Genomic DNA, 57671 nt, shown 5'->3' on the forward strand with positions numbered 1-57671 from the left:
TTGGTTTTAGGAGTTTTAAGCGTTTTAGAGCAAAGATATTATTGACACATAAGTATAAAAAAATGGGTGTTCATATTGGATAAGGGTGAAGTAAAATTGACTCCACCCCAACATTTGACGTTGAACCATAAATCTCTTGTTGTGCGTTATAATGAACGGTGAGTTGTAACTTTTAATGAGGTGATCATGTGCTGTTCAAAAAGAGAACTAGAAATATCATCCTTATTAGTTTTTTCTTCTTTATGCTTATATTTATATCTACCGCTTTGTATTACTTTACAGCTTTAACCAATACGATATCGGAAATGCACCAGCCAATCGAAAGAAGTATTACTAGTAAAAATCAAAAGCCTATAGTACTAGAGGAAAAAGAACCTATTTCTATACTATTAATTGGGGTAGATCAGAGAAAAGGTGATAAGGGTAGGTCTGATACACTCATACTTTTAACTGTTAATCCAAAAGAGAGCTCTGTAAAAATGGTCAGTATTCCACGAGATACTAGAACTGAAATAGTAGGAGGAGGTCTAGATGACAAGATAAACCACGCCTACGCTTTTGGAGGAACAAAAATGACTGTTGATACAGTTGAACATTTTTTTAGTGTTCCAATAGACTATTATGTTTTAGTAAATATGGAGGCATTTCAAGGAATCGTTGATGATTTAGGTGGGATTACAATAAATAACCCATTAGATTTTAACGAGGCTGGTCATCATTTTAGAAAAGGTGAAATTACTTTGACTGGATATGAAACGATGCTGTATGTTCGAATGAGAAAACAAGATCCATATGGTGACTTTGGGAGACAGCAAAGGCAGCGGGAAGTGATAAGAGGTATCCTTAATAAAGGAGCAAGTTTGGAGTCTTTATCAAAGATTAAGGCTATTCTTGATACGTTAGAAGAAAATGTTAAAACAGACATATCTTTTGGGGAGATGATAGATATCCACGAACATTATAAACAAACTATTAATGACATTGAAACTCTTGAGCTTTCTGGTCAAGGGAAAATTTTAGATGGAGTTTATTATTTATTTGTTGAAGAAGAAGTAAAATTAAAAGTACAAGAAACTTTACTTAAACATCTAGAGTTATAAAGCGCTTTCTTATGTGTTAGATTATCTTACATGTTTTTCGTGTTTCTTCTATATTATATGTTAGAAGAATTTTGTGACTAAAATGCATTAATGAATATTACTTATGATCACTCACCAAAGTCTCGGTGAGTTTTTTTATTTTATCCAGATGGTCAAGTAACAGAATATCAATTTTAGAAAAATTTTTTTGAGTATTGAATTGTGAATACACCAACAATGTAAGCGTATACAAAAAGTTTGATTAATCTAAATAGTCAAATAATTAACAAAAAGGGTGTTGACTAAGGAAAAAAATGAGAGTAAGATAGTCCTCAAATAAAAAAAATAATTGAAAATTTGAAAAATAAGAGACACTCAAAACAACCATAGTTATCAGGGAGTTTTAAAATTTTTTAACTTTAAATTTCAGTCGTTTAAAGCGTTTTGACATTAATGTAAAGAGGTGGGTTTTGTGCCTGAGCAGTGGATCTTTTTAAATGATGAATATGTCTCAAAGGAAAACGCAAAAATTTCTGTTTATGACCATGGTTTTTTATATGGAGATGGGATTTTTGAAGGAATTAGAGTGTATAGTGGCAATATTTTTAGAATGGAAGAACATATGGACCGACTATATCGTTCTGCCAAATCAATTATGTTAAATATGCCTTATTCCCGAGAGGAATTTAACAACATTATCGTTAAAACGGTAGAAAAAAACGAAATTGAGGATGCATATATAAGAGTAGTCGTATCAAGAGGTGTTGGTGACCTCGGGTTAGATCCATATAAATGCCCTAAGGCAAATGTAGTGGTCATTGTTGAACCTTTAGCGATTTTTCCAAAGAAATTATATGAAACTGGGTTAGAAATTGTGACTGTTGCAACGAGAAGGAATCGTCCCGATGTACTTAGTCCAAAAGTGAAATCATTAAATTACTTAAATAATGTTCTTGTAAGAATTGAAGCTCATCTAGCCAATGTTAGCGAGGCTTTAATGCTTAATGATCAAGGTTATGTAGCAGAGGGATCTGCTGATAACGTATTTATCATTCGAGATAATGTTTTCTATACACCTCCTGGATATGTCGGGGCGTTAGAGGGCATCACGAGAAATGCAGTTATCGAGATTGCAAAAGATCTTGGATACGAAGTAAAAGAAGAGCCGTTTACAAGACACGATGTTTATGTAGCTGATGAAGTGTTCTTAACGGGAACAGCAGCAGAGGTCATTGCGGTTGTGAAAGTTGATGGAAGAACGATTGGCGATGGTGTCCCAGGAATTCATACTAAGAAACTATTAGAGAAGTTTAGAGAAAGAGTTGTTTCAGAAGGAGTTAAAGTCTTTACAAAAAAAGCTGCAGAAAATGTTAGCTGATAAATTAGGTCTTCGAATCCGAAAGAAAGCTAAATATAGTAAAGCGAAGAAGAGGATAAGTAGTTTTATGGAATGTGTTCTCAGAGAGCCGGGGTTGCTGTGAGCCGGTGTTCACTACATAAAATGAACTCACCTCAGAGCGCTGTCTTGAAATACTCTAGAGTAGAGACAGTCGAGTGAGTTACCACTCGTTATCAAAACGATCAGACTATTGATCATAAGTGCACGCTAGACAAAGCGTGAAATTAGGGTGGTACCGTGGAACAGGTTTTTCAAGCCTTTTCATCCCTTTAGCCTAGGTGTAGTGGGCGTATAGGAATGAGAGGGCTTTTTATATTGCTTTAATTTTGTGATAAAAGAGGAGGTCAACAAATGTTGCAGGAAGCTGCCTTTACAAAAATAAAGGCTGAAAACAAACCGATGAGCGGTGCAGAACTGATGTTAGAGGCGTTAACAAAGGAAAACGTTGAAGTGATATTTGGCTATCCAGGGGGGGCAGTTCTCCCGATTTATGACAAATTGTATAGTTCAAAAATTCTACATGTCCTACCTCGTCATGAACAAGGTGGAATCCATGCTGCAGAGGGATATGCACGTATTACTGGTAAACCAGGAGTTGTTATAGCAACATCTGGGCCTGGTGCAACAAATATCGTGACTGGATTGGCGGATGCAATGATGGATTCTCTTCCGCTTATTGTTTTTACAGGTCAAGTAGCCACTGGAGTTATTGGAACTGACGCCTTTCAAGAAGCTGATATCTTAGGTATTACAACGCCTATCACTAAATATAACTATCAAGTTCGCAACATTGAAGACATTCCTCGAATCGTCAAAGAAGCATTTTATATTGCAACAAGCGGCAGACCTGGCCCAGTGCTTATCGATGTACCGAAGGATATCGCTGCACTTGTAGCAGAGTCTCCTGAAGAGGAAGAGATTTCTCTTCCAGGATATCAACCAACTTTACAACCTAACTATTTGCAAATAAGAAAATTAACAGAAGCGGTTAGTAGAGCTAAAAAACCAGTCATTCTTGCCGGAGCTGGAATTCTCCATGCCGGAGCAGATGCAGAACTTTTACAGTACGCCGAGCAACAACAGCTACCTGTTGTTCACACTCTTCTCGGTTTAGGGGGATTCCCTGCAGAACATAAACTGTTTGCAGGAATGGGAGGAATGCATGGATGCTATACAGCCAATATGGCGTTGTATGAATGTGACCTCCTTATCAATATCGGAGCTAGATTTGATGATCGTCTAACTGGGAATTTAAAGCACTTCGCACCTAATGCAACCGTTGCTCATGTAGACATTGATCCTGCTGAAATTGGCAAGAATGTTCCTACCCTAATACCGGTTGTCGCAGATGCCAAAGAGGCATTAAAGCAGTTAATAAGTCAGGATGGGAAGCCTCCAGTTCATGAGAAGTGGATGAACACACTTGAGAGTTGGAAGAAGGAATATCCATACTTCTACCAAAATGAGGATCGAAATGTTCTTAAGCCTCAGAAAGTAATGGAAATGCTCTATGAAAAAACTAAAGGTGAAGCTATTGTGGTTACAGATGTAGGACAGCATCAAATGTGGGCTGCCCAGTACTATAAGTTTTCAAAAGCGAATAAATGGGTGACTTCGGGTGGCTTAGGAACAATGGGCTTTGGCTTACCAGCAAGTATTGGCGCACAGCTTGCTGAACCAGATACTTGTGTTCTATCTATCTCAGGTGATGGTGGTTTCCAAATGTGTACGCAGGAGCTTGCAGTCATCAGAGAGCTGAATCTTCCAATTAAAATCATTGTACTAAACAATTCTTCGCTCGGAATGGTTAGACAATGGCAAGAGATTTTTTATGAATCTCGCTTTTCCCACAGTAAGTTTTCCGTTCAGCCTAACTTCGTGAAGCTAGCAGAAGCTTACGATATTAAAGGATATGTAATCTCTAATGAAGAGGAAGCAGAAAACATTTTAAATGAAGTATTAACGAACAATGAGCCTGTTCTTTTAGACTTCAGAATTGACCCTGACGAAAATGTATACCCAATGATTGCGCCTGGAAAAGGATTGCATGAGATGGTAGGAGTGAAACCATGAAGCGAATTATTACTTTAACCGTACTAAATCGACCAGGAGTACTTAATAGAATTACAAATTTATTCTCAAAAAGAAACTATAACATTGAAAGCATTACCGTAGGTCATTCTGAGCAAGAAGGTATTTCGAGAATTACATGCGTCGTTCATGTAGAAAACGACAGCATTATTGAACAAATAACAAAACAGTTAAACAAGCAAATTGATGTTATAAAGGTTACCGATATTACGGAACAGTCCATCGTATCAAGGGAACTCGCCCTAATTAAAGTGTTATCAACTGGCAACTCAAGAAGTGAAATTTATTCTCTGATTGAACCCTTTAGAGCATCAGTCATTGATGTAAGCAAAGATAGCTTAGTTATTCAAATCACTGGTGAATCTGACAAGATAGAGGCTTTTATAGAGTTAATCAAACCCTACGGAATTAAAGAATTAGCCAGAACGGGAACAACAGCTTTCCTACGAGGCACACAGAGAACAAGTAACCACTCCAAAAATATATCGATTGTTTAAAAAGTAAAACTACCATATAAAAATATAAAAAAACGGACTTGGAAAGGGAGAATACAAAATGGCGAAAATGTACTATAACGGGGATGCAAACGAAAACTACCTAAATGGAAAAAAGGTTGCTGTAATCGGGTATGGATCACAAGGTCACGCACATGCTCTTAATATGAAAGAAAGCGGTGTAGATGTAGTAGTTGGCTTAAGAAAAGGGAAGTCATGGGATAAGGCAGTTAACGACGGCCTTGAGGTATATAGTGTAGGAGAAGCAACTGCTCAAGCTGATGTTGTAATGATTTTACTTCCAGATGAAATGCAACCAAAAGTGTATAAAGAAGAGATTGAACCAAACTTAACGAATCAAGCATTAATGTTTGCGCATGGATTTAATGTTCATTTTAATCAAATCGTTCCTCCAAATACCTGTGATGTTCTCCTTGTTGCTCCTAAAGGTCCGGGACATTTAGTAAGAAGAACTTATCAAGAAGGAGCTGGGGTGCCTGCGTTATTCGCGGTTTATCAAGATGTAACGGGAGAAGCAAGAGAATTGGCTCTTGCTTATGCAAAAGCAATCGGATCGCTAAGAGCGGGTGGACTAGAAACGACATTTAAAGAAGAAACAGAGACTGATCTATTCGGAGAACAAGCGGTACTATGTGGAGGGTTAACTTCACTTGTAAAGGCTGGTTTCGAAACATTAACAGAAGCAGGATATCAGCCAGAACTAGCTTATTTTGAATGTTTACATGAGTTAAAATTAATCGTTGATTTGATGTATGAGGGTGGTTTAGAAGGAATGCGTTACTCCATCTCTGATACAGCACAATGGGGTGATTTTGTAAGTGGTCCTCGAGTGGTTGACGATCGAGTAAAACAAGAAATGAAAGCAATTCTAAAAGATATTCAAGAAGGTCAATTTGCAAAAGGTTGGATTTTAGAAAACCAAGCTAATCGTCCTGTTTTCAATGCAGTTAATAGAAGAGAAAGCGAGCATCAAATCGAGCAAGTAGGAAGGGAACTTCGAAAAATGATGCCTTTCGTTAACAGAGCGAAAGACAAACAGAAAGAAGTGGTCGTCAGTGCGACAAATTAAGATATTCGATACTACACTTAGAGACGGAGAACAGTCAGCTGGTGTAAATCTTAATTTTTCTGAAAAGATGGAAATCGCAAAACAGCTGGAAAGACTGAATGTAGATATTATTGAAGCGGGTTTTCCAGCTGCTTCAAAAGGAGATTTCTTTTCCGTACAGCAAATTGCACAAACAATCAGAAATAGTTCTGTGACAGGTCTTGCTAGGTCCGTGTATTCAGATATTGATGCCGCCTGGGAAGCGTTAAAGGACGGTGCAGAACCTAGACTACATGTTTTTATCGCTACTTCTCCTATCCATAGAGAGTTTAAGTTAAAGCAATCGAAAGAACAGGTAATTGAAACTGCTGTTGAATGTGTGAAGTATGCTGCAAAAAAGTTTCCTATTGTTCAATGGTCTGCAGAGGATGCTTGTCGCACTGAATTACCTTATTTAGCAGCAATTATTGAGGAAGTTATTCAAGCTGGAGCCCATGTCATCAATATTCCCGACACAGTTGGGTATATATCGCCAAAGGAGTATGGTGAAATTTTTCAATATTTAAAAAATAATGTCCCTTCTATTGACAAGGTTGCGTTATCCACTCATTGTCATGATGATCTTGGAATGGCGATTGCTAACTCACTGGCTGCAGTTGAAAATGGTGCGACCCAAGTAGAAGGAACCATTAATGGAATAGGTGAACGGGCTGGGAATGCGGCGCTTGAAGAGTTAGCAGTTGCCTTGCATATTAGGAAGGATCATTACCAAGCAAAGACTCGTCTACATTTAAAAGAAATTAGTAGAACGAGTAGCCTAGTAAGTAAGTTAACAGGCATGGTGGTACCTGCCAATAAGGCAATTGTAGGAAGAAATGCATTTGCACATGAATCTGGTATTCATCAAGATGGTGTACTTAAAGAAGTAACAACCTATGAAATTATCTCACCTGATTTGGTAGGTTTTCATTCAAATTCCATGGTACTTGGAAAACACTCGGGAAGACACGCTTTTAGAAATCGTCTAAATGAACTTGGGCTTTCTGTTCCAGATGAAGATATTAATCAATTATTCGTTGTCTTTAAAGATTTAGCTGATAAGAAAAAAGAAATGACCGATGACGACTTAGCAGCTATTGTCCTAGAAGAAAAGCTATCTAAAGAACAACGTTTCTATGAGTTAATCCACTTACAAGTACAATATGGAACAAACCAAGTTCCTACTGCAACCATTACTCTATCTGGTCGAAATAATGAAGTCATTCAAGAAGCGGCCACAGGAAGTGGGAGTATAGAGGCACTATATAACACTCTTGAAAAGAGTGTAAACGGAACGGTTAACCTTCTGGATTATCGGATCCAATCAGTTGGGGCAGGAAGAGATGCACTCGCACAGGTCTTTGTTAAATTAAGATTTCAAGATATGGAAACAAGCGGTAGAGGCTTAGCGCAAGACGTATTAGAGGCATCTGCAAAAGCATATTTAAATGCCATTAATAGAGTTATATATATGAAGGAAAAGAAAACAGCAGTAACCCAGGGATAAGGGTTACTCAAAAATACATTTAAAAACGAAAGGATGGAGGGGTAATAATGAAGAAGCGTATCGCTGTATTGCCAGGAGATGGAATCGGGAAAGAAGTTACTAGAGGTGCTGTTGATATTCTGAATGCTATTGGAGAGAGATTTGGACATCAGTTCTATTTTTCATATGGGAAGATTGGCGGTTCTGCATTTGAATCTGAAGGTACACCGCTACCCGATGAAACAATCGAACTTTGCAAGGAAAGCGATGCGGTTCTATTAGGTGCAGTAGGTGGACCCCAGTGGGATCGTCTTCCAGTCCATCTTCGTCCAGAGCAAGGCCTATTAAAAATCCGTAAAGAGCTAAACCTATATGCTAATTTAAGACCTACCAATTATTATGAGAGTCTTGTAGAATCTTCACCACTTCGAAAAGAAGTCATTGAAGGTGTAGATATGCTTATCGTTCGAGAATTGACAGGTGGTCTATACTTTGGGAAACCAAGTGAAAGATCACAGCAAGACGGGAAAGATGTTGTTGTCGATACATTATTTTATCAAAGAGCAGAAATGTATCGTGTCATTAAATTAGCATTTGAAGTAGCAAAGGGTCGTAAGAAGAAGGTTACGTCAGTTGATAAGGCAAATGTTTTAGAGTCAAGTCGGATGTGGAGGGAAGTAGCTGAAGAGGTGTCAGCACAATACCCTGATGTTGAACTAGAGCATATGCTTGTTGATAATGCTGCGATGCAGATGATTAAAAATCCAAAGAGATTTGATGTTGTAGTGACAGAAAATATGTTTGGCGATATTTTAAGTGATGAAGCTTCTGTATTAACTGGATCATTAGGGATGCTACCGTCTGCATCTTTATCGGAAAATGGTCCTTATCTATATGAACCTATTCATGGATCTGCCCCAGACATTGAAGGAAAAAATATTGCAAATCCACTTGCAATGATTCTATCAGTAGCTATGATGTTACGAACTTCCTTTGGATTAGAGGAAGAGGCTGAGGCAGTGGAGAATGCGGTAAATGAAGTTCTTAATGCAGGGTATAGAACTCAAGATATTTTATCATTTGGAAATCGTGCTGTTTCAACAAATGAGATGGTAGCGGAAGTAAAAGCGACTATTCTGGATCATGAAACGATTTTAAACATTATGGGGGCTTATGCGTAACTCTCGAATCGGAATGATTGATTACCTTAAGTTGATAGGGTACTAACAAAAAATTACACGACCAATTACTTGGTCGTGTTTCTACTAGAAAGGCTGGTTTCGCATAGATTGTTGCTAATTGTATATGGTCTCCAACACGAATTCTATGCTACTTCGTGGCATCTTTCCTTTCTAAAATAAAGAAAACAGCACCCTAATTCGTTTAAGAACAGTCTAAAGTACTTAAATAGCAACAAAGTTTACGAAGAGCCACTAGAAATATCTTTTTTTAGTAATACCAAACCTGGAGGGGATGAGTATGGGGAAATCTATTGTAGAAAAGATATGGGAAAAACATGTTGTTTCTCGAGAAGAGGGGAAACCAGATTTATTATATATTGACCTTCATTTAGTTCACGAAGTCACATCGCCACAGGCCTTTTCAGGATTAAGGATGAAAAACCGGAAAGTAAGGCGTCCGGATAAAACATTCGCAACGATGGATCACAATGTTCCAACTGTAAATCGTACGCAAATAAATGATGAGGTAGCTTTGAAGCAAATTACTACTCTTGAAAAGAATTGTAATGAATTTGGTATTACGTTAGCTGGACTGGATAGTCCGAATCAAGGGATTGTTCATGTAATTGGCCCAGAGCTTGGGTTAACACAACCAGGTAGTACGATTGTTTGTGGAGACAGCCATACTTCTACACACGGTGCATTTGGTGCTCTAGCGTTTGGTATCGGTACGAGTGAAGTAGAGCATGTATTAGCAACCCAAACTTTATGGCAAACAAAACCGAAAACACTGAAGCTGCAAATCAATGGGAAACTAAGTAAAGGTGTGACAGCAAAGGATGTCATACTGTATATTCTTGCAAACTACGGAATAAGGTTTGGAACTGGCCACGTTATAGAATACTGTGGGGAAGTCATTCAGAATATGTCGATGGAAGAACGAATGACCATATGTAATATGTCCATTGAGGGTGGAGCTAGAGCTGGCTTAGTTAATCCAGACGAAACGACCTTTGCATATCTACGGAATAAGGAATACTCTCCTAATGATGATAAGTTTGAACAGTATGTTGAATATTGGAGTTGCTTTGTTTCTGATGAAGATGCAGTTTATGACCGAGTGATTGAGATTGATGGATATGAGATTTCTCCAATGGTCAGCTGGGGAACAAACCCTTCAATGACAGGTAAAGTAGATGGGAGAATTCCAACAGTTGATCAATTTGATACCGAGCTTGAACGAGATTCTCTTAGAAGGGCTTTAAGATATATGGCGTTGGAGGAAGGTCAGAAAATTGAGGACATACGAGTTCAGCATGTTTTCATAGGGTCTTGTACGAATTCTAGAATAGAAGACCTTCGAAGCGCTGCGGAAGTGATTAAAGGAAAAAAGGTCCATTCAGAAGTGAGAGCATTAGTTGTTCCAGGTTCTCAACAGGTAAAAAAATTGGCTGAATCAGAAGGGCTTCATCAAATATTTTTGGAAGCAGGGTTTGAATGGAGAGAGTCTGGGTGCAGTATGTGTCTAAGCATGAATGAAGATGTCGTCCCACAAGGAGAACATTGTGCTTCGACATCAAACCGAAACTTTGAAGGACGTCAGGGTGCCGGTGCTAGAACCCACTTGGTTAGTCCTGCTATGGCAGCAGCAGCCGCATTGTATGGTCATTTCGTAGATGTAAGAGAATTAGTTGTTCAAGAGGTAGTTTAATAGGAGGGATCATATGACTTTTGATAAAGCATTTGATGGAAAAGCAGTTTCTTTAGATCGAGCAAATGTGGATACGGATCAAATCATCCCGAAGCAATTTCTCAAACGGATTGAAAAAACAGGTTTTGGACAATTTTTATTTTATGATTGGCGTTACGATGCAAACGGACAGGAAAATGAATTATTCGAATTAAATCAACCTGAAAACAAGGGAGCAACGATTCTAGTAGCTAACGAAAATTTTGGCTGTGGTTCGTCACGCGAGCACGCACCCTGGGCGTTACTAGATTATGGATTCAAAGTCATCATAGCCCCGTCGTTTGCTGATATTTTCTATCAAAATTGCTTAAAGAATGGGATGCTTCCAATCGTATTAGAAGAAAAGAAGGTAGAATACCTATTAAAAAAGGCTACAAAACAGCCTTATTCTCTAACTATTGATTTAGATCAACAAGTAGTTAAAGATCATGACGGATTTTCCGCTGAGTTTTCTATTCACTCCTATTGGAAAAAGATGTTGGTCAATGGTTGGGATGAAATCGAAATAACATTACAGCTCGATGATAAGATTAATGAATATGAAAAAAATCAACTATTTAGCTGATCTTCCTATAGCAAAAAAGATTCACATTATTGGGTTTGTGAATCTTTTTTGTTTTTTCAATTTGTTCATGCTAAACTTACCTCATTATCATGCATAAGGCGGTTTAGAGATGAAAAAACGGGAGCCATTGAAGAAGGACGGTAATGTAATTCATTTTCCCGACCTGGAGAAGAGATTTCTCGAAAGAGGTTTAGAGAGTCTTCAAAATAAAAAATATAATCAGGCAGTTGAGTATCTTGAAGAGGCAAAGAGGCTAGATCCTTCAAATAGCGATATCTATATAGGTCTTGTGCTTTCGTACTACGAGGTTGGGCGTCTACATGAAGCAAAACAGCTAACAAAGGAAATGCTGAAAGAGGGAATTGGTAATTATATTCAAACAGTCGACCTTTATTTAATGATTCTCGTTCAGCTTCATGAGTACGAAGAAATTGTAAGCACTATAGAAGTATTATTAGAGGAAAGTGAAGTGCCTATAGAAAAATACGAGCATTTTTCAAAGATGCTTGAATTTAGTAGACGCATGGTTGAAGGTAGAAATAATGAAACATATGAAGAGGAATTTATTGAATCAGAGGAATCTACTTTAAATTTACTTGAAACAGAAGATCCGAAGAAACTAATGTTACAGATTGCTGAGTTGACGAATCAAAATATTCGTCCATATATAGATGAAGTTGCTTCTTATTTGGAGTCAAATAAAGGTCATCCTTTCCTAAAGACTATGCTACTAAATATTTTGAAAGAACAAGAGGTTTCACAGGACATTAAAGTTGAAAAATTTGGATGGGTAAAAATAATAAAACCAAGAGAATTAGGTAATTTACAAGATGTATCACAAGTAAAAGACATTGAAAAACATTTGAAGGATCACTTAGAAAATGAAGACCCTATTCTCTTTCAACATGTTGTAAGTATAGTAGAAAGGCAGTTCTTTCTATTATATCCGTTTGATATGAGTGAGGCCCCTTCAAATGTGTGGGCTGCTGCTTATCATACACTTGCATTGGAGTATCACGGAATGAATTACACCTTGGATCAAATGAGCGATCTTTATGGAACGAATCCAGATCAATTAAGTGATGCATGTGAGTTTATAAAAAAATTAGAAGAAATTTCTTATCCTATTATTTAGGCCTGGCTGTTGAAACAGATAAAACGTATGTTATAATGTAGTGGTTGTATTATGTAAATTTCTAGTTTTACATTATAATGAATACTGACTTGCTATATCAAGACATATTCATACATATTCGTTACGAATGAAATGATAATAGATTTTGGGAGGATTTTAGTATGTCTGCAAAGTTTGAAAAATTAGAAGGGAACCAAGGCGTTCTTACAATTGAAGTAGATGCAGAGAAAGTAAACGAAGGTTTAGACGCTGCATTTAAAAAAGTAGTAACAAAAGTAAATGTACCAGGATTCCGTAAAGGAAAAATGCCACGCGCTATGTTTGAAAAGCGTTTCGGTGTAGAATCACTTTACCAAGATGCAATTGATATTCTTCTTCCAGAAGCATATGCAAATGCGATCGAAGAAACAGGTATCGAGCCTGTGGATCGTCCTGAAATCGATGTTGAACAAATCGAAAAAGGAAAAAGCTTGATCTTCAAAGCTACTGTAACTGTTAAGCCAGAAGTTAAACTTGGTGAGTACAAAGGCTTAGAAGTTGAAAAAGTGGAAACAGAAGTAACAGAAGAAGATGTAAACAACGAATTAAAATCTCTTCAAGAGCGCCAAGCTGAGCTTGTTGTTAAAGAAGAAGGTAAAGCTGAAAATGGTGATACAGTTGTAATGGACTTCGAAGGATTCGTTGATGGCGAAGCGTTCGAAGGTGGAAAAGCTGAAAACTATTCACTTGAACTTGGTTCAGGTCAATTCATTCCTGGTTTCGAAGACCAATTAGTTGGACTAGCAACTGGAGAAGAGAAAGACGTAGAAGTTACTTTCCCTGAAGAGTACCATGCTGCAGAATTAGCTGGTAAACCAGCAGTATTCAAAGTGAAACTTCACGAAATTAAAGCTAAAGAACTTCCAGCTTTAGACGATGAGTTCGCTAAAGACGTTGATGAAGAAGTTGAATCTTTAGATGCGTTAAAAGAAAAGATTAGAACTCGTTTAGAAGAAAACAAAAAGCATGAAGCTGAGCACGTTGTACGTGATACAGTAGTAGAAAAAGCTGCTGAAAACGCTGAAATTGATCTACCATCTGTAATGGTTGATACAGAAGTGGATAGAATGATGCAAGAATTTGAACAACGTTTACAAGCACAGGGTATGAACCTTGAATTGTACTTCCAATTCTCTGGACAAGATCAAAATGCTTTACGCGATCAAATGAAAGAAGATGGTGAAAAGCGCGTAAGAATTAACTTAACGCTTGAAGCAATCGCAAAAGCTGAAAACATTGAAGTTACAGACGAAGAAGTAGATGCTGAACTAACTAAGATGGCTGAAATGTACAATATGTCAATCGACAACATCAAGAAAGCTCTTGGAAGTAACCTAGAGGGAGTTAAAGCTGATCTACAAGTTAGAAAAGCTGTTGATTTCCTTGTAGAAAATAGCAAAACTGTAGCTTAATTAATCTAAATATTAGTTGATACAACTTAACACAAAACAAGGCGCGATTTTATCGTGCCTTGTTTTACAATTAGTGATACTGAGTAGGGTTATTTTAGAATATACATAATATACAAAACGTAAACTTCCTGCTACTAATAAAAAAGTTTAGAAACAAAATTTAGAATGGTACACATACACGATAAACAGTGAAACAAAGCTTTTTAGCAAGAAAGTAGTACCTTAACATACATATTTATAAAGAGAATTTGTAAAAACTTCCGATTTAAGTTTGTCGATAATGGTTAAGCTTAAGTAGTACATATGTAATTCCTTTTTATGCGGATCTAACAACTTACAGACAATAAATTCTTTGCTAGACATAAGAGTTATCATTTCCTGTAGGGACATAGAATGTGATACAATGCAATACATAACTATCGAAATAAAGTGAAAATAATCAGATGTACAGAGAAAATTAAATAATAATAATATTAGATCCGCAGTGGTAAATATTGTTCAGAAGTTTTTCAAGGGGTGAAGGTATTGTTTAAATTTAATGATGAAAAAGGGCAATTAAAATGTTCTTTCTGTGGTAAAACTCAAGATCAAGTTCGCAAGTTAGTTGCCGGACCAGGTGTGTATATATGTGACGAGTGTATTGAGTTATGTACGGAAATTGTAGAAGAAGAGCTTGGTACAGAAGAAGAAGTTGAGTTTAAGGATGTACCGAAGCCGAAAGAGATTCGTGAAATTTTAGATGAGTACGTTATCGGACAGGATCAAGCAAAGAAAAATCTATCTGTTGCGGTATACAACCATTACAAGCGAATTAATTCAAATAGTAAAATTGATGATGTTGAGCTATCAAAAAGTAACATCGCAATGATTGGGCCTACTGGTAGCGGGAAAACTTTACTTGCTCAAACATTAGCTAGAATTCTGAATGTTCCTTTTGCTATTGCAGATGCTACGTCATTAACTGAAGCTGGATATGTTGGGGAAGATGTTGAAAATATCTTACTAAAACTGATTCAAGCGGCAGATTATGATGTAGAAAAAGCGGAAAAAGGAATTATCTACATTGATGAAATTGACAAGATTGCTCGTAAGTCTGAGAATCCTTCCATCACAAGAGATGTATCAGGCGAAGGTGTTCAGCAAGCTTTACTGAAAATACTTGAAGGTACTGTAGCAAGCGTTCCTCCACAAGGTGGACGTAAGCATCCGCATCAAGAATTCATTCAAATCGATACAACCAACATCCTATTTATTTGTGGTGGGGCATTTGATGGGATTGAACCTATCATCAAGCGTCGCTTAGGTCAAAAGGTAATTGGTTTCGGTTCTGATGTGAAGAAGAACGAAATAGAAGATAAAGACTTATTGTCTAAAGTTTTACCAGAAGATTTATTAAGATTTGGTTTAATTCCTGAATTCATTGGTCGTTTACCAGTAATTGCTAGTCTAGCTCCATTGGATGAAGATGCACTAATTGAAATCTTAACTAAACCAAAGAATGCATTGGTAAAACAATATCAAAAAATGCTTGAACTTGATGATGTAGAGTTAGAATTTGAAGAAGGAGCATTACAAGAGATTGCTAAAAAGGCAATTGAACGTAAAACAGGTGCTCGTGGACTTCGTTCTATTATTGAAGGCATCATGCTTGATGTTATGTTTGACTTACCATCAAGAGAAGATATAACGAAGTGCATTATTACTAGTGAAACAGTGACAGATAATAGTGTGCCGAAGCTTATCTTAGAAGATGGCACAGTCATTGAAGAAGAGAGAAAAACATCTGCGTAATTACCAAAAGACCAAACCTAAGTTTAATGGGTTTGGTCTTTTTTTGTTGTGGTTTTCGTACATTTTAATTCTTTTCTTAATTATAAGGACCCAAGAACGGAAAAAGGCCGTTTGTCTAAAAATATCAAATTTTAGAGCTTAAGGAAACGGTCATTCTAATAGGTGGTGAAAAGTAATCCCTAATTTCATACAGGTAAGTTTTCTTTTAAAAACTTGTTTATTCCATCTTGCCAAAGGAGATACTAGCTTATAAACAACAAGAAAGAGATGCAGGAGGGAAAACCAATGAGTTGGACAGGGATTGCCTTATTTATACAGTTGTTCTTTGGGATAGTGATAGGGCTTTATTTTTGGAATTTATTAAGGAATCAGCGAACTCAAAAAGTATCAATAGATAGGGAATCAAAGAAAGAAATGGATCAGTTACGAAAAATGAGATCAATATCTCTGTCTGAACCGCTTTCTGAAAGAGTAAGACCATCAACCTTTAATGATATTGTGGGACAAGAAGATGGGATAAAGTCGCTCAAAGCTGCTTTGTGTGGACCCAATCCACAGCATGTGATTATATATGGTCCTCCAGGTGTTGGAAAAACTGCCGCAGCAAGATTAGTGCTAGAAGAAGCAAAAAAAAATACAAAGTCTCCCTTTCAACCTTCATCGGTATTTGTTGAGCTAGATGCAACAACTGCGCGGTTTGATGAAAGAGGGATTGCAGATCCGTTAATTGGGTCTGTCCATGATCCAATATATCAAGGGGCAGGAGCAATGGGACAGGCAGGTATTCCCCAACCTAAGCAAGGTGCTGTTACAAATGCTCATGGAGGAGTATTATTCATTGATGAGATTGGTGAATTGCATCCGATTCAAATGAATAAACTTTTAAAGGTACTTGAGGATCGTAAAGTATTTTTAGAGAGCGCTTATTATAGTGAAGAAAATACACAAATACCTAATCATATCCATGATATTTTTAAAAACGGACTGCCTGCTGACTTCCGTTTAATAGGAGCTACAACTAGAACTCCTAGTGAAATACCTCCAGCTATAAGATCGCGGTGTATGGAGGTATTTTTCCGAGAGTTATCTCAGGAGGAAATTGCAACCGTTGCTAAAAAAGCTGCAGATAAAGTGAAGTTAAACATAAGCGAATCTGGTGTAGATATTCTATCCTCATATGCTCGAAATGGACGGGAAGCAGTCAATATGATTCAGATCTCTGCAGGATTAGCTATAACTGAAGAACGAGACTTTATCAAAGATGAGGATATAGAATGGGTGATCCAATCAAGCCAATTGAGCCCAAGAATGGAGAGAAAAATTATTTCCTCTGCTACGATTGGTTTAGTAAATGGACTTGCCGTTCATGGACCTAATACTGGAGCTCTTCTTGAAATAGAAGTTACGGTTATCCCTGCAAAAGAAAAAGGTTCTATTAATATAACAGGAATTGTTGAAGAAGAAAGCATCGGAAACCAAGGCAAATCAATACGTAGAAAGAGTATGGCGAAAGGCTCCATTGAGAATGTAATTACGGTATTGCGTTCAATGGGAGTCCCAGCGGACGAGTACGACATACATGTGAATTTCCCAGGGGGTGTACCGATAGATGGACCTTCAGCCGGTATTGCTATGGCAACGGGTATTTATTCGGCGATTTACAAGCATCCTATTGATCATACTGTTGCGATGACAGGTGAAATCAGTATTCATGGAAATGTAAAGCCAATCGGAGGGGTATATCCTAAAGTAAAGGCTGCAAAAAAAGCTGGTGCTAAAACGGTTATTATTCCAAAGGAAAATGTTCAATCTATATTAAATGAAATAGATGGAATTGATATTATTCCTGTAACTCACTTAACAGAAGTATTCGACATTGCATTATTAAAGGAATATGGTGAAGAGCAGGCCATTACCGCTTCTATTGAAGTGCCCAAAAAAGAAAGCATTTAGTGGTACTAAAAACTTCGGTTTGCAGAATTTCTGAAGCCGGAGTTTTTGTTTGTTTTTAAAAGGGTTTTTTAAACTGTATGGGATTGAACTCCAAATTAAACAATGTGTAGCTATATGAGTTTACAAGATTATTTACAGAATTTGAAATGAAGTAGAAAGAAGTTTTCAAGAGTGCTTTGGGGAAATAAAAATCAAATTACTAACATAATTTATGGCATACAACATGATACTAAAATTGTTGCTTATATCGTTTTTTACTTTTTATGATTTACCCATTAGAGAATCTAGAAAGACATTGAATGTACGGGATCCAGAGACTTAATTCCATTCAGAATATAGTCCACATGTCTTGTTAATAGACACTTGTTCCTAAATGGGTTAGAATTGTACAAAGATTATCCTTAAACATGGCATGTAAGAGAATTTCACTGGAGGTGCAACGTCATGGCGAAAAAGAAAGATATCATCGTCCCCCTCCTGCCGCTTCGAGGACTGCTAGTATATCCAACAATGGTTCTACATTTGGATGTAGGTCGAGAGAAATCGGTTCAGGCTCTTGAAAAGGCAATGGTAGATGACAGCTTAATTTATTTAACTACTCAAAAAGACATATCAATAGATGAACCTGCTGAAGATGATTTATATCAGATGGGAACATTAACGAAAGTTAAACAAATGCTTAAACTTCCGAATGGAACCATTCGTGTTTTAGTGGAGGGGTTAAAGCGAGCAAAAATTACATCCTTCTTTGATGAACAAGATCATTATGTTGTAAGTGTTAAAACATTCGAAGATCCTGAAACAAAGGATGTGGAAGATCAAGCATTGATGAGAACGATGCTTGAATATTTTGAGCAATACATAAAAATGTCCAAAAAAATTTCAGCAGAAACATATTCTTCCGTTTCGGATATTGAACAACCAGGAAGAATGGCAGATATCATTGCTTCTCATTTACCTTTAAAGCTTCAAGAAAAGCAGGAAATCTTAGAAACCATTGATGTGAAAGACCGAATCACTCGTGTAATTGAAATCATTCATAATGAAAAAGAAGTGTTAAATTTAGAAAAGAAAATCGGTCAACGTGTAAAGAAATCAATGGAAAGAACCCAAAAAGAGTATTACCTTCGTGAACAAATGAAGGCAATACAAAAAGAACTTGGGGATAAGGAAGGTAAAACAGGTGAAGTTGCAGAGTTAACAGACAGAATTGAAAAGGCTAACATGACTGAACATGTGAAAAACACTGCTTTAAAGGAATTAGAGCGTTATGAGAAGATTCCTTCTAGCTCAGCAGAAAGTTCAGTTATCAGAAACTATATTGAATGGCTAATTTCTTTACCTTGGACAAATGCAACTGAAGATGATTTAGATATTCATAAAGCAGAGCGAGTCCTTGATGAGGACCACTATGGCCTTGAAAAGGTCAAAGAGCGTGTCTTAGAATATTTAGCTGTTCAAAAAATGACCAATTCACTTAAGGGACCGATTCTATGTCTTGCTGGCCCTCCGGGTGTCGGTAAAACAAGTTTAGCTCGTTCTATTGCAAATTCATTAAATCGTAATTTCGTTCGCGTTTCTCTTGGCGGAGTTCGTGACGAGTCAGAAATTAGAGGACATAGAAGAACCTATGTAGGTGCTATGCCTGGTCGTATCATCCAAGGAATGAAAAAAGCTGGTACGATTAATCCTGTATTTTTATTAGATGAAATTGATAAAATGTCTAGTGATTTCCGTGGGGATCCATCAGCAGCCATGTTGGAAGTATTGGATCCTGAACAGAATCACAATTTCAGTGATCATTATATAGAAGAAACGTATGATTTATCTAAGGTTATGTTTGTAGCAACGGCAAACAATTTAGGGACTATTCCTGGGCCATTAAGGGACAGAATGGAAATTATTACGATTGCCGGCTATACTGAGCTAGAGAAAATTCATATTGCGAAAGATCATCTATTAGCAAAACAAATTAAAGAGCACGGTCTCTCAAAGGCACAACTTCAAGTTCGTGACGATGGCATTCAAAAAATCGTAAGATACTATACGAGAGAAGCCGGCGTACGTAGTCTAGAAAGACAGCTAGCAACGATCTGTAGAAAAACGGCTAGAATCATCGTCTCTGGTGAGAAGAAAAAAGTTATTATCACAGATAAGAATGTAGAAGAGTTCTTAGGAAAACCAATTTTCCGTTACGGCCAAGCAGAAATCGAGGACCAAGTGGGTGTTGCAACAGGTTTAGCCTATACAACTGTTGGTGGGGATACACTTCAGATTGAAGTTTCCCTGTCACCGGGTAAAGGTAAACTTGTTTTAACAGGAAAACTTGGGGATGTCATGAAGGAATCCGCTCAAGCAGCCTTTAGTTATGTTCGATCTAAAACAAAAGAGCTTGGCATCGATCAAGAATTCCATGAAAAACATGATATTCATATCCATGTTCCTGAAGGCGCGGTTCCGAAGGATGGTCCATCTGCAGGAATTACGATAGCAACAGCCCTTGTGTCAGCACTAACGGGGAAAGCAATAAGAAAAGAAGTTGGTATGACAGGTGAAATTACCCTTCGAGGACGTGTTCTTCCTATAGGTGGAGTAAAGGAAAAAACACTGAGCGCACACCGAGCAGGTTTAACAAAAATTATTTTGCCGAAGGATAATGAAAAGGATATTGAAGATATTCCTGAAAGCGTAAGAGATGATTTACAGTTTGTTCTTGTAGGTCATCTTGATGAAGTCTTGCAGCACGCCTTGAATGGCGGTGTTCAATTATGAAAGTAGTTAGTTCGGATATAGTAATTAGCGCGGTAAAGCCCGACCAGTACCCTGGCGAGGCTTTACCTGAATTTGCTTTGGCTGGTCGCTCGAACGTTGGAAAATCTTCTTTTATTAATAAGATGTTAAATAGAAGAGGGTTAGCTAGAATATCCTCTAAGCCCGGAAAAACACAAACGTTAAATTTCTACTTAATTAATGAAATCTTGCATTTCGTCGATGTTCCTGGTTATGGATACGCTAAAGTTTCTAAAAAAGAGCGGGAAGCTTGGGGAAGAATGCTTGAAACGTACCTTACTTCAAGGGAACAGCTTAAAGCGGTTTTACTTATTGTTGATTTACGTCATCCCCCTTCTAAAGATGATGTAATGATGTATGATTTTCTCAAACACTATCAAATTCCTGTTATTGTCATTGCTACAAAAGCGGATAAGATCCCTAAAGCGAAATGGCAAAAGCATATGAAGATTACAAAAGAAACATTAAATCTTGAACCGAGTGATACCATTATTCTTTTTTCTTCAGAAACTGGGGAAGGAAAAGATAAAGCTTGGTCGGTCATTGAAGCTTATATGAAACACTAGTAACTTGGTGGGGAATCCCTACCAAGTTTTTTGTTTTTTTGGCTAAATAACGCATGAAAAGTTTGATGAATTTTGAATGATTATAAAGTAAAAGAGCTTGAAACCTGTCGAAGCTTTGGGAATCTAGAGTATCTGAGAGGATACGCTTTCAATTAAGCGAATGCCCTAGCTAAATTTTGTTAAGCCCATTATATGGAGGAGTATCCCAAATAATCATAAAATATGAATTTTGAGATAAATTGTAATCAGTGATAAAGTTGTAGATGTTCCGAGGTATGAAGTAATAGATAGACAAGGGGGAATTTAAACTAGTGAAGAAATGGTTAAAAGGAATCATCATAGGATCAACAATCCTCACACTTGCTGCATGTGGTTCTCAAGCATCTACAGGTGGCATGGAATTAGTAGAGGATGGCAAATTTACTTACGCTGCTTCCGGCGAATTCAAACCTTTCAGTGTAACTGAAGCTGATGGCACCATGACTGGGTTTGATATTGAGGTTGGAGAAGCAATCGCAGAGGAACTTGGTCTTGAGCCAGTTCAAATGAAATTTAAATTTGGTGGAATTGTTGAAGGAGTCAAATCAGGTCGATTTGATGCTGCAGTTGCAAGTCACACCATTACTGAAGAACGATTACAGGCAGTTAACTTTTCTACCCCATATTACTATTCAGGTCCACAGATTTTTGTTCGCCCTGATAGTTCATCAGAAACCCTCGATGATCTTACAGATTTAGAAATCGCCGTATCTAAAGGATCCACTTATGAAGAAGATGCTAGAAAAGTTACAGATAATGTAATTTTATATGATAGCGATGTTACAGCACTAGAAGCACTCAGCAGAGGAAAACACGATGCCGTTATAACTGATTTTATCACAGGTAAAGAAGCAATTGGTTCTGGCATGGAGATAGAAGGAAAGGAATTGCTCGGTAAGAGTGAGCAAGCTATCGCCATTGCTAAGGATAATGAAGCATTACTTGAGAAGGTAAATGAGGCTCTAGAGACGTTACGTGAAAACGGAACCCTAGAAGCAATTAGTAAAAAATACATCGGTGAAGATATAACTGTTGACCCTGAAGCAGAGTAAAGAGAATGGCGAATGTGCTAATTAGTGCATTCGCCTTTCAACTCTTTACGTTGAAATCTTGATTGTAACAAATGCCTACTTATTTATAGCTTATGTTTTCTTAATAGAAAGGAGGAAGCATTTTGGAGTTAATTTCAACATTTTTTGAAACGTACCCAGTTTTTTTAAGGGGTATGCTCTTAACTTTTCAATTAACGGCAGTTTCCATTTTTATCGCAATTTTTATAGGATTGATGTTTGCCTTTTTAAAAATATCAAACATAAAGATTTTAGAATGGATTGCAGATATATATATATTCTTAGTTAGAGGTACACCATTGGTCGTGCAAATCTTTGTTTTCTATTTTGGATTGACGGCCCTTAATATTTCTGCATTTTGGTCTGTTGTATTAGGACTTGCCTTTCATAATGGGGCTTATATTGCAGAGATTTTTAGAGGCTCGATACAATCGATTGATAAAGGACAAATGGAAGCAGGCCGCTCGTTAGGGATGTCAGTAAGACTTACGATGCAGAGAATCATTCTTCCACAAGCTTTTCGACGAGCTTTACCCCCACTCGGAAATCAATTCATTATTGCCTTAAAAGACTCATCCTTAGCATCCTTTATTGGAATGTACGAATTATTCAATGTGGCTACCACATACGGGTCAAATAATTATGACTACATGACGTATCTGTTAATCGTTGCAGTTTATTACTTAGTTCTTGTATTATTCTTCTCTATTATTGTAAGAATGATTGAGAAGAAAATGTCTAGTAGTGATTAATTGAGGAAGGAGGAAAACAATGAGTGAGTCAGTAATGATAAAAGTGGAAAAGTTGAATAAATCGTTCGGTGATCTACACGTATTAAAAGACATTGATTTCACGGTAAAAGAAAGCGATGTTGTTTGTTTAATTGGAGCAAGTGGTTCAGGTAAAAGTACTTTGTTGCGATGCCTTAACTTTCTAGAAATTAAGGACAGTGGGAACATCGTTATCGAGGGAGATAAAATTGAAAGTGATACACATGATTTAAATAAAGTTAGAACCAAAGTGGGAATGGTGTTTCAACACTTTCATTTATTCCCACATAAGACCGTAATCGAAAATGTTATGGAGGCACCCGTTTATGTAAAAGGGATACCTAAAAAAGAAGCAATGGAAGAAGCTAGAAAGCTTCTAAAGAAGGTTGGGCTTTCAGATAAAGAAAATGTGTATCCTTCAAAATTGTCAGGAGGGCAAAAACAACGTGTAGCGATTGCTAGAGCGCTTGCTATGAAACCTGATGTCATGTTGTTTGATGAGCCAACTTCGGCACTTGATCCTGAGCTTGTTGGTGAAGTTCTTGCCACGATGAAGGAGTTAGCGGAGGAAGGCATGACGATGGTTGTCGTAACTCATGAGATGGGCTTTGCTCGTGAAGTTGCCGACTGGGCCGTGTATATGCATGATGGAAAAATTGTTGAGGTAGGACATCCCGAGGAGCTCTTCAACAACCCAAAAGAAGCTAGAACAAAAGCCTTTTTAGATAGTGTTTTATAGTTTGCCTTTTAAGCGTAAACGAGTAAAGAGACAGGTTTTCCTGTCTCTTTACTTTTTCCTGATTAATAAATAGATACCGATTATAACAAGAGCAGCTGGCCAGAACTTCCAAGCTAATGAAACCCCGTTTTCCAAGAGACCAAGCCATTGGGTAATCTTGTCATAAAAAAGTAACAAAATAGCCAATACTAAGAATAACATTCCCTGGAATAAACCTGCACCGACTTTTTGGTAGCGAAGTAAAAACCCTAGAGCAATAATTAAAATAAATGTCCCGATATGATTTGGCCAAATCTGTAATCGATCAACGACATGAAAATGCAAACCAAATCCGGATAAAATGACCCCTGGTAAAATTGCCTCATAATCCCGTGCTAAATATCCTTGAAATAAAAAGGCAATCCCGACTATGATTAGAAGCGTAGGCCATGTGTAAAATTCTTTAAAAAGTGAAATTTGCGACTGCTGTAAGAAGAAGTACGCGCCGAAGCCTATTAAAATAATTCCTGGAAAGATGCGTTGGTTTTTCAAATCGTTCACCACTTCCAAAATTGATAACTTGAATCTTAGTCCAATTTTTGTTACTGTACATAGGGAAGTAATTGCGCGAATTTAAACTCGAAAATTCTTATATATAGATAGTTTAAGTCGAATCATGTATGTAAACTAGAACGTAGAACGTAATTGATAGGTTAAAAATTACCTCTAGGTATATGAACACCAGTCTACCTGGACGCATTTCTAATCATATCACAGGAATTCATAGTCTGTTCACATTTTTTCATAAAAACAAAAAACTGACATGATATAATTATACTAGCTGAAAAATTTGTAGCTTAAATGAAAATCAGGTAAGCACTTTGGTTTTTCATTCTATATATTTTTTAATTGAAACTTTGCAAAGAACATGGGGGGTGCAATACGATATGCACATTTTAGTTGTAGGACTTAATTATAAAACTGCACCTGTCGAAATTCGTGAACGCTTGACGTTCAACCCTTCACAGTTAGGCGATGCTATGAAGACTCTGAAGTCTAAAAAGAGCATCCTTGAAAACGTCATATTGTCTACTTGTAACCGTACTGAAATTTATGCGGTAGTTGATCAACTTCATACTGGCCGTTATTATATTAAAGAATTTTTATCAGAATGGTTTAATATAGAGCAAAGCGAATTTTCTCCTTTCCTGTTTATTTACGAACAAGATGGAGCAATGGAGCATTTATTTAATGTTTCATGCGGTCTAAATTCAATGGTATTAGGAGAAACACAAATTTTAGGACAGGTACGTTCAAGTTTTCTTTTAGCACAAGAAGAAAACACAATTGGTACAGTGTTTAACCAATTATTTAAACAATCAATTACTCTCGCAAAGAGAGCGCATTCCGAAACAGATATCGGAGCAAATGCGGTTTCTGTGAGCTACGCAGCTGTTGAATTAGCAAAAAAAATCTTCGGCTCTCTAGATAAGAAGCATGTCCTTATTTTAGGTGCTGGAAAAATGGGCGAGCTAGCTATTCAAAACCTTCATGGCAATGGCGCTAGCAAAGTAACCGTTATTAACCGCACGTTTGAAAAGGCCCAGGATTTAGCTAGTCGATTTGCTGGTGAAGCCAAATCATTACAAGAGTTACAATGTGCTTTAGTTGATGCCGATATTCTAATTAGCTCAACAGGCGCTAAGGGGTTTGTTGTAACGAAAGAAATGATGGTTTACGTAGAAAAAATGCGCAAAGGGAAGCCATTATTTATGGTGGATATTGCGGTACCACGTGATTTAGATCCAAAGATAGGCGAGTTAGAAAGTGTGTTCTTATACGATATTGATGATCTCGAGGGAATTGTTGAAGCAAACTTACAAGAGCGTAAGAAAGCTGCAGCGAAAATCAGCATCATGATTGAAGGCGAAATTGTCGAATTTAAACAATGGCTTAATATGTTAGGTGTAGTCCCTGTCATTTCTGCATTACGTGAGAAAGCTTTGGCTATACAAGCTGAAACGATGATCAGTATAGAACGTAAACTTCCAAACCTCTCGGAAAGAGATAAAAAGGTTTTAAATAAGCATACAAAGAGTATTATTAATCAAATGTTAAAAGATCCAATTTTACAAGCAAAAGAAATGGCTGCCAAAAAGGATGCTGATCAAGCTTTAGATTTGTTTATGAAAATCTTTAATATTGAACAGCTTGTAAAAGAGCAACAAGATGTGAAAGCAGCCGATACAGAACAAGTTAGAGTACAATCTCCACAGGCTTCCTTTCAATCATAAAAGGGGTTCTGTTCATGTTTGATATCTATATGACAAGGTTGCACGAACTTACAGTTGTGCTGTATGCCTTAAGTGTCCTTTTATATTTCGTTGATTTTCTTCACCACAACCGGAAGGCGAACCAATTTGCCTTCTGGTTACTTGCATTTGTATGGGTATTACAAACAGTCTTTTTATTTTTATATATGCTAAAAACCGGGAGATTTCCTGTCCTTACCATTTTTGAAGGACTATATTTTTATGCCTGGGTATTAATAACATTGTCATTGGGAATAAATCGATTATTAAGGGTAGATTTCATTGTATTTTTCACGAATGTTTTAGGATTTATTATTATGGCCATCCATACATTCGCTCCCGTTCAGTTTGAGTCAGAAGTTATGGCCCAACAACTGGTTTCTGAATTGTTGCTAATTCATATTACGATTGCCATTCTTTCTTATGGAGCATTTTCTCTTTCATTTGTTTTTTCACTTTTATACTTAATTCAATATGATCTCCTTAAAAGAAAAAAATGGGGCGCTAGACTATTAAGAATTGCTGATTTATACAAGCTTGAACATATGTCTTATGTGTTAAACGTAATCGGGGTACCAATGTTAATGCTAGCCTTAATATTAGGGATCCAATGGGCCTATATCAAATTACCGGATGTTTATTGGTTTGACTCAAAGATTATTGGGTCATTTGTAGTTCTTGCCGTATATAGTATCTATCTGTATTTACGTGTTGGGAAGGGAATCAGTGGGAAATCACTGGCATTATGGAATATTGCATCCTTTCTTATTGTACTTATTAATTTCTTTTTATTTGGAAAATTATCATCGTTCCATTTTTGGTATTCATAATCTGAAAGAATCTATTCATCCATCTAGTTAAACTTTTAGGAGGCACTTATGAGAAAAATTATTGTAGGCTCTAGACGAAGTAAGCTCGCACTAACTCAAACTAACTGGGTAATCAATGAATTAAAGAAGTTAGATCCATCGTTCGAATTTGAAGTGAAAGAAATCGTTACAAAAGGGGATCGCATTCTGGATGTAACTTTATCTAAAGTTGGCGGTAAAGGACTTTTTGTAAAAGAAATTGAACAGGCTATGTTAGATAAAGAAATTGATATGGCTGTTCATAGTATGAAAGATATGCCTGCAGCATTACCTGAGGGATTAGTCATTGGGTGTGTTCCTCACAGGGAAGATCATCGTGATGCTTTGATTTCAAAAAATCATGTTCCTTTAAGTGAGCTGAAACCTGGAGCTGTGATTGGAACTAGTAGCCTACGTAGAAGTGCTCAAATTCTAGCATCTAGACCGGATTTAGAGATTAAATGGATTCGTGGAAATATTGATACAAGATTGGCTAAACTAGAAACAGATGAGTACGATGCAATTATCCTAGCTGCAGCTGGTTTATCGAGAATGGGATGGACTTCAGACGTGGTCACGGAATTCCTTAATGATGAAATGTGCGTTCCTGCAGTTGGTCAAGGGGCACTTTCCATTGAATGTCGTGGTAGTGACGAAGAATTATTAAATTTACTAAAGAAGTTCACTTGTGAGAAAACAAACCAAGCCGTCCGTGCAGAACGTGCTTTCTTGAATAAAATGGAAGGCGGATGTCAGGTTCCTATCGCAGGTTATGCATACATTAATGAGGAGTCTGAGGTTGTTTTAACAGTCCTAGTAGCTTCTCCTGATGGAAAAATCATTTTTAAGGAACAGTTAAAAGGTCAGGATCCTGAGCAACTTGGAAGAGACGCAGCAAACATCTTAATTGATAAGGGAGCAAAGGACTTAATTGACAAAGTAAAACAGGAGTTAGATGAGGAATGATTTCCTCTTCTCTCCCTTTAAAAAAGAAAAAAGTCTTAGTTCCAAGGGGAAAGAAACATGCAAAACCTTTTTCGGACCTAGTTGAAAGTTATGGAGGGGTTCCTGTGGAAATCCCTCTTCTTGCCTTTCGACCAATCGAACCTACGAAGGATCTCCAACATACCTTTGATTCTTTACATACATACGACTGGATTATTTTCACAAGCAATGTTACGGTCGAAACCTTTTTTGCGATATATAAGGGTAATACACTGCCCAAAATTGCTGCAATAGGAGATAAAACTGAACAAGCTCTTGGTAGAAGAGGAATGGATGTTCATTTCAAACCAAATAAGTTCGTCGCAGAGAGTTTTGTAGAAGAGTTTATTCCACACGTTACAAAGGGAACTAGAATACTAATTCCAAAGGGGAACTTAGCAAGAGAATATATATCTACTTCTTTACAAGAAGTTGGTGGAGAAGTGGATGAACTCATTATTTACGAAACGTACTTCCCAAAAGAAAGCGAAGAGCTCTTGGTACATGTTCTAAGTGAAAAGGCATTAGACATCATTACGTTTACTAGCCCTTCCACTGTCGATCACTTTTTAAAAGTTGTAAAACAATATAAACTTCACGAAAATATTAAAGGTTGTATCGTTACATGTATAGGACCTGTAACGAAAAAACGAGCAGAAGCATTGGGATTAACTGTACATGCAATGCCTAGTATTTATACGGTACATGAAATGATCAAAAGTGTTATTTTATATTTATCCGAGATACAAAATAGTAACTCTGAACAATAATGGAGGTATACATATATGAATTTACAATTTACTCGACACCGTCGTTTAAGACAAAGTGCAAATATGCGTACGATTGTGCGCGAAACTCATCTTCATGTGGAAGATTTTGTTTATCCTTTATTCATCGTTGAAGGAAATAATGTAAAGAATGAAGTTAAGTCTATGCCTGGTGTATTTCAAATATCACTTGACTTCTTAAAAGCTGAAATGGAAGAAGTTGTTTCATTAGGGATTAAGTCTGTTCTTTTATTTGGAATTCCTCATGAGAAAGATGAGTGCGGACAAGGTGCCTATCATGATCACGGAATCGTACAAGAAGCTACCCGTCTCATTAAAGAATATTTCCCTGACATGATTGTTATAGCAGATACTTGTTTATGTGAATATACGAGCCATGGACATTGTGGTGTCATTGAAGGTGGAAAAGTATTAAACGATCCATCTTTAAAGCTATTAGTTGATACTGCTGTTAGCCAAGCTAGTGCTGGTGCTGACATCATTGCACCATCTAATATGATGGACGGATTTGTTGCAGCTATTAGAGCGGGCTTAGATGAGGCTGGCTTTGAAGATGTTCCTGTTATGTCATATGCAGTAAAATATTCTTCAGCGTTTTATGGACCATTTAGAGATGCTGCAGAAAGTGCTCCACAGTTCGGTGATCGCAAAACATACCAAATGGACCCTGCTAATCGCCTAGAAGCTATGCGTGAAGCAGAGTCAGATGTCCTAGAGGGTGCTGACTTCTTAATCGTGAAGCCTGGTATGCCTTACCTTGATATCGTTCGTGATGTAAAAAATAATTTTAACCTTCCTGTTGTCATTTACAACGTGAGTGGAGAATATTCAATGGTCAAAGCAGCAGCACAAAACGGCTGGATTGACGAGAGAAATATTGTGATGGAAATGCTTGTTGGGATGAAGCGTGCAGGTGCGGATCTTATTATCACCTACCATGCAAAAGATGCTGCTAAATGGTTAAAAGAACAATAATGTTAGCTTGAATGGCTTCAACCTATAATTCACACGAAATGAGGGAATGAGATGCGTTCTTATGAAAAGTCCATATCAGCCTTTAAGGAAGCGCAAACATTAATGCCAGGAGGGGTCAATAGCCCTGTTCGAGCATTTAAATCAGTTAAAATGGATCCAATTTTTATGGAGCGGGGAAAAGGCTCTAAAATTTATGATATCGATGGCAATGAATACATTGATTATGTTTTGTCTTGGGGTCCGTTAATTCTTGGCCACACGAACGATCGTGTAGTGGAAGCAATTAAAAAGGTAGCTGAAAAAGGTACTAGTTTTGGAGCTCCATCTCTGATTGAAAACGAGTTAGCTAAGTTAGTGCGTGAGCGCGTGCCATCAATAGAAGTCATTCGTATGGTTTCTTCAGGAACGGAAGCAACGATGAGTGCATTGCGCCTTGCTCGCGGCTATACGAACCGAAATAAAATCTTAAAATTTGAAGGTTGCTATCATGGCCATGGGGATTCATTGTTAATTAAGGCTGGTTCAGGGGTTGCTACATTAGGCTTGCCTGATAGCCCAGGTGTACCTGAAGGGGTAGCAAAAAATACGATTACAGTACCATACAACGATTTAGAAAGCGTGAAATATGCTTTTGAGCAATTTGGAGACGATATCGCAGGTGTAATCGTAGAACCCGTTGCTGGAAATATGGGGGTTGTCTTACCTCTTCCAGGTTTCTTAGAAGGGTTACGTGATATCACGACAAAAAATGGTTCTCTGCTAATTTTTGATGAAGTAATGACAGGCTTCCGAGTTGGATATAATTGCGCTCAAGGACACTATAATGTAACACCAGACCTTACTTGCTTAGGTAAAGTAATCGGCGGAGGACTTCCGGTTGGAGCATATGGTGGACGAGCTGAAATTATGGAACAAATCGCTCCTAGTGGTCCAATTTATCAGGCGGGAACACTTTCAGGAAACCCATTAGCAATGACAGCTGGGTACGAAACGTTAGTTCAACTTACACCTGAATCATACGAGGAATTTGAACGAAAAGCAGCCATCCTTGAAGAAGGCATTACTTTAGCGGCTCAGAAATACGATCTTCCTTATTCGATTAGCCGTGTAGGTTCGATGGTTGGGTTCTTCTTTACAAATGAGAAAGTAACCAACTATGAACAAGCAAAAACATCAAACTTAGACTATTTCGCAACATACTATCAAGAAATGGCAAACCAAGGAGTATTCCTTCCACCATCACAATTTGAAGGCATGTTCTTATCAACCGTTCACAGTGATGAAGATATTGAAAGAACACTAAATGCAGTGGAAATTGCTTTTTCAAAATTAAAATAAAAATGATCACACACCTATCTAAAGCTGATGGGTGTGTTTTTTATTTGTACCCTACCTTTAAAAGAGATGTTGAGTAACCAATTATTCTTAGATGTGAAAGATGGCCGTGAATGTCGGTTTAAGAACAATTTAATCTTTAGCAAAGAAAAAAATTCACTTTAGAAAACCACATTTAATCATAAAAATATGACCTGTTTCATAGAGTGTAAATGACATAGTGATTATACGTAAAGGAATTGAAAGGAGGAGTCGCTTTGTCTCAAGGGAATGAGTCATGCTTACGATTTTCATTGGAAGAATCGGTGTGGTTTCAAAAAGGACAGGAAGTAGAGGAACTGATCTCTATTTCACTAGACCCAAATATTACAATCAATGAAAATGAACAATATGTTACGATTAAAGGTTCCTTGCTATTAACAGGGGAATATAAACGTAATGAAAACGACTTAGTTGGGGAAGAAGAGTGGCAATCTGCTCCAAAGTTTTTACAAGCGATTGAAGAAAGGGAAGAAGGAGTATATGAATTCTCACATAACTTCCCAGTGGATATTACCATCCCGAATAATCGTATTCAAAACTTAGAAGAGATTGATGTCGAAGTTGAAACATTTGATTATGTGTTCCAAGAACGCAGTTGTATGAAGCTTACAGCAGATTTAACAATAAAAGGCTTATACGGTGAACAGCAACATGTTGAAGTAGAAGAAGAGGCCGAAGAAATAGAGTTAGAACTTGAGCCGTTATACCGCTCTTCAGCAGCGGTAGTAGAATTTGAAAATGAGGTAGAGGAAGAAGAAAAGGTTGAACAACCACCAGCAGCACAGGCTGAAGATTTGTATACTCCTTTTGAAGCTGAGGCAAGGAAAGAGCCTGTGGAAGAAATAGAAGAGAAGGTAGAGGAAGAAGCCGTTGTTAATCAGTGGGAGAACGATGGTGCTCCACAAGTTCAAGCCAATGAGGCTCAGGAATATACAGCACCAGAAATTTCATTTTCGGCACAAAGGAAAGAAACTTCTCCAGCTCCTGCTTACAATGGAGATAATAATTATGGAGAAACTGAAGAAGCTGAATATGAAGAATATATGGAATCACCTGTATTAGAGGAGGAGTCCTCGTCCTCTTCATCCGAACAACCAGCTAAAAAGAAAAAGTTATCAAAAAAGAAAAGCCTTTCTTTAACTGAGTTTTTTGCTAGAAAAGAAGAGGCAGAGGAGTTAACAAAATTAAAGGTTTGCATCGTTCAACAGGGAGATACGTTAGATCTTTTAGCTGAGCGATATGATATTCATGTACAGCAATTATTAAAAGTTAATCATTTAGAAGTAAACCAGGATGTGTATGAAGGCCAGGTTTTATATATACCGGTAGTTGTTATTCAAAAATAAATAGTCGTTGAAAAGAAAAACAGGCTGGGTAGGTAGATTAACCTACTCAACTGTTTTCTTTTGTTTTTGCGTCCTTTACCAAAACTAATAGGGGCTAATTCGTATCAATTTTAGATGATTAATAATGTCCCTAATATTGCTGCATTGTCGAGCATATATTGTGTTATGACCATTTATGGAAAGAAGTGAACATGAATGAGTAACGTAAACCTACTTGAACAAACCACTCCTATTCTTAAACACTACTCAATCAAACCACATTTCGTTGAGAACTTTGGGAAAGTCCAAAGGGTGTACAGTGACAAAGGAGTTTATTCTCTGAAAAAGATTTCGCCACACCATGGGACTGACTTTATTCGTAATATTCAATATTTGTTTCAGCGTGGTTACAACCGAATTGTCCCTGTATATCCAACAATTGATGGGCGGTATGCAGTACTTCATAACCAAAACTTGTATTATTTAATGCCGTGGTTACCTAATGAGGAAAAAGAGAATCGAACAGAACGACATGAACAGTTGTTTCGAGAGCTTGCAAGACTTCATACTTTGTCCGTACGCGAAGTGAGTATAAACAAAGAAGAAAAAGAAGAACATTACGAACACACCATTCAGACATGGGAAAAAGAAACCGAATTTGTGGATGGTTTTATTGAAGAATGTGAAAGAAAGTGGTATATGTCTCCATTCGAATTATTATTCTGTCTTTACTATCAAGATATTAGTCAAGCACTTCAGTACTCAACCAGAAAGTTTAAAGAATGGTACGAAAATACAAAGGAGAATACAAAAGCAAGAGCTGTCATTACTCACGGAAAGATATCCCCAGAACACTTTTTGTACGACGATAGAGGGTACGCCTATTTTATTAACTTTGAAAATAGTAAAGAAGGTTCCCCTCTACAGGATCTTCTACCATTTTTATCTCGATATGTTAATACACTCCCGAAACAATGTGAAGAGTGTGTCACCTGGATCTATAATTATTTCAAGTATTTCCCACTAAAAGAGGACGAAATGCTATTATTTCTAAGTTATTTTGCTCATCCTGGACCAATTCTAAGGGTATTAGAACAATACCACAAATCTTCAAATAAAAACAAGAATGAAAGAAAACTTGTTCAGTCCTTGCAAAAACAGTATTGGTTACTTAAAAATACGGAGTATATCATTATGAGAATAGAAGAAATTGAAAGGGAAAAGAAGGCAGAAGCTGAGGCAGCAGCGCGGGCTAAAGCAGAAGCTGAAGCAAATGCAAGCTCACAAGATGGAGCCCAAAGTTAGTGAGAACGATGGGCTCCTAAATGAATTCAAAATGAAAAGCAATTGCAATCAATATAAAAACAGAGAGTAGTAAAACATCAAAGGTGGTAGGGATTAATATAGTACGAATCCCTTGAAACACACAAAAAGGAACTATAAATTGTCTACAAACAGCTCTAAAAGTTCTTAACCACGGTGGTAAAGTATATGGATTAAATCTCCGTTTCATAATCCTCGGTCCTCTCCTCCCCATGATGAATACCTATATACTAATCTATGCCTAGTTCATCTTTTATGTGTTAAAAATTTGGATGAGTAATGGGTTTTTAGAACAAGATAGAAGGTCTTATTATTAGGCTTATGAACGATGCGAGAATTTAGAAGCTAGTATATAATATAAAAAATTAGGTTATCCTTATTGACGTCACTCCCTATTTTTTTGTAGTATATTGAATATATAAATGAATCTTAAAAGCTTTGACAGGGAAGAGTACTTTGTCAGCCTGCTTCAAGAGAGGGGAACCATTAGCTGAGAGGTTACCTAAGCAGACCCATAGGAATGTCACCCTTGAGCTTCTTTCGCCAAAGAAAAGTCTTTTCTAGTAGTGAAAGACGGGAAAACCGTTATCTTATTGAGAGCCAATTCAATGTTTTTTTGAATTGGAAAAAAAGGTGGTACCGCGAAGCAAACTCCATTCGTCCTTTTAAGTGACGATGGAGTTTTTTTATTTGGAAAAGTCCAAAGGTAAAAAAGGAAAGACTTTTTAAAAGCGAGTTATGACATGTTTATTATTTGAACGGAGGAAATAGGATGGAAACAAATGAATTAACAATGCCAACAAAATATGATCCACAAACGATTGAAAAGGGTCGTTATGACTGGTGGCTAAACGGTAAGTATTTTGAAGCAAAAGATGATGAAAGTAAAGAGCCTTACACGATTGTAATTCCACCACCGAACGTAACAGGGAGACTGCACTTAGGTCATGCTTGGGACACTACTTTACAAGATATCCTAACACGCATGAAGCGTATGCAAGGCTATGATGTATTATGGTTACCAGGAATGGACCATGCCGGTATCGCAACACAAGCAAAAGTAGAAGAAAAGCTACGTAACGAAGGTGTTAGCCGTTATGACTTAGGGCGTGAAAAATTCGTTGAGGAAACGTGGAAATGGAAAGAAGAGTATGCCGAGCATATTCGTCAGCAGTGGTCGAAGCTAGGTCTTGGATTAGATTACAGCCGCGAACGTTTCACTCTCGATGAAGGTCTATCTAAAGCAGTTCGTGAGGTATTCGTTTCATTATACAAAAAAGGGCTTATCTATCGTGGTGAGTACATCATCAACTGGGACCCATCTACAAAAACAGCTCTTTCGGATATTGAAGTTATCTATAAAGATGTACAAGGTGCATTTTATCATATGAAATATCCACTAGCTGATGGTTCAGGATACATTGAAGTGGCAACTACTCGTCCTGAAACGATGCTAGGTGATACAGCAGTTGCGGTTCATCCAGAGGATGATCGTTATAAACACTTAATCGGGAAAAATGTAATCTTACCGATCGTTGGTCGTGAAATACCGATTGTTGGTGACGATTATGTAGATATGGAATTCGGTTCTGGAGCAGTTAAAATAACTCCAGCACATGACCCGAACGATTTTGAAATTGGAAATCGCCATAACTTAGAACGTGTTCTAGTAATGAATGAAGACGGATCTATGAATGCTAATGCTGGGAAATACCAAGGGTTAGATCGTTTTGAGTGCCGTAAACAAATTGTTAAAGATCTTCAAGATGCTGGTGTATTGTTTAAAATTGAAGAACATATGCATTCCGTTGGCCACTCTGAGCGTAGTGGAGCAGTAGTAGAACCTTATCTATCCACACAATGGTTTGTAAAAATGCAGCCACTAGCTGACGAAGCAATCGCGTTACAAAGCAAAGAAGAAAAAGTTAACTTTGTACCTGACCGTTTCGAAAAGACATACTTACACTGGATGGAAAATATTCGTGATTGGTGTATTTCTCGTCAGTTATGGTGGGGACATCGTATCCCAGCTTGGTATCATAACGAAACAGGAGAAGTATACGTTGATCATGAACCACCAGCAGATATCGAAAACTGGACACAGGATAACGATGTACTAGATACATGGTTTAGCTCAGCATTATGGCCGTTCTCAACAATGGGTTGGCCGGAGGAAGACGCACCTGATTTCAAACGCTACTATCCAACAGCATGTCTAGTAACTGGTTATGACATCATTTTCTTCTGGGTATCTCGTATGATTTTCCAAGCATTAGAGTTTACAGGAGAACGTCCATTTAATGATGTACTCATTCACGGTCTAGTACGTGATGCTCAAGGTCGTAAAATGAGTAAGTCATTAGGTAACGGTGTAGATCCTATGGATGTAATTGATCAGTTTGGTGCTGATTCGTTACGATACTTTTTATCAACGGGAAGCTCACCAGGTCAAGATTTACGTTTTAGCATGGAAAAGGTTGAATCAACTTGGAACTTTGCGAACAAAATTTGGAATGCTTCACGCTTTGCCTTAATGAACATGAATGGCCTAAAATACGAAGAAATTGATTTAACGGGTGAGAAATCAGTTGCTGATAAATGGATTTTAACTCGTCTAAATGAAACAATTGAAACCGTTACGCGTCTATCTGATCGCTACGAGTTCGGTGAAGTAGGCCGAGTTCTTTATAACTTTATTTGGGATGACTTCTGTGATTGGTATATTGAAATGGCGAAGCTTCCTTTATATGGTGATGATGAGGCTGCTAAAAAGACAACTCGTTCAATCTTAGCTTACGTTTTAGATAACACGATGCGTTTATTACATCCGTTCATGCCATTCATTACAGAGGAAATCTGGCAGAACCTACCTCACCAAGGGGAGTCCATTACGACAGCTAAATGGCCAGAAGTAAACGCTGAACTATCTGATACCCAAGCGGCTACGGAGATGAAGTTATTAGTTGAAATCATTCGTTCTGTACGTAATATCCGTGCGGAAGTAAATACGCCATTAAGCAAAAAAATCAAAATGATTGTAAAAGCCAAAGATGAAGCGGTATTATCTATTTTAGACAAAAACCGTGGCTACCTTGAGCGTTTCTGTAACCCAGAGGAGCTAGTTCTTGGTTCTGAAGTTGAAACTCCTGATTTAGCCATGTCAGCAGTTGTAACTGGTGCAGAAATCATATTACCACTTACAGGACTTATCAATATCGATGAAGAAATCGCACGTCTGAAGAAAGAGTACGATAAATTAGATAAAGAAGTAGAACGGGTTCAGAAGAAGTTGAGTAATGAAGGTTTCGTGAGTAAAGCTCCAGAAAAAGTTATTGAAGAGGAAAAAGCAAAAGAAAAAGATTACTTAGAAAAAAGAGCTGCTGTTGAAGCACGTATTAAGGAATTAAAAGGCGAATAATGAAAGTTGTGGGACGAATCCTAATATAAAGGATTCGTCTTCCTCATGTTGTAATTTGGAGGTGCTACTATGTTTCAAACATATGAAGACGCTTTAGGTTGGATTCATGCTCGATTAAGACTAGGGATGAAGCCAGGTTTAAAGAGAATGGAATGGATGATGGAAAAGCTTAATCATCCTGAAAGAAGAATTAAGACTGTACATATTGGTGGAACGAACGGAAAAGGCTCAACGGTAACTTTTCTTCGTTCTATTTTACAAGAGGGAAAATATAAGGTCGGAACATTTACCTCCCCGTACTTTGAGCAATTTAATGAAAGAATTGCGGTAAATGGACAACCGATAAATGATCAAGAGATTGTTCAATTAACAAATGTGATTAAGCCATTAAGTGATGAATTAGAACAAACTGATCTAGGAGCACCAACTGAGTTTGAAGTCATTACGGCTATGTCTTTTTACTATTTTGCATATGTGAATCCAGTTGATGTTGTTTTATATGAAGTAGGACTTGGTGGACGACTAGATTCCACAAATATCATCCATCCTTTGCTATCAATCATCACGAGTATTGGATTAGATCATACGAATATTTTGGGAGAGTCTTACGAAGAGATTGCTTACGAAAAAGCAGGAATTATCAAAAATGGTGTAAGTATTATTACAGCAGTTAAGCAACCTGGAGCGTTAAAGGTAATCCGTCAAAAAGCCAAAGAGAGAAAAGCTACTTGCTATTTACTTGGGGAGCAGTTCTCTGTTCTTAACCATGAATCCGTTTCTGCAGGTGAAAAGTTTTCTTTACATTCTATCTTTCAGTCTTACGAAGAATTAGAACTATCCATGATGGGTGAGCATCAAGTCGAAAATGCATCTCTAGCAGTTATGGCAACACAACTATTAAACAAGTACTACTCATTTATGCTTGAGGAAGAGCATGTAAAGAATGGGTTGAAAAAAGCTTATTGGCCAGGCCGGTTTGAAATCATGTCTAACTCACCACTAGTCATCATTGATGGAGCGCATAATGAAGAAGGAATTACGACGCTCATACATGAGTTAGAAAAAAGGTATTCTGATAAAAAAATAAACATCATCTTCACAGCTCTTAGTGATAAAAAACTGGACAAAATCATCATGAAATTAGATAAAATAGCAGATAAAATAACCTTTGTGGATTTTGATTTTCCAAGAGCTGCTCGTAGTGAAGAATTATTTGCTTTAAGTCAGAACAGAAATAAACACCTTAGTGAAGATTGGAAAAAGGCAATCTCTCATGAAATAAATGAATTAAATGCTAATGAAATGCTTGTTATTACAGGCTCGCTTTACTTTTTGTCCGAAATTAAGCCATTTTTGGTAGAATCTTTTTCTTAAATAGAGAGCCCTCCTTTTCTAGGGGGAATTACCTATAAATTTTTTTAATATTTTAACTTAAAAATGTGACAAAAATTTGAATATTTGATAAACTGTTACTTAGACATGACTATTTTCCTAGAATAACAAATTCAAATTAAGGGGGGAACAAAGGTGAAGCCACATAAAAGAAAAGCCATCTGGCTTATATGGGCATTAGTAGTGCCAATAGGAATTGTGTTAACTTATCAAATGTTCCCTCCGTTAGTATCTGGTTTTGATATAGAATTGATCGCTTTTTTATTACTGATGTGTTTTGTAGCAGCCATGCCAATGATTATTAATAATACCCCGATCTTCTTTATGCAATGGGTGTCGTTAGCAGTCTTTTTATACTTTGGCTTGTTTTATGAAATGATTTTTATGCAAATTGCAATCGCTGTTCTATTAATTAGAATTCGAATCCCACGAGAACATCTATTTCGCTTTCCTTTAAACTCATTCATGTTTTTCATGATATCGATTTTGAGTGGATTGGCCTATTACGCACTTGGTGGAACTCACAGAGTCAACTTAATTGAAGATTCCAAGTCTTTAATTTTATCCATTGCATATTTCATTATTTGGTTTATCTTAAACCAAGTTATTTTAACGGTTATTTTTTACTATTTGCATGAAAGAAAAAGAGAGATTTTTGGGAAGGATTTTGTTTGGGAAACAGTAACTACGATTCTAACCCTACCTGTTGGGATTGTCTTATATGTCCTTTATATGGAAATTGGGGCAATATCCCTTTTATTTATCGGGGTTCCGTTTGCGAGTCTTTCTATTATTCTAAATCTTTATCATTCTAGCGAAAAAGTTAATACATATCTTCAAAACGCTACAGAAATAGGACATGAACTGGCCCAAAGACTTCAAGTAAATGAAGTAATGGATTTATTTATCCAAAAGGTAAGTGATATGTTACCAGTTGATTATGCCTATATTTTAGATGTAGTGGACGATAAAGAACTACAATTAATTCGCCGTGTGGAAAAAGGCGAGGAAAGATCTAATGATGTAAGACCACTAAAAAAGAACGAAGGTATCAGTGGAATTGTTTGGGGGACAGGAAAGCCTGCTCTGTTTTCCTCTAAGAAACAGTGGAAGGATATCTCTAGAGGATACATGCCTGAGTCTGTAGAAAGTGTACTTTGTGTTCCTATTGTTAGATCGAATAAAGTTATTGGGGTATTACTCCTTGCTTCCTCTCAAAAGCGAGCGTATGAGAAGTCACAGCTAATGATCTTAGATATATTATCATCCTATTTTGCAGTAGCCGTTGATAATGCGAAACATTACGCACAAACGAAAGAACATAGTGAGCGCTGTGCCTTAACCAAGCTTCATAACTACCGTTACTTTGAAAACTTACTAACAGAGGAGTTCCAAAAAATAAACAACGGTAATCGCAAGCTTTTATCACTAATCCTGCTTGATATTGACCATTTTAAAACAGTAAATGATACGTATGGACATCAAAGCGGAAACGAAATCCTTTTTGAACTAGCTGGTAGGTTAAGTAACCTAATTGGCTCTCAAGGAACAGTCGCAAGATATGGTGGAGAAGAGTTCGTTATTTTATTGCCTGATATTGAAAAGAAAGATGCCTTAAAAACAGCTGAACTCGTTCGCCAAACCATAAGCAACCGTCCGTTCACGCTTAAACAACATATTGAAAATGAAGAACAGACCATCGATGTGAAAATTACGGCATCTATTGGGGTCGCAACTGCTTTAGAGGACGCTGACGATCCATTAGCTTTAATAAGACACGCAGACCGAGCGCTTTACGTTGGTGCGAAACGTGCTGGACGCAACCGTGTTGCGGAGTATGTGAAACAATAATCTAATCTAAATTGAATTCCCTTTTATAGGGAATTCTTTTTGTTTACAAATTAGTCAGAAATATCCCTTTAGTTCAAATTGGCTAATTGATATAATAAAATATAGGTATATTTTATTATTTCCAGTTTTTGATAACTTTCCCATTAAAGGGGTGTTCAGGTGCGCAAGCTTAGAATTTGTATATATTTTAGTTTATTAATCTTGTTAACAGGGTGTTTTAATAGTAAAGCTAGTACTGAAGAACTTGAGGACATCTATCGGGCAATTGAAACGGGGGACTCTTCTAAAGTTCTTGAACTTGTTGACGATAAGAATATTAATCAAGAGTTAGAAGGCCGCGAGCCAATTACTTTGTATGCAGCTAGCTTAGGTCATGAAGAACTTACGCTTTCTTTATTAGAGAGTAAGCCTGATTTTGAAAAGAAAAATCATATTGGTAATTCACTACTACACATAGCTGCAGAAAATAATATGGTTAAACTAGTTGAAAAAATACTGGCAGAAAAAGTTATTGATATAAATGCGGAGAATGAGTTTTCGTTAACTCCTCTTTTCCTAGCGTTAATTCAAAATAACAACGAAGTGATTAAAGTGTTAATTGAATATGGTGCTGATCCTAATATAAGCAATAATGACGGTTACACCACTCTACACGAAGCTGTGTCAAAAGGGGATGATGAAGTTATTAATTTGCTTATAGATAACGGTGCAGATGTTAATGCAGTCACAACAAATGATCTAACGACTTTAATGACAGCAGCGCAATCAGGCAATAATTCAGTTGTGGAAATACTGCTCACACAAGGTGCAGATATTAACAAACAAGATATAGATGGGTATAGTGCCCTCGCATTCGCTACCCTATATAATCAGACCGAAACTGTTAAACTTTTATTATCACATAATCCTATGACAGACATTAAGGTTTCCGGAGGACATAGTTTAATTGATTTGGCTAAAATGAACCATAATGAAGAATTAGTAAAACTATTTGGAGGAGGTTGAAAATATTGAAGATATTTACACGAATCACAATTATCGTATTATTACTTATTTCAGCTATTTTCCAAGGTAGTTTTTCCGTTCAAAAAGTTAAAGCAGATACTCCAAAGTTCCATGTGCTTGAAATTGTTGATAATGGTGGGAGCAAATTAGTAAATGTGTTAGATAAAAATTTCTACGAAATCACAACAGTTAGAATGAAAGAATTTGTTGCAGAGCGTAAGGATATTGATGGACTCTATGACGCTATTTATATTGGTGAAGGGAATTATAACCCAGGACTTCCAGTGCTAGATCCTAATCCCTACTCCAGTAATAGTAATCTACTTGTTAATACTAATCGAGGAGCTTCGCATAATACAACTAACGTAATGAATGACATTACCAAGTTAAAAGCTGATGAAATTATGCGCTATTACGTTAACAAAGGGTTGCCCCTTATACTTCATAACAGCGTTGGAAATCAAACAAGAGAAAACAATAAACGGGATGATAGAAAATCCATTTTAAAAGACACTTTTTTTGCTAGTAATATTCAGTCACTTACAAACGTCTTTGTAATTCAGGACGTAAGGAATTTCCCAAAAAATGCAGTTGAACTGACGAATAAACCGAAACTCTCTACAGTAGATGTTAGTTCAACAAGTCAAGTTCCAACAGCTAATACGGTAATGAAATTTAAGTTTAAGGTACTAAAAGGGAATCCAAGTCAGCTTACTGCGAATTTATACATTGACTTGAACTATAATAACCGATATTCCCAAGAGGAAATTTTAGTTTCTAAAAGAGTTACTAGTCTTTCAAAACAAGAGGATGAATATGAATTGACGTACCGTTTACCAAAAGGGTATTCTGGTCCACGATTCTGGAAGTTTGAAATTGTTGATCAATCCAATTTGAAAGATATTAAAACAGGTTCCTTTGGTTTTAAAGGTGAAAAAGTAAAAATAAACATCCTACAAGTAACGCCTGATAATGGCACAGGAAATTTAGTTAATGTTCTTAGCTCGATTCCTGAAAAAACAAATAATATTATTCAGACCGATGAATTTAAAATGGAAATTGATACAGTAACCATGTCCAACTTTACAAAACCCCGTTTAAACCGGATGAGTTATGACAGAATTAATGATGGTTATTACAACATGATTGTGTTTGGGTTTAAAGATCAATATGGTGACCAAAGTATTTCTCAGCAGGCAGCAAGTGCTCTTAGAGAATATGTTGAGACTGGTCAAGGTTTATTTTTAACTCATGATACATTTAGAAGGGATAGAGGGTACTCGAACAAAAATGATGGACTTTATCCGACTAATAATTGGTTGAAATATCTGTTCGACTTGTCAGGTCAAAATTATGAAATAAGACCCGCAAAATCCAATACTAGTCTAGATTCAAAACTTAGTGACCCAGGAAAATATTTCTTAGAACAAAACTTTGGGCGCAATGGAGTCGCGACAACAACCAACACGAAACAAGTGAATAAAGGACTTTTAACAGAGTATCCATATGAATTAAGTGAACAGGTTGCTGTAGCTAATACCCACTCTCAGTACTTCGCGATTAATCTTGAAGATCCTGATGTGACTCCTTGGTATAACTTGAATTCCACTCATCGTGATAATGATGATAGTTGGAACCATTATTATATATACTCTTATAAGAATATTACTTATTCTGGAGCAGGTCATACTACCAACGACTTTAAACAAAATGAACAAAAGCTCTTTGTTAACACGTTATACCGTTCTTTCTTAAGCGCAAATCATCAGCCTGAAATTACAGTCTTGGGACCAGATGAAAACGAAAAGGTGCCTTCCTATCAAGATGTTAATATTACTTACAAGATTGAAGATTTAGATTTAGTTGATAGATACTTAAAAACAAAGCTATACATCGATGATGAGCTTGTACTTGAAAGAAACGGATTAACTAATGGATCAATTGTTTCTCATATGTATCAACATGGACTTAACCATGGAGGAACTATCGAAGTAAAAATCGAGGCAACTGACCAAAAAGGTGCAAAAAGGGTAGAGACTTTTGAAATTGAAGTAGAAGAGGTTGAAGCGGATTTTCAATTGTCACGTAGTATATCTAGTACCTTACTTAAAGTAGATCAACCTTACAAAATCCAATATACTGTTAAACCTAAAGAGATATCTCTTGGCGAGCAAGCTATAAGTACATCTATGTTGAGGCCGATTGCACTTTTTGCAAACCATATTACTGAATCACAAATTGGAAAAGAAATTGTCCTTTTAGATTCAACAGACCTAGTTAATGCAGAACCGATTACTTTTGGTGGTGACCAAAGTGCAAATGTTCTCGAAAATCGTATTGAGAATGGTGTTAGAGAAGATGTGCCAAACGATACGATGACAATTAGTGAACTGAATAAATATGGTTTTGAAAAAGTGAATGGTAAAAATTTGGGTCCAGTTATAGATGGTTTAGAGAAAATTAGTCCGAATGAAACATTCTATTTGCCTGTAATTGATAGCAATAACTATAACACTAATAAAATAGTGAATATTGCCGCCTTTACGAATAGACAATATAACAATCGTCAAGGGAATAACGCTGATGTTAAGGCTACCTTCTTAGGTTTTGTTGGTGGTTCTAGTAATGTTAGTCGTGAAGTTCAATTAAATTTCACAGAAGAATTCCCTTCAGGAATCTCCATAGGAAATATAACTGGACTTCTGAATGAAAATCAACGAGTTGTTAATGGGAATACAATTGTGGAAGCTACTCTTCCAAAAATTAATTATACTCGAGGAACAAATGGGCAATACACAGCAGCACCTATCTCTTTTGAGATAGAAATCACTCCTAAAGAACCTAAGATGTTCGAGTTAGCAAATTCATTTGTGTATGACCAAAATGATGAAAATGAACAATTTGATTTTGCGCCACTACAATTCGAAGCAAAGCATGGTTTAAGTAATGTAGCTGCTCCAGAGAAAATTACACTCTACGTTGGAGGAGACAGTCTAAGGGTACCACTAGTCTTTGAACCAGAGAATGCGGAAGCAGAAGGAATGGTCAAACATATAGAATGGTCCCTAGTAAATACTGATATAGCTACAATAGACACAGAATTGGGAATATTAACTGGTACAACAGAAGGAACAACTACCCTAAAAGTAAAGGTGGAAGATATTTTTGGTACGTTGTTACCAGCTGAAAATGAATGGCTAGAGATTGAAGTTGAGGTTATAAACCCGCTTAATTCTATTAGTGCTCCTGAAGAGATTGAACTATTTGTAGGTGAAACGATTGATTACAATGTTGAAGTTCAACCCTCGAGTGCTAGAGATAACTTAAGATGGGAAATAGGGGATCACTCCATTATTAATGTTGATAAACAGAATGGAAAAATAACAGCAAAGAAAGCTGGAGAAACAACGATTACTCTTACTGGAACTTCCTCTAACGGAGAAACTATTACAAAAATCACTAGAGTTAGGGTTAAACAGAAGGTGGAAGGAATTATTATAAATCCACAAACCATTACGTTAAATGTTGACGAAACATATAATCTTAATGATGTAGATGTGAACATCCTTCCTAATGATGCGACTAATAAAGCATATGAGTGGGAAAAGAATTCAAATAGTATTATTGAATTTATTCAAACTAACGGTCCGATCTTTAAAGCAACAAATCCTGGTAACACAACTATTAAAGTTAAATCAGAAGATCGTAATGCGGAGGCGGAACTTAATGTAGTGGTTCTTTCTCCACTAGTAGGAATTGAATTTAGACCTAATACTCTACAGGTCAGAAAAGGTGATTCTGTTGATCTTAGCGGCTATTTAAAAAGATTACCTGAAAATACAACTACAACAGGTGGAGATATTAAATATAGGATAGGTAATAGCAGCCTTGCTAGAGTAAAAGATGACGGTCAATTTTTTGCTAAGAGATTAGGAACTGTAACAGTAACAGCTGAATTAAAGGTAGGAAACCAAACATTCGAAGCAGAAATGACAATTAAAATTGTTGATCAAAATGATGAAGCGGATAATGGAGATCTATACTAATAGAAAAGGGTGTTTCCTCAGTGGAAACACCCTTATTCTTTGTCTATAGGATCTGTCAAGAATTGAAGTCTGTTAACTCTTGGTAATCCTTGAGATTGATTAATAAACAAAGTTTTGTTATTTGATATAACTAACCTTGAATCATCCATGTCATTAGATGATGTGAAATTCAAATCATCAGTTCCAAATTGAGTCGTTCCTCTAAAACTATTAACCTCTAAATCACCTTTCGCGAATAATCCACCTGTAATGGCAATATAGGAACCAACAGCATATAATTGGGCATCGCTCGCTGTATAAAAATATGCGTTTAGTCTATAATTCGATGCGTCAGGGTTACTAAATTTATTAATTTTAGCAATGGTTAATGTTTTTTCATTCATTAAAATGAGCTCACCAGTGTTCCCGTTACTTGTATAACCGCTAATATTCGCATCAATGACATCCGCATTTCCTAATACATAAACTGTTGAATCAAATGCCACATCACCTTTAATTGAAAGATTTCCTGTGATTAAAAGATTTGCTTGAATGTTAAATTTTTTCGTACCAATGTTCTCAATATGGGCATCACCATCGATAATGAGCCAATTCCCTTTTTCAATGTTCAAAAGGGGCTCATCATTACTAGTTGTTTGATTGGGTTCTACGTATATATCTTTTTTAATATAGTAGCTTTTACTTGGACTGATTGCTTCTGATAATTCGTTTATCTCATCTACCTTATTTGAGAGTGAATGAAAATTAATCCGATTATTATTATCGTCATAGGTCGCCCTTACATCTAACTCTATTAACTTATCCACCATTGTTCGTGGGATATTAACTTCTATATATTTTTCACTAGGTATGAAATATGTAGGAGTGTTTTCTTCTGTTTCAAAGCCGTTTGATAATTCTTCAATCTCAATAGAACGCCAAGCACTAGAATATACCGCTGGTCCACTATAACAAGAATTAGGAGCCTTACAATATTGAATTGGTCCATAAAGCTCAATGGTACTAGAAACATCAGTTACTGATAAATTTGTTTTGACTGTCTTATGCACATTATTAAAGATATACCTTGCTTCATCACTTAAATATAAAGCTTCATTTGCATAAATACTTCCATTCTTAATATTTACCGAACCATTCATCGTTAGACTTTTTCTAGAGCCGAGTGCATACCTTAGGAAACTTGGCATAGCTGTAACATATACTCTTTGAGTATATTTCTTTCCCGATGAAGAATCATAAATAGCTGATACATTAAATACTCGTGTATAGTCCACATCCATTTCAATGTTATAAGTGGCACTAATATCCTCTATTTCGTAATCAGCATCCTTATTGAGGATCTGGTTAATAACGAGATTGTATTCTGTTATATCCATGGATGAAGTGTAAGTTGAGTTAATGGTAGACTTTATATATGCAACACCCTCGTTTACAAGTTTTATCGCATCTAAGTTATCAACTACTTCGTCTTCTCTAATAGCGGTTCTCTTTGCACCACCGATACTCGCGGATAGGATTGATAATCCAAGAATAGTGAAGATTAACATCATTAGCATAACCACTAAAAGTGATGAGCCTCGTTCATTTTTAATCATGTAAACACCTCACCTAAAACCCGAATGTACTATTTAATACAATAGGGTCTGTTTTAAGGAAAGAACTTAATCTTGCGTTTGAATCTTCTAATACGAGGTTTAAAGAAATGATTCCATGCGAACAATTTCCGTTTTGATCTTCTTTACTACATTGTTTAATGCCTACGGAAGGCTCCTCACTAGAAAGAGTGGTTAGTTTAGAAGATGGTGTTGAAATTTCTGTGATTTCATTAGATAATTCATCTTCAATGAAAAAGGTATTATTTTTATAATAAATAAGAATTTTTGCTTCAATTACATTTGACTCTTCTACTATATATCTATTAACTTTTTTTGACTCATACCTTACTAAGCGAAGTCCCTCTGCTCCATTTTCATTAAACTCTTCAATGTAATTGGGTGTATTCTCATAAAGCTGGTTCAATATCATGGTTGCAACATAATCAGCATCGTCACGTAGTTGCCCTTCAATTCCGATTTTTTGATAAAGTTTTAGCCCAGTTACAAATACACTATAAATCATCGTTGAAACAATTGCGGTAATAGCAAGCGTAACAAGAAGTTCAATTAGAGTAATACCTTTGTTATTCTTCAATATTTTATTCATTCTTTATAAAACCCCTTACGGTTGCTTCCTGATTATCCCAAGTAACTACTATTTCTACTGGTATTAAATAATTTTGCAAAGAAGGGTCTTCATGTTTTTGTAAAAATATTTTTGTATTAAAGTTCCTATTATTTATTGTACTAGATAGGTATCCCCTACACACACTTTCATCAAATATAGGCTCAGGAGTGGGCTCCGCAGTAACATCACTGCAACTGTCAATGGTTAATTCAGCTATATCTGACGTTGTCAAAAGATCTTTGACATATTGATCATAGAATGGCTGGAACTCCTGTTGTTCCATATAATATAAAACGTTTCTAGCGACGTTAATCCCGACCGTTTTATCTTCATTTTTTTTTGTATATGAGTAGGCTTGATTAAAAAAGGATAAAAAAGTAATGGTTATTATACTTAGTAGAGTGATTGATACAAGAACTTCAATCAATGTTAATCCTTTTTCATTTTTCAAAAATTTACTGCTAATCATCTATTCGCCTTCTTTCAAAATACATAATATTATTATACAATATTTAAGAGTCGATAAATGTCTATAAAAGACGAAAAAAATCTAGTCACATATTGTTAATAATTGCACCAGAGATAACTAAATTAAATTTAATGGGGGTGAAATCATGCAGGAACTTATCATATCCATGGCATCGTTACTCATTTTAGTACCTATTTTTTATTTTTTACCCATGGGCATCTCCAAAAAAGGAAAGGTAATCCTTATTTTAATAGCTTTCTTATTCGCTAACTTAGGATTACTAGCTAAAAGCACAATCCCTTTGTGGCAAACAGGACTCTTACTTTTACTATTAATTATCTTAGCGTCATACATCATGGATAAGAGATTGGGTAAGCTACTATATTCAAATATTGAGGCAGAGCATAAGGATTCACTTGGTAATACTAATGAAGAGAGTTTAGATCAGGGTGTCGGTGATAAAAGCATATCCAATAATTTTGCAGGAACTACTATTTCAGAAAACGAGAATGAGGATTCGTCACTATATCAATATCAAGATGATAAAATTGGCAATAAAGAGGAAATTATGCAAGAGCCTATAGAAGAACTTGAAATGGAAGAGATATCACTACATAGTGAGGATAGAAAAGATGTTCAAATTCAAGAAGAAAAAGATAGTGACTTAGCGGATTTACAAGAAATAGACGAAGACATATCTTTCCTTCTTGAGAGAGAAGATGGTCAAGTTCTATTTGAGGATGAAGAAATCCCAACTGAATCACATAGCACATCTAATGAAGACAATCAAATTGGCTATATGTCGGAAATTGAAAAGCTAATAGAGGAAGATAACGACTTTGAGTATTTCCAAAATGAAGACGTTACTACTTCATTAGAAAGAAACTCGAATGAGTTTGATACATTAAAAGAGTTTGAAGAGGATCAATCCTTGGAAACTGAAGATGATGCAATAGAAGAACTGGTTTTAGAAGACCTTTCGGAAAGCCCAGAAGAAAATATCTTAGATCATGACGATGTTGAATTAGAAGAAATTGAGCTTCCAGGAGAAATAAGTTCTGAGGAAATTGAAAACGAACAAGAAATGCTTTTAGATGATTTAGAGGAAGTTGAATTAACGCAGCTATCAGCTATTAATGAGACTATTGAAGAGAGCAGTGTCCTATTAGAAAACGAAGATCTAAGTCTACAAACTGACGAACTTGAGGAAATCAATCTTGATGAGCTTCTATTAGAACAAGTTCAACAACCTGATGAACTCGAGAAGACTTTAGAAAACGTAGAACAAGTCGAAGAGGATTCTGATTCATCTGTTGAAAAATTAGAAGTATTTGAAGATACTGTAGAAGACCAAGAAACTTGTAAAAACACCGAAGAAGATACTGAAGAGGATTTAATAGAAGGAGAAGTTAGCTCCGATTATCTTAAAGAGACGCTAGACGAAGTAGCAGCAAGCTACGAATCAGAAGAAGACGAATTAACAGAAGAAGACGAGTTAACAGAAGAAGACGAATTAACAGAAGAAGACGAATTAACAGAAGAAGACGAGTTAACAGAAGAAGACGAATTAACAGAAGAAGAAGAATTAACAGAAGAAGAAGAATTAACAGAAGAAGAAGAAGTAAAAGAAGAAGACGAGTTAACAGTGGAAGACGAATTAACAGAAGAAGACGAGTTAACAGTGGAAGACGAATTACCAGTAGAAAATGAATTACCAGTAGAAAATGAATTACCAGTAGAAGATGAATCATTAAAAGATATATCATCAGACTTTTTCAATAAGGAACAGGAAAACTCTCTATCTAATGTTTCAGAAGATGTCATTAATCATTCTAATCAGGAGATAGTTGATTATACCCCTGAAGAAAGCAATGCGGATAATTCTTCTATTGAATCTGAACTTAACAAACAGCAAGGAGAAATCGAAAATATTGGTATAACAGAAAAGGTAGTAGATGACTCTGTTGAGGAAAGTATTAAAATTGACCAACAGAAAACAGAGCTTCAACAACAGCTTTTCCATACCATGATTTCACAATTGCATCTTGCGAGAAAGCAAATGAGTTCGACTGACTATGAGACGTTAATTCATGAACACTTACATCCAGCGTTGCCAGCACAGGATTACTATACGTTTGCTAGTCTGTTAATGGAGCATTACATTCGAACTAAGCAGGTAGACAAGCTTGAGACCTTATTAGTGGATTTAAGAGAAAAATTCGTAAAATATCCAATCTTGGAAATGGAAATTGAATTTTTGTATCAACAATATTGTGAAAAAACACTATAAAATTCCTAGAACATGATAAAATGTGTAACATAGAAAATAGATTCGTGAATTAATAGATTAGGTGTGGTGACATTATAATGAAGAAAAGTACTCAAATTAGTGGTTTACCTATCATTAGCATTCTTGATGGTAACCAAGTAGGTAAAGTTAAATCTTTAGTTATAAATCCTGACAAAGGTTCTGTTGATTTCTTAACAATCGAGCATGAAGATTTTCAAGTTAGTGTAAAAGCAATTCCTTTTAAGAAAGTTGTTGGAATTGGTGAGTATGCTGTAACGGTTGATAGTGAAAGTGCTGTCATTGATTTAAACGAAATCCCAATTGCTAATCAACTTGTAAATAAAAAAATTAAAATTACGAATACAAAAGTAATGACAAGAAAAGGCGAACTAATTGGAGAGATTGTTGAGTATTTTGTAGATCAAGATACTGGACATATTCTAGGTATGGAGCTAAAAGTAGCTGATAAAGAAGTTGCGTTATCTTCAGAGTCAGTTGTTACGTTTGGTAAAGATATTGTCATTGTGAAAGAAGATGCTGCTTCGTATTTCTTAAACTCTGTTGAGGAGTTAGAGGGGAAAGTAGAAGACGAAGAAACCATTCCGGTGATCCAAGAAGGCCAATCTTTAGAAGATGAAGAAGTTAAAGCTCTAAAGTATAAGCAAATCCAGTTGCTAAATGGAAAGAAAGCTACTAAGAATATTTTAGATAAAAACGGAAATGTTCTAATCTTTGAAGGTACGGTTTTAACAACTGATTTAATTGAAAAAGCTCAAGAAGAAGGGCCAAGTATCGTTGTAGAATTATCTATGAATGTTGAAGCATAAGTAAAGGAGGCCGATAAATGTGAGGAATCAGCAAGCTTTAAAGCTGTTTCTTGTTCTCATCATTAGTACTACTTATATTTACAGTTTCTCACATTTTGGTGCCTTTGCTTATGATGAAATGATTCACAGTGATAATAAGTATGCAGAGGGCACGATGATTGGCCAGCTAAATGTTACGGATAAAACAGTACAAGAGGCTGGCCAATTGCTCGATGAACAAATATCAAAATGGTTAGAGGAAACACAAATTGACATTAAATACAAAGAAGTAACGCACCCATTAGATTTAAGTCTAATTCATTTTGATGTTAGTAACACTCTTGCTCAGCTGAAGCAGGGTCAACAAAATTCAGTTATAGTAAATCTCGAATCGCTGGAAGATGTTCTATACAATCTTTCCCCCTCTATTAATCTATCAAATATAGATATTGATAGATTAAAAGAGCAAGTACTTCTAAGTGCAAAGATGCTACAGGTTGGAGATTCTCAATTTAGAGTTGAAAATTACATGATTGATCAATCTCAAATAGAAACAGTGAACATTGCAGAAGCGGTATTGGAACTCGAAGAGGTACCTAGTGACTTGTCACAACTTGCAAACACATCAATCGAAGTTTTACCACAAACACAGTTTTCTTTGCTTTCATACATAAATGAATTGGGGCTTGATGATATCTCTACTACCTCTTTAGGTGTGGTAGCCACTGGGATATATGAGGTCATTTTACCGACAAACTTTTCTATTATCGAAAGACATATAAGTAATGAACTTCCTTCATATGCTAATTTGGGCTATGAAGCAAAAGTGAATCAATCAAAAGATCTTGACTTGATTTTTTCTAACCCAAATGAATTTAGTTATACCATTAACATGAAGTTAGAGGATGACACATTCTCCGTTACATTGTCTGGTCCAGAGCTTCTTAACAAATACTCAGTTATCGAAGAAGATGAAGAGAGTTTTAGTCCAAAGACGGTTGTACAATATTCACCTTTACTAAGCTCAACTGAAATAAAGGTGGAGAAAGAAGGAGTTCAGGGCTTACTTATTAAACTCTATAGAGAATCCTATGATGTAAATGGTGAACTTCTGAAAAAGGATCTCATTTCTGAAGACTTTTACCCACCCATTCACCGAATTGAAATTCATGCATTGAGTGGCAATCAAACTACGAATCCAAATAGTAGTGGAAATGATGGGATAGATAATGAAGGTAATGATGATTCATCTGAAAACGAAAATGGTAATAGTAATCCTGACGTAGGAGATGAAGAGTCCGATACTGAAGGTGAAGTTAATGAAGATGACCTTTGGGGAAAACCGAATGAAGAATCAAAAAAATAGTTCCTTAAAAGCGGGGATGACAATATGAAAGAAACCCGAAAACGCCTTGGGGATTTACTTGTTGAAGCTGGTCTACTTACAGAAGATCAGCTTCAATCTACATTAAAGGAAAAAAGTGCCGGACAAAAGCTTGGAGATGCTTTATTACAAAGAGGATTTATTACTGAACAACAGCTAATAGAGGTTCTTGAGTTTCAGCTTGGCATCCCTCACGTTAGTTTATATCGATATCCTTTTGATACAAAGCTCTTTCATTTAATCCCTAAAGAAACGGCTAAAAGAAATCAACTTATTCCGCTTAAGAAAGACGGAGATAAATTATTTGTTGCCATGGCCGACCCTATGGACTTTTTTGCCATTGATGATTTAAGGCTTTCAACTGGATTTCAGATCGAACCAGCTATTGCAACAAAAGATGATATTTTAAGATCAATTAATAAATATTACGACATTGACGAAGGCTTTGAAGATTTGATGGGGGATGCCCCAGAAGTCGGTAATGTTCAAGAAGAGAAGATTACTGATCAGGACTCCCCAATTGTACGACTAGTAAATCAAATCCTTTCAAATGCAGTAACTATGAAAGCTAGTGATATACATATTGACCCACAGGAAACTAAGGTAGTAATCCGATACCGTATAGATGGGGTACTTAGAGTTGAGCGTGTCCTACCAAAGCATATGCAAAGTGTATTGATTGCTAGAATTAAGATTATGTCGAACTTAGATATAACGGAACATCGGGTTCCACAGGATGGAAGGATAAAAATAAATCTAGACTTTCATCCAATTGACTTACGTGTGTCAAGCTTACCGACCGTTTATGGCGAAAAAATTGTAATGAGGATCTTGGATCTTGGCAGTGCGCTAAATGATATCAATAAGCTTGGTTTTAACAAACTTAACTTAAAAAGATTTAATGACATGATTGAGAAGCCAACAGGTATCGTTTTGATTACAGGGCCAACGGGTTCTGGGAAATCCTCTACTCTGTATGCTGCTTTAAACAAGTTAAATAGTGAAGAAGTAAACATTATTACAATTGAAGATCCGGTAGAGTATCAGATCGAAGGAATTAATCAAATTCAGGTAAATGCTAATGTCGGAATGACCTTTGCAAAAGGATTACGGTCTATTCTTCGACAAGACCCTAATATTATCATGGTCGGAGAAATACGTGATAAAGAAACCGTTGAAGTGGCCATCAGAGCTTCTTTAACAGGTCACCTCGTTCTAAGTACGATTCATACAAACGATTCTTTAGGGACGGTAACAAGGTTACTAGATATGGGGGTTGAACCTTTCCTAGTAGCTTCCTCACTAAGCGGAATTGTTGCACAACGATTAGTGAGAAGAGTGTGCAGGGACTGTGCTCACGAGCAAGCACCTACAAAGAGAGAGATCGATATCTTTGCTAGAAGAGGGATGAAGGTGGATAAGATTATTCGTGGACGTGGTTGTTCCTCTTGTAGTATGACTGGATATAAAGGACGTTTAGCCATTCATGAAGTCCTCGTTATTAATGATGATATGAGAAAAGTCATTTTGAATGGTGAATCATTTACGAAGCTTCGTGAGCTTGCGATTAGGAATAAAACTGTTTTTCTAATAGATGATGGGTTATTAAAAATCAAACAAGGTTTAACGACCACAGAAGAAGTATTAAGAGTTGCAATACCTGAATAGGGGTGCGATAAAAGTGAAGGAAAAAATGGATTATTTGCTGCGAGCAGGGTTTGAACTAAAAGCATCGGATATTCATCTTACTGTCGGGGTACCGCCTGTATTAAGAATTAACGGTACTTTAAAAAAATATGGGAAAGAAATCTTGAAGCCTGACGATACTGAAGGGATGGCAAAAGCGATTATACCAGATCAAATGTGGGACCAATTTAAAGAAAAAGGCGAGCTTGATTTTTCTTATGGTATTCAAGGTGTATCAAGATTCCGTGTGAATGCATACTTTCAGCGCTCATGTGTGGCTATGGCAATAAGGATTGTTCCAACAAAGATTCCAACCATTGAAGAATTGGAACTCCCTCATATTTTAAGAAAAATTGCTGAAAAACCACAAGGTCTAGTACTTGTTACAGGTCCTACTGGTAGTGGGAAATCTACGACCCTTGCCTCGATGATTCAGTATATGAACCAAACGATGCGTAAGCATATTATTACGTTAGAAGATCCTATTGAGTATTTACACAAGCATGGAAACTCTATCATCGATCAAAGAGAAGTTGGGTTTGATACAAATAACTTTGCAAACGGTTTAAGAGCAGCTTTGCGGCAGGATCCAGATGTTATTTTAGTAGGAGAAATGAGAGATTTGGAGACGATTCAAACAGCGATTACAGCTGCTGAAACGGGTCACTTAGTTTTTGGTACCCTGCACACGTCTAGTGCACCTGCTACCATTAACCGAATCATAGACGTATTTCCACCGTCTCAGCAACCACAGGTTCGAATACAGCTTGCTTCGGTCCTAGTTTCAATCATATCTCAACGACTATTTCCTTCGGTGGATCAAAAAAGCCGAAAAGCGGCTACGGAAGTATTAATCAATAATTCAGCAGTGGCAAACTTAATTCGCAATGAAAAAATTCATCAAATCGTGAGCATTATGCAAACCTCAAGGTCCTATGGAATGCACACCCTAGAAACAAGTATTAAAGAGTTGGTTCAAAGCGGACAGATTACGAAAGAAGTAGCCGAGCCATACCTACAGGAGAAACTAGATTAATATGGCACGATTTAAATATACAGGTCGAGACTTAAAAGGGAAAAAGAGTGGAACAATTACTGCTACCTCAAAAAGAGAAGCCATGCAGAAGCTTAAAAGCGAAGGCGTACGAATATTAGAAATTTCGGAAATTGCCGAGTCAGTATTAACAAAAGAGATTTCTATTGGTAATCCAGTAAAGCTTCAACATTTTGTTATCTATCTGCGCCAGTTTTCTACTCTATTAAAGGCTGGTGTTTCTATCGTAGATGCAACAAGTATATTGGGTGCTCAAACGGAAAGTAAACCGTTAAGAAAGGCACTTCTTGATATTGAAGGAGAACTTAGAGAAGGGAATCCACTATCCACTGCAACGGCTAAATTCAAAAACATCTTTTCACCGATGTTCATTAATATGATTAAAGCCGGTGAAGCAGGGGGGAACATGGAGGAAACTCTAGAGCGACTTGCCGAACATTATGAGAAGCAGCACAATACAAGACAAAAGGTCGTTTCTGCACTCGCTTACCCGGTAGTGGTTGGATTTATCGCAATAGCAGTCGTCGTTTTCTTGCTAGTATCTGTTGTTCCTACGTTTGTGGACATGTTTGCTGATTTCGGAGGAGAGCTTCCTGCTATTACAAAGTTTGTATTAAGTGCTAGTGGATTCATGCAAAAGTTTTGGTGGTTGTTTGTTCTATTGTTTATTGCCATTTTTATAGCCATGATTTTAATTAGGAAAAATAAACAAACCAAGTACTATTTAGACTACTTTCTATTAAGGATGCCGATCTTCGGAAAAATGCTTCAAAAAGCTGTATTAGCTCGTATGGCAAGAACGCTAAGCTCTTTATTCTCTAGCTCCGTACCGATTTTACAAGCTTTATCAATTGTAGAGAATGTTGTAGAGAACGAAGTAGTAGGAAGAGTTATTAGGAAATCCCGTGATTCGCTTGAAAAAGGACAATCCTTAACTGCTCCGATGAAAAAGCACTGGGCCTTTCCGCCCCTCATTACCCAAATGATTGCCATTGGGGAAGAAACAGGTGCGTTAGATGCTATGCTAGGGAAAGTTGCGGACTTCTACGAGAAAGAAGTAGAGAATAGTACGGACAGAATCAAATCATTAATTGAGCCATTAATGATTGTTGTATTAGCAGGATTAGTTGGAACAATCGTAACCTCCATCATGGTTCCGATGTTTGAGATCTTCAACCAAGTTGGAACATATCAATAATTTGAAAAATGTTAACAATTTCCTTTAATAAAAGGACTTTTAATATTATAAAATGTTTGATAGAGTACTATTATCATAGTTATTTTTTACTAAAAAAGGAGCGGATACAAGATGTTAAAAGCATTAAAGAAACGTTTGAAAAATGAACGTGGGTTAACATTGATTGAATTACTTGCTGTTGTTGTTATTTTGGGAATTATTGCTGCGATTGCGGTGCCTAGTATTGGTGGGATTATTAAAAAGACGGAAAACGATGCAACTGTTGCTGAAGGGATACAAATCATAAATGCAGCAAAGCTTTATGTGACTTCTAATGCTCCCACTGCTGACTCAACAGATCTTACTAAAGACCAATTAGCAGGTTTCCTAGATAACATTAAAAGTGATGGATACACAGTCACAGTTACTAAAAATGCTACAACCGGTAAGTACTCATATGACCTAACTGATCATCCTTCAGTAGCATTAGCAGACACCGGTGGCGGAACAGACGACGCAAAAGACAGTGTAGCATCTGAAACCGAGTTATTAGCTTATTAATGAAAGTATTTTCTACTTATCTGTTTTTAATTGGATTGTTACTAGGCTCCTTCTACAACGTAGTAGGCCTTCGAGTCCCAGCAAAAAAATCAATCATAGCACCACGTTCATCCTGCCCAAACTGCAACCATCAGTTAACAGCACTTGAGCTTATCCCGGTGCTCTCTTACTTAATTCAAGGGGGAAAATGCCGTCTGTGTAAGACGCGCATTTCTCCCATTTATCCTATTATGGAGTTTTTAACAGGAGTGTTATTTGCATTAGCACCCCTCATTATAGGATGGTCAGGTGAGCTTATTGTAGCCTGGACATTGATTTCGTTATTTGTCATTATCACGGTTTCCGATTTAACTTATATGCTTATCCCTGATAAAATATTGTTAATGTTTACGGGGCTTTTTTTATTTGAGCGTCTATTATTTCCATTAACTCCCTGGTGGGATTCTATTGTTGGTGGAATTGTAGCATTCTTAGTCCTCCTGGTAATTGGTGTAATTAGTAAGGGTGGAATGGGTGGAGGAGATATTAAACTTTTCGGCTTAATTGGATTCGTAGTAGGCCTTAAAACAGTTGTGCTTGCCTTTTTCTTATCAACCCTACTTGGAGCTCTTTTCGGTGTCTTTGGACTTATGTTCAAATTTATTAAAAGGGGTCAGCCAATTCCATTTGGACCATTTATAGCTGTCGGTACCCTTATTGCTTATTTCTTCGGAGATCAAATCATCAACCTTTATCTACAATTTTTAGCTACAGGATTATAAAGGAGTTTTTACATATGGCTTTCTCCCTATTACCCAGGAAAAATCGAACGGTTAACCTTATTATTAATGATCATTCTATTCGTTACGTAGAAATTAAACAGCATAACTCGATTATTCCGTATAAGTGGGGAGAGCGTTATTTACCCTTTGGTTTGATTACGAACGGAAAAATAAATGATC

The 57671-nt window shown here is 36.6% G+C and carries 45 protein-coding genes and 2 other annotated features (1 of these 47 running past the window's edge); of the genes, 40 read left to right on the forward strand and 5 right to left on the reverse strand.

Features of this window, described 5'->3' with window-relative positions:
* Window positions 1–188: 188 nt before the first annotated feature.
* The 18 genes from ACFYKX_RS22820 (at window position 189) to ACFYKX_RS22905 (ending at window position 23457) form a co-directional block, all read left to right on the forward strand.
* Complete coding sequence (locus ACFYKX_RS22820) at window positions 189–1100, forward strand: LCP family glycopolymer transferase (protein WP_389363918.1); 912 nt, start codon at window positions 189–191, stop codon at window positions 1098–1100.
* 451 nt (window positions 1101–1551) lie between these two features.
* Complete coding sequence (gene ilvE, locus ACFYKX_RS22825; protein ID WP_389363920.1) at window positions 1552–2457, forward strand: branched-chain-amino-acid transaminase; 906 nt, start codon at window positions 1552–1554, stop codon at window positions 2455–2457.
* A 37-nt stretch (window positions 2458–2494) separates the two neighbouring features.
* Window positions 2495–2750 (forward strand) — a binding site (T-box leader).
* A gap of 79 nt (window positions 2751–2829) precedes the next feature.
* Window positions 2830–4551: an acetolactate synthase large subunit gene (gene ilvB / locus ACFYKX_RS22830; protein WP_389363922.1), complete on the forward strand. Its 1722-nt coding sequence runs from the start codon at window positions 2830–2832 to the stop codon at window positions 4549–4551.
* The gene (gene ilvN, locus ACFYKX_RS22835; protein WP_389363924.1) at window positions 4548–5066 is read left to right on the forward strand and encodes an acetolactate synthase small subunit; all 519 of its coding nucleotides are present in this window, start codon (window positions 4548–4550) and stop codon (window positions 5064–5066) included. The genes ilvB and ilvN overlap by 4 nt, the downstream gene beginning before the upstream one ends.
* 58 nt (window positions 5067–5124) lie before the next feature.
* The gene (gene ilvC, locus ACFYKX_RS22840; protein ID WP_389363926.1) at window positions 5125–6153 is read left to right on the forward strand and encodes a ketol-acid reductoisomerase; all 1029 of its coding nucleotides are present in this window, start codon (window positions 5125–5127) and stop codon (window positions 6151–6153) included.
* Window positions 6140–7678 (forward strand): 2-isopropylmalate synthase, encoded by a 1539-nt coding sequence (locus tag ACFYKX_RS22845; protein ID WP_389363928.1) that lies wholly within the window; start codon window positions 6140–6142, stop codon window positions 7676–7678. The genes ilvC and ACFYKX_RS22845 overlap by 14 nt, the downstream gene beginning before the upstream one ends.
* A gap of 47 nt (window positions 7679–7725) precedes the next feature.
* Complete coding sequence (gene leuB / locus ACFYKX_RS22850) at window positions 7726–8838, forward strand: 3-isopropylmalate dehydrogenase (protein WP_389363930.1); 1113 nt, start codon at window positions 7726–7728, stop codon at window positions 8836–8838.
* A gap of 298 nt (window positions 8839–9136) precedes the next feature.
* On the forward strand, window positions 9137–10549 hold the full coding sequence (gene leuC / locus ACFYKX_RS22855; RefSeq protein WP_389363932.1) for a 3-isopropylmalate dehydratase large subunit: 1413 nt from the start codon (window positions 9137–9139) through the stop codon (window positions 10547–10549).
* 13 nt (window positions 10550–10562) lie between these two features.
* On the forward strand, window positions 10563–11153 hold the full coding sequence (gene leuD / locus ACFYKX_RS22860; RefSeq protein WP_389363934.1) for a 3-isopropylmalate dehydratase small subunit: 591 nt from the start codon (window positions 10563–10565) through the stop codon (window positions 11151–11153).
* 109 nt (window positions 11154–11262) lie between these two features.
* Window positions 11263–12288 (forward strand): tetratricopeptide repeat protein, encoded by a 1026-nt coding sequence (locus tag ACFYKX_RS22865; protein WP_389363936.1) that lies wholly within the window; start codon window positions 11263–11265, stop codon window positions 12286–12288.
* Window positions 12289–12449: 161 nt separating this feature from the next.
* On the forward strand, window positions 12450–13739 hold the full coding sequence (gene tig, locus ACFYKX_RS22870) for a trigger factor (RefSeq protein WP_389363937.1): 1290 nt from the start codon (window positions 12450–12452) through the stop codon (window positions 13737–13739).
* Window positions 13740–14264: 525 nt separating this feature from the next.
* Window positions 14265–15530, forward strand: coding sequence for an ATP-dependent protease ATP-binding subunit ClpX (gene clpX / locus ACFYKX_RS22875; RefSeq protein WP_389363939.1), 1266 nt, complete (start codon window positions 14265–14267; stop codon window positions 15528–15530).
* A 285-nt stretch (window positions 15531–15815) separates the two neighbouring features.
* Window positions 15816–17483: an ATP-dependent protease LonB gene (gene lonB, locus ACFYKX_RS22880; protein WP_389363941.1), complete on the forward strand. Its 1668-nt coding sequence runs from the start codon at window positions 15816–15818 to the stop codon at window positions 17481–17483.
* A 444-nt stretch (window positions 17484–17927) separates the two neighbouring features.
* A complete protein-coding gene (gene lon, locus ACFYKX_RS22885; RefSeq protein ID WP_389363943.1) occupies window positions 17928–20255 on the forward strand; it encodes an endopeptidase La in 2328 nt (775 codons plus the stop codon).
* Window positions 20252–20839, forward strand: coding sequence for a ribosome biogenesis GTP-binding protein YihA/YsxC (gene yihA / locus ACFYKX_RS22890; protein ID WP_389363945.1), 588 nt, complete (start codon window positions 20252–20254; stop codon window positions 20837–20839). Before lon ends, yihA begins: the two co-directional genes overlap by 4 nt.
* Before the next feature lie 311 nt (window positions 20840–21150).
* The gene (locus ACFYKX_RS22895) at window positions 21151–21930 is read left to right on the forward strand and encodes a transporter substrate-binding domain-containing protein (RefSeq protein WP_389363947.1); all 780 of its coding nucleotides are present in this window, start codon (window positions 21151–21153) and stop codon (window positions 21928–21930) included.
* Window positions 21931–22052: 122 nt separating this feature from the next.
* Window positions 22053–22700, forward strand: coding sequence for an amino acid ABC transporter permease (locus tag ACFYKX_RS22900; protein WP_389363949.1), 648 nt, complete (start codon window positions 22053–22055; stop codon window positions 22698–22700).
* A gap of 19 nt (window positions 22701–22719) precedes the next feature.
* Entirely contained in the window at window positions 22720–23457 is a 738-nt protein-coding gene (locus ACFYKX_RS22905) for an amino acid ABC transporter ATP-binding protein (RefSeq protein ID WP_389363951.1), read from the forward strand.
* 48 nt (window positions 23458–23505) lie between these two features.
* On the opposite strand, the gene ACFYKX_RS22910 is transcribed toward ACFYKX_RS22905, so the two are convergent.
* Entirely contained in the window at window positions 23506–23988 is a 483-nt protein-coding gene (locus ACFYKX_RS22910) for a LiaI-LiaF-like domain-containing protein (protein ID WP_389363953.1), read from the reverse strand.
* Between the two features lie 395 nt (window positions 23989–24383).
* Between ACFYKX_RS22910 and hemA the strand changes: the two genes are divergently transcribed.
* From hemA to ysxE, 8 genes are all read left to right on the forward strand, one after another.
* On the forward strand, window positions 24384–25730 hold the full coding sequence (hemA, locus tag ACFYKX_RS22915; protein WP_389363954.1) for a glutamyl-tRNA reductase: 1347 nt from the start codon (window positions 24384–24386) through the stop codon (window positions 25728–25730).
* A gap of 14 nt (window positions 25731–25744) precedes the next feature.
* Window positions 25745–26578 carry a cytochrome C assembly family protein gene (locus ACFYKX_RS22920; RefSeq protein ID WP_389363955.1) on the forward strand — a complete coding sequence of 278 codons (834 nt, stop codon included), beginning with the start codon at window positions 25745–25747 and terminating at the stop codon, window positions 26576–26578.
* Between the two features lie 48 nt (window positions 26579–26626).
* Window positions 26627–27562: a hydroxymethylbilane synthase gene (gene hemC, locus ACFYKX_RS22925; RefSeq protein ID WP_389363956.1), complete on the forward strand. Its 936-nt coding sequence runs from the start codon at window positions 26627–26629 to the stop codon at window positions 27560–27562.
* Window positions 27559–28350, forward strand: coding sequence for a uroporphyrinogen-III synthase (locus tag ACFYKX_RS22930; RefSeq protein ID WP_389363957.1), 792 nt, complete (start codon window positions 27559–27561; stop codon window positions 28348–28350). The genes hemC and ACFYKX_RS22930 overlap by 4 nt, the downstream gene beginning before the upstream one ends.
* A gap of 15 nt (window positions 28351–28365) precedes the next feature.
* Window positions 28366–29343, forward strand: coding sequence for a porphobilinogen synthase (hemB, locus tag ACFYKX_RS22935; RefSeq protein ID WP_389363958.1), 978 nt, complete (start codon window positions 28366–28368; stop codon window positions 29341–29343).
* A gap of 51 nt (window positions 29344–29394) precedes the next feature.
* The gene (gene hemL / locus ACFYKX_RS22940) at window positions 29395–30681 is read left to right on the forward strand and encodes a glutamate-1-semialdehyde 2,1-aminomutase (protein WP_389363959.1); all 1287 of its coding nucleotides are present in this window, start codon (window positions 29395–29397) and stop codon (window positions 30679–30681) included.
* Between the two features lie 254 nt (window positions 30682–30935).
* Window positions 30936–32066 carry a stage VI sporulation protein D gene (gene spoVID / locus ACFYKX_RS22945; protein ID WP_389363960.1) on the forward strand — a complete coding sequence of 377 codons (1131 nt, stop codon included), beginning with the start codon at window positions 30936–30938 and terminating at the stop codon, window positions 32064–32066.
* A gap of 195 nt (window positions 32067–32261) precedes the next feature.
* Complete coding sequence (gene ysxE / locus ACFYKX_RS22950; protein ID WP_389363961.1) at window positions 32262–33350, forward strand: spore coat protein YsxE; 1089 nt, start codon at window positions 32262–32264, stop codon at window positions 33348–33350.
* 16 nt (window positions 33351–33366) lie between these two features.
* Here the strand turns inward: ysxE and ACFYKX_RS22955 are convergent, their stop codons facing one another.
* Window positions 33367–33558, reverse strand: a complete 192-nt coding sequence (locus ACFYKX_RS22955; protein ID WP_389363962.1) for a hypothetical protein — start codon at window positions 33556–33558, stop codon at window positions 33367–33369.
* A gap of 239 nt (window positions 33559–33797) precedes the next feature.
* Window positions 33798–34036 (forward strand) — a binding site (T-box leader).
* A gap of 104 nt (window positions 34037–34140) precedes the next feature.
* Between ACFYKX_RS22955 and ACFYKX_RS22960 the strand changes: the two genes are divergently transcribed.
* From ACFYKX_RS22960 to ACFYKX_RS22980, 5 genes are all read left to right on the forward strand, one after another.
* Window positions 34141–36786, forward strand: a complete 2646-nt coding sequence (locus ACFYKX_RS22960; RefSeq protein WP_389363963.1) for a valine--tRNA ligase — start codon at window positions 34141–34143, stop codon at window positions 36784–36786.
* A 69-nt stretch (window positions 36787–36855) separates the two neighbouring features.
* Entirely contained in the window at window positions 36856–38160 is a 1305-nt protein-coding gene (locus tag ACFYKX_RS22965; RefSeq protein ID WP_389363964.1) for a bifunctional folylpolyglutamate synthase/dihydrofolate synthase, read from the forward strand.
* A 153-nt stretch (window positions 38161–38313) separates the two neighbouring features.
* Window positions 38314–40029 (forward strand): sensor domain-containing diguanylate cyclase, encoded by a 1716-nt coding sequence (locus ACFYKX_RS22970; protein ID WP_389363965.1) that lies wholly within the window; start codon window positions 38314–38316, stop codon window positions 40027–40029.
* Window positions 40030–40188: 159 nt separating this feature from the next.
* Window positions 40189–41034 carry an ankyrin repeat domain-containing protein gene (locus ACFYKX_RS22975; protein WP_389363966.1) on the forward strand — a complete coding sequence of 282 codons (846 nt, stop codon included), beginning with the start codon at window positions 40189–40191 and terminating at the stop codon, window positions 41032–41034.
* Between the two features lie 5 nt (window positions 41035–41039).
* On the forward strand, window positions 41040–45080 hold the full coding sequence (locus ACFYKX_RS22980; RefSeq protein ID WP_389363967.1) for a DUF5057 domain-containing protein: 4041 nt from the start codon (window positions 41040–41042) through the stop codon (window positions 45078–45080).
* A gap of 32 nt (window positions 45081–45112) precedes the next feature.
* On the opposite strand, the gene ACFYKX_RS22985 is transcribed toward ACFYKX_RS22980, so the two are convergent.
* The 3 genes from ACFYKX_RS22985 to ACFYKX_RS22995 are packed head-to-tail and all read right to left on the reverse strand — an operon-like array spanning window position 45113 to window position 47772.
* Entirely contained in the window at window positions 45113–46675 is a 1563-nt protein-coding gene (locus ACFYKX_RS22985; protein ID WP_389363968.1) for a hypothetical protein, read from the reverse strand.
* 13 nt (window positions 46676–46688) lie between these two features.
* Complete coding sequence (locus tag ACFYKX_RS22990) at window positions 46689–47282, reverse strand: PilW family protein (RefSeq protein WP_389363969.1); 594 nt, start codon at window positions 47280–47282, stop codon at window positions 46689–46691.
* A complete protein-coding gene (locus ACFYKX_RS22995) occupies window positions 47275–47772 on the reverse strand; it encodes a type IV pilus modification PilV family protein (protein WP_389363971.1) in 498 nt (165 codons plus the stop codon). Before ACFYKX_RS22995 ends, ACFYKX_RS22990 begins: the two co-directional genes overlap by 8 nt.
* A gap of 145 nt (window positions 47773–47917) precedes the next feature.
* On the opposite strand from ACFYKX_RS22995, the gene ACFYKX_RS23000 reads away from it, so the two are divergent.
* The 9 genes from ACFYKX_RS23000 to pilM form a co-directional block, all read left to right on the forward strand.
* Window positions 47918–50062 (forward strand): hypothetical protein, encoded by a 2145-nt coding sequence (locus ACFYKX_RS23000; RefSeq protein ID WP_389363973.1) that lies wholly within the window; start codon window positions 47918–47920, stop codon window positions 50060–50062.
* Between the two features lie 77 nt (window positions 50063–50139).
* Window positions 50140–50889, forward strand: coding sequence for a PRC-barrel domain-containing protein (locus ACFYKX_RS23005; protein ID WP_389363975.1), 750 nt, complete (start codon window positions 50140–50142; stop codon window positions 50887–50889).
* 19 nt (window positions 50890–50908) lie between these two features.
* Window positions 50909–52234 carry a VanW family protein gene (locus ACFYKX_RS23010; protein ID WP_389363977.1) on the forward strand — a complete coding sequence of 442 codons (1326 nt, stop codon included), beginning with the start codon at window positions 50909–50911 and terminating at the stop codon, window positions 52232–52234.
* Window positions 52235–52258: 24 nt separating this feature from the next.
* Window positions 52259–53920: a GspE/PulE family protein gene (locus ACFYKX_RS23015; RefSeq protein WP_389363979.1), complete on the forward strand. Its 1662-nt coding sequence runs from the start codon at window positions 52259–52261 to the stop codon at window positions 53918–53920.
* 13 nt (window positions 53921–53933) lie between these two features.
* Window positions 53934–54974 carry a type IV pilus twitching motility protein PilT gene (locus ACFYKX_RS23020; RefSeq protein ID WP_389363981.1) on the forward strand — a complete coding sequence of 347 codons (1041 nt, stop codon included), beginning with the start codon at window positions 53934–53936 and terminating at the stop codon, window positions 54972–54974.
* Window position 54975: 1 nt separating this feature from the next.
* On the forward strand, window positions 54976–56190 hold the full coding sequence (locus ACFYKX_RS23025) for a type II secretion system F family protein (protein ID WP_389363982.1): 1215 nt from the start codon (window positions 54976–54978) through the stop codon (window positions 56188–56190).
* A 111-nt stretch (window positions 56191–56301) separates the two neighbouring features.
* On the forward strand, window positions 56302–56730 hold the full coding sequence (locus ACFYKX_RS23030) for a type II secretion system protein (protein ID WP_389363984.1): 429 nt from the start codon (window positions 56302–56304) through the stop codon (window positions 56728–56730).
* Window positions 56730–57491, forward strand: coding sequence for a prepilin peptidase (locus ACFYKX_RS23035; RefSeq protein WP_389363986.1), 762 nt, complete (start codon window positions 56730–56732; stop codon window positions 57489–57491). The genes ACFYKX_RS23030 and ACFYKX_RS23035 overlap by 1 nt, the downstream gene beginning before the upstream one ends.
* A 14-nt stretch (window positions 57492–57505) precedes the next feature.
* On the forward strand, window positions 57506–57671 hold the beginning of the coding sequence (pilM, locus tag ACFYKX_RS23040) for a type IV pilus biogenesis protein PilM (RefSeq protein WP_389363988.1). It continues 827 nt past the right edge of the window; 166 of the gene's 993 nt are visible here — the first part of the coding sequence; it begins with the start codon at window positions 57506–57508; the stop codon falls past the right edge of the window.

This window comes from Cytobacillus spartinae (assembly GCF_042865285.1).
Lineage (GTDB): Bacteria > Bacillota > Bacilli > Bacillales > Cytobacillaceae > Robertmurraya_A > Robertmurraya_A spartinae.

What these genes read in the sequence shown, in the direction of transcription:
- ACFYKX_RS22955 (WP_389363962.1), bottom strand. Translation starts at nt 33,558, where the DNA reads ATGAAACGGAGATTTAATCCATATACTTTACCACCGTGGTTAAGAACT.
- lon (WP_389363943.1), top strand. Translation starts at nt 17,928, where the DNA reads ATGGCGAAAAAGAAAGATATCATCGTCCCCCTCCTGCCGCTTCGAGGA.
- leuC (WP_389363932.1), top strand. Translation starts at nt 9,137, where the DNA reads ATGGGGAAATCTATTGTAGAAAAGATATGGGAAAAACATGTTGTTTCT.
- ACFYKX_RS22985 (WP_389363968.1), bottom strand. Translation starts at nt 46,675, where the DNA reads ATGATTAAAAATGAACGAGGCTCATCACTTTTAGTGGTTATGCTAATG.
- lonB (WP_389363941.1), top strand. Translation starts at nt 15,816, where the DNA reads ATGAGTTGGACAGGGATTGCCTTATTTATACAGTTGTTCTTTGGGATA.
- hemB (WP_389363958.1), top strand. Translation starts at nt 28,366, where the DNA reads ATGAATTTACAATTTACTCGACACCGTCGTTTAAGACAAAGTGCAAAT.
- ACFYKX_RS23030 (WP_389363984.1), top strand. Translation starts at nt 56,302, where the DNA reads ATGTTAAAAGCATTAAAGAAACGTTTGAAAAATGAACGTGGGTTAACA.
- ACFYKX_RS23005 (WP_389363975.1), top strand. Translation starts at nt 50,140, where the DNA reads ATGAAGAAAAGTACTCAAATTAGTGGTTTACCTATCATTAGCATTCTT.
- ACFYKX_RS22905 (WP_389363951.1), top strand. Translation starts at nt 22,720, where the DNA reads ATGAGTGAGTCAGTAATGATAAAAGTGGAAAAGTTGAATAAATCGTTC.
- yihA (WP_389363945.1), top strand. Translation starts at nt 20,252, where the DNA reads ATGAAAGTAGTTAGTTCGGATATAGTAATTAGCGCGGTAAAGCCCGAC.
- ACFYKX_RS22865 (WP_389363936.1), top strand. Translation starts at nt 11,263, where the DNA reads ATGAAAAAACGGGAGCCATTGAAGAAGGACGGTAATGTAATTCATTTT.
- hemA (WP_389363954.1), top strand. Translation starts at nt 24,384, where the DNA reads ATGCACATTTTAGTTGTAGGACTTAATTATAAAACTGCACCTGTCGAA.
- hemC (WP_389363956.1), top strand. Translation starts at nt 26,627, where the DNA reads ATGAGAAAAATTATTGTAGGCTCTAGACGAAGTAAGCTCGCACTAACT.
- tig (WP_389363937.1), top strand. Translation starts at nt 12,450, where the DNA reads ATGTCTGCAAAGTTTGAAAAATTAGAAGGGAACCAAGGCGTTCTTACA.
- ACFYKX_RS22930 (WP_389363957.1), top strand. Translation starts at nt 27,559, where the DNA reads ATGATTTCCTCTTCTCTCCCTTTAAAAAAGAAAAAAGTCTTAGTTCCA.
- leuB (WP_389363930.1), top strand. Translation starts at nt 7,726, where the DNA reads ATGAAGAAGCGTATCGCTGTATTGCCAGGAGATGGAATCGGGAAAGAA.
- ilvC (WP_389363926.1), top strand. Translation starts at nt 5,125, where the DNA reads ATGGCGAAAATGTACTATAACGGGGATGCAAACGAAAACTACCTAAAT.
- ACFYKX_RS22995 (WP_389363971.1), bottom strand. Translation starts at nt 47,772, where the DNA reads ATGATTAGCAGTAAATTTTTGAAAAATGAAAAAGGATTAACATTGATT.
- hemL (WP_389363959.1), top strand. Translation starts at nt 29,395, where the DNA reads ATGCGTTCTTATGAAAAGTCCATATCAGCCTTTAAGGAAGCGCAAACA.
- ACFYKX_RS22965 (WP_389363964.1), top strand. Translation starts at nt 36,856, where the DNA reads ATGTTTCAAACATATGAAGACGCTTTAGGTTGGATTCATGCTCGATTA.
- ilvN (WP_389363924.1), top strand. Translation starts at nt 4,548, where the DNA reads ATGAAGCGAATTATTACTTTAACCGTACTAAATCGACCAGGAGTACTT.
- ysxE (WP_389363961.1), top strand. Translation starts at nt 32,262, where the DNA reads ATGAGTAACGTAAACCTACTTGAACAAACCACTCCTATTCTTAAACAC.
- ACFYKX_RS22920 (WP_389363955.1), top strand. Translation starts at nt 25,745, where the DNA reads ATGTTTGATATCTATATGACAAGGTTGCACGAACTTACAGTTGTGCTG.
- ACFYKX_RS23000 (WP_389363973.1), top strand. Translation starts at nt 47,918, where the DNA reads ATGCAGGAACTTATCATATCCATGGCATCGTTACTCATTTTAGTACCT.
- ilvB (WP_389363922.1), top strand. Translation starts at nt 2,830, where the DNA reads ATGTTGCAGGAAGCTGCCTTTACAAAAATAAAGGCTGAAAACAAACCG.
- ACFYKX_RS23015 (WP_389363979.1), top strand. Translation starts at nt 52,259, where the DNA reads ATGAAAGAAACCCGAAAACGCCTTGGGGATTTACTTGTTGAAGCTGGT.
- ACFYKX_RS22960 (WP_389363963.1), top strand. Translation starts at nt 34,141, where the DNA reads ATGGAAACAAATGAATTAACAATGCCAACAAAATATGATCCACAAACG.
- leuD (WP_389363934.1), top strand. Translation starts at nt 10,563, where the DNA reads ATGACTTTTGATAAAGCATTTGATGGAAAAGCAGTTTCTTTAGATCGA.
- ACFYKX_RS22990 (WP_389363969.1), bottom strand. Translation starts at nt 47,282, where the DNA reads ATGAATAAAATATTGAAGAATAACAAAGGTATTACTCTAATTGAACTT.
- ACFYKX_RS23035 (WP_389363986.1), top strand. Translation starts at nt 56,730, where the DNA reads ATGAAAGTATTTTCTACTTATCTGTTTTTAATTGGATTGTTACTAGGC.
- ACFYKX_RS23025 (WP_389363982.1), top strand. Translation starts at nt 54,976, where the DNA reads ATGGCACGATTTAAATATACAGGTCGAGACTTAAAAGGGAAAAAGAGT.